Origin of the sequence: Streptomyces sp. NPDC060031 (assembly GCF_042736805.1) — a bacterium.
Classification (GTDB): Bacteria; Actinomycetota; Actinomycetes; order Streptomycetales; family Streptomycetaceae; genus Streptomyces.
On the sequence record NZ_JBHWVM010000050.1, the window covers coordinates 1 to 53,268 of the forward strand.

General features: G+C 72.4%; 52 protein-coding genes. 28 read left to right on the forward strand and 24 right to left on the reverse strand.

Features of this window, described 5'->3' with window-relative positions:
- The first annotated feature begins 63 nt into the window (after nt 1-63).
- Nucleotides 64-663, forward strand: a complete 600-nt coding sequence (locus ACFWB8_RS21985; RefSeq protein ID WP_385229644.1) for a TetR/AcrR family transcriptional regulator — start codon at nt 64-66, stop codon at nt 661-663.
- A gap of 33 nt (nt 664-696) precedes the next feature.
- On the opposite strand, the gene ACFWB8_RS21990 is transcribed toward ACFWB8_RS21985, so the two are convergent.
- A complete protein-coding gene (locus ACFWB8_RS21990; protein ID WP_385229502.1) occupies nt 697-1,656 on the reverse strand; it encodes a LysR family transcriptional regulator in 960 nt (319 codons plus the stop codon).
- Between the two features lie 169 nt (nt 1,657-1,825).
- On the opposite strand from ACFWB8_RS21990, the gene ACFWB8_RS21995 reads away from it, so the two are divergent.
- Complete coding sequence (locus tag ACFWB8_RS21995; protein ID WP_385229505.1) at nt 1,826-5,311, forward strand: M28 family peptidase; 3,486 nt, start codon at nt 1,826-1,828, stop codon at nt 5,309-5,311.
- Nucleotides 5,312-5,463: 152 nt separating this feature from the next.
- The gene (locus ACFWB8_RS22000) at nt 5,464-6,525 is read left to right on the forward strand and encodes a PP2C family protein-serine/threonine phosphatase (protein ID WP_385229507.1); all 1,062 of its coding nucleotides are present in this window, start codon (nt 5,464-5,466) and stop codon (nt 6,523-6,525) included.
- A 628-nt stretch (nt 6,526-7,153) separates the two neighbouring features.
- Here ACFWB8_RS22000 and ACFWB8_RS22005 read toward each other — a convergent pair.
- The 7 genes from ACFWB8_RS22005 to ACFWB8_RS22035 form a co-directional block, all read right to left on the reverse strand.
- Complete coding sequence (locus ACFWB8_RS22005) at nt 7,154-8,722, reverse strand: hypothetical protein (RefSeq protein WP_385229510.1); 1,569 nt, start codon at nt 8,720-8,722, stop codon at nt 7,154-7,156.
- Nucleotides 8,723-8,867: 145 nt separating this feature from the next.
- Nucleotides 8,868-9,062, reverse strand: a complete 195-nt coding sequence (locus ACFWB8_RS22010; protein WP_385229513.1) for a hypothetical protein — start codon at nt 9,060-9,062, stop codon at nt 8,868-8,870.
- Between the two features lie 101 nt (nt 9,063-9,163).
- Nucleotides 9,164-9,823 carry an ABC transporter ATP-binding protein gene (locus ACFWB8_RS22015; RefSeq protein ID WP_385229516.1) on the reverse strand — a complete coding sequence of 220 codons (660 nt, stop codon included), beginning with the start codon at nt 9,821-9,823 and terminating at the stop codon, nt 9,164-9,166.
- A complete protein-coding gene (locus tag ACFWB8_RS22020) occupies nt 9,816-10,712 on the reverse strand; it encodes an ABC transporter ATP-binding protein (RefSeq protein ID WP_385229647.1) in 897 nt (298 codons plus the stop codon). Before ACFWB8_RS22020 ends, ACFWB8_RS22015 begins: the two co-directional genes overlap by 8 nt.
- A gap of 104 nt (nt 10,713-10,816) precedes the next feature.
- Entirely contained in the window at nt 10,817-11,683 is an 867-nt protein-coding gene (locus ACFWB8_RS22025; RefSeq protein ID WP_385229520.1) for an ABC transporter permease, read from the reverse strand.
- A complete protein-coding gene (locus ACFWB8_RS22030; protein WP_385229523.1) occupies nt 11,676-12,641 on the reverse strand; it encodes an ABC transporter permease in 966 nt (321 codons plus the stop codon). The genes ACFWB8_RS22025 and ACFWB8_RS22030 overlap by 8 nt, the downstream gene beginning before the upstream one ends.
- Before the next feature lie 46 nt (nt 12,642-12,687).
- Entirely contained in the window at nt 12,688-14,286 is a 1,599-nt protein-coding gene (locus tag ACFWB8_RS22035) for an ABC transporter substrate-binding protein (RefSeq protein WP_385229526.1), read from the reverse strand.
- Between the two features lie 225 nt (nt 14,287-14,511).
- On the opposite strand from ACFWB8_RS22035, the gene ACFWB8_RS22040 reads away from it, so the two are divergent.
- Nucleotides 14,512-15,531, forward strand: a complete 1,020-nt coding sequence (locus tag ACFWB8_RS22040; protein WP_385229529.1) for a fibronectin type III domain-containing protein — start codon at nt 14,512-14,514, stop codon at nt 15,529-15,531.
- Nucleotides 15,532-15,690: 159 nt separating this feature from the next.
- A complete protein-coding gene (locus tag ACFWB8_RS22045; RefSeq protein ID WP_385229532.1) occupies nt 15,691-17,712 on the forward strand; it encodes an ATP-binding protein in 2,022 nt (673 codons plus the stop codon).
- Between the two features lie 146 nt (nt 17,713-17,858).
- Here ACFWB8_RS22045 and ACFWB8_RS22050 read toward each other — a convergent pair whose 3' ends face one another.
- Complete coding sequence (locus ACFWB8_RS22050) at nt 17,859-18,044, reverse strand: DUF5999 family protein (RefSeq protein WP_385229535.1); 186 nt, start codon at nt 18,042-18,044, stop codon at nt 17,859-17,861.
- A gap of 155 nt (nt 18,045-18,199) precedes the next feature.
- Between ACFWB8_RS22050 and ACFWB8_RS22055 the strand changes: the two genes are divergently transcribed.
- Nucleotides 18,200-18,640: an SRPBCC family protein gene (locus tag ACFWB8_RS22055; protein ID WP_385229538.1), complete on the forward strand. Its 441-nt coding sequence runs from the start codon at nt 18,200-18,202 to the stop codon at nt 18,638-18,640.
- A 70-nt stretch (nt 18,641-18,710) separates the two neighbouring features.
- On the opposite strand, the gene ACFWB8_RS22060 is transcribed toward ACFWB8_RS22055, so the two are convergent.
- The gene (locus tag ACFWB8_RS22060) at nt 18,711-19,940 is read right to left on the reverse strand and encodes an acyl-CoA dehydrogenase family protein (protein ID WP_385229541.1); all 1,230 of its coding nucleotides are present in this window, start codon (nt 19,938-19,940) and stop codon (nt 18,711-18,713) included.
- Nucleotides 19,941-20,144: 204 nt separating this feature from the next.
- On the opposite strand from ACFWB8_RS22060, the gene ACFWB8_RS22065 reads away from it, so the two are divergent.
- Nucleotides 20,145-20,789 carry a TetR family transcriptional regulator gene (locus ACFWB8_RS22065; protein ID WP_385229545.1) on the forward strand — a complete coding sequence of 215 codons (645 nt, stop codon included), beginning with the start codon at nt 20,145-20,147 and terminating at the stop codon, nt 20,787-20,789.
- Between the two features lie 121 nt (nt 20,790-20,910).
- Here ACFWB8_RS22065 and def read toward each other — a convergent pair whose 3' ends face one another.
- Nucleotides 20,911-21,465 carry a peptide deformylase gene (def, locus tag ACFWB8_RS22070; protein ID WP_385229548.1) on the reverse strand — a complete coding sequence of 185 codons (555 nt, stop codon included), beginning with the start codon at nt 21,463-21,465 and terminating at the stop codon, nt 20,911-20,913.
- Between the two features lie 123 nt (nt 21,466-21,588).
- Between def and ACFWB8_RS22075 the strand changes: the two genes are divergently transcribed.
- From ACFWB8_RS22075 to ACFWB8_RS22100, 6 genes are all read left to right on the forward strand, one after another.
- On the forward strand, nt 21,589-22,827 hold the full coding sequence (locus ACFWB8_RS22075) for a MurT ligase domain-containing protein (RefSeq protein WP_385229551.1): 1,239 nt from the start codon (nt 21,589-21,591) through the stop codon (nt 22,825-22,827).
- A gap of 30 nt (nt 22,828-22,857) precedes the next feature.
- Nucleotides 22,858-23,586 carry a type 1 glutamine amidotransferase gene (locus ACFWB8_RS22080; RefSeq protein WP_385229554.1) on the forward strand — a complete coding sequence of 243 codons (729 nt, stop codon included), beginning with the start codon at nt 22,858-22,860 and terminating at the stop codon, nt 23,584-23,586.
- A gap of 191 nt (nt 23,587-23,777) precedes the next feature.
- Nucleotides 23,778-24,803, forward strand: a complete 1,026-nt coding sequence (locus tag ACFWB8_RS22085; protein ID WP_385229557.1) for a 6-phosphofructokinase — start codon at nt 23,778-23,780, stop codon at nt 24,801-24,803.
- Nucleotides 24,804-24,919: 116 nt separating this feature from the next.
- Nucleotides 24,920-25,879, forward strand: a complete 960-nt coding sequence (locus ACFWB8_RS22090) for a cytochrome c oxidase assembly protein (protein ID WP_385229560.1) — start codon at nt 24,920-24,922, stop codon at nt 25,877-25,879.
- Between the two features lie 32 nt (nt 25,880-25,911).
- Nucleotides 25,912-26,070: a hypothetical protein gene (locus ACFWB8_RS22095; RefSeq protein WP_385229563.1), complete on the forward strand. Its 159-nt coding sequence runs from the start codon at nt 25,912-25,914 to the stop codon at nt 26,068-26,070.
- Nucleotides 26,071-26,155: 85 nt separating this feature from the next.
- A complete protein-coding gene (locus ACFWB8_RS22100; protein ID WP_385229566.1) occupies nt 26,156-26,866 on the forward strand; it encodes a lysophospholipid acyltransferase family protein in 711 nt (236 codons plus the stop codon).
- A gap of 64 nt (nt 26,867-26,930) precedes the next feature.
- Here the strand turns inward: ACFWB8_RS22100 and ACFWB8_RS22105 are convergent, their stop codons facing one another.
- The 8 genes from ACFWB8_RS22105 to ACFWB8_RS22140 form a co-directional block, all read right to left on the reverse strand.
- Nucleotides 26,931-28,529 carry an alpha/beta hydrolase gene (locus tag ACFWB8_RS22105; RefSeq protein WP_385229650.1) on the reverse strand — a complete coding sequence of 533 codons (1,599 nt, stop codon included), beginning with the start codon at nt 28,527-28,529 and terminating at the stop codon, nt 26,931-26,933.
- Nucleotides 28,530-28,790: 261 nt separating this feature from the next.
- Nucleotides 28,791-29,588 carry an urease accessory protein UreD gene (locus tag ACFWB8_RS22110; RefSeq protein ID WP_385229569.1) on the reverse strand — a complete coding sequence of 266 codons (798 nt, stop codon included), beginning with the start codon at nt 29,586-29,588 and terminating at the stop codon, nt 28,791-28,793.
- Nucleotides 29,585-30,280: an urease accessory protein UreG gene (gene ureG / locus ACFWB8_RS22115; protein ID WP_385229572.1), complete on the reverse strand. Its 696-nt coding sequence runs from the start codon at nt 30,278-30,280 to the stop codon at nt 29,585-29,587. Before ureG ends, ACFWB8_RS22110 begins: the two co-directional genes overlap by 4 nt.
- Before the next feature lie 22 nt (nt 30,281-30,302).
- Nucleotides 30,303-30,977 (reverse strand): urease accessory protein UreF, encoded by a 675-nt coding sequence (locus ACFWB8_RS22120; protein WP_385229575.1) that lies wholly within the window; start codon nt 30,975-30,977, stop codon nt 30,303-30,305.
- Between the two features lie 16 nt (nt 30,978-30,993).
- Nucleotides 30,994-32,715: an urease subunit alpha gene (locus tag ACFWB8_RS22125; RefSeq protein WP_385229578.1), complete on the reverse strand. Its 1,722-nt coding sequence runs from the start codon at nt 32,713-32,715 to the stop codon at nt 30,994-30,996.
- On the reverse strand, nt 32,708-33,019 hold the full coding sequence (locus tag ACFWB8_RS22130) for an urease subunit beta (protein WP_385229581.1): 312 nt from the start codon (nt 33,017-33,019) through the stop codon (nt 32,708-32,710). The genes ACFWB8_RS22125 and ACFWB8_RS22130 overlap by 8 nt, the downstream gene beginning before the upstream one ends.
- A 14-nt stretch (nt 33,020-33,033) precedes the next feature.
- On the reverse strand, nt 33,034-33,336 hold the full coding sequence (locus tag ACFWB8_RS22135; protein WP_385229584.1) for an urease subunit gamma: 303 nt from the start codon (nt 33,334-33,336) through the stop codon (nt 33,034-33,036).
- 294 nt (nt 33,337-33,630) lie between these two features.
- Nucleotides 33,631-34,095, reverse strand: coding sequence for an ATP-binding protein (locus ACFWB8_RS22140; RefSeq protein ID WP_385229587.1), 465 nt, complete (start codon nt 34,093-34,095; stop codon nt 33,631-33,633).
- Between the two features lie 197 nt (nt 34,096-34,292).
- On the opposite strand from ACFWB8_RS22140, the gene ACFWB8_RS22145 reads away from it, so the two are divergent.
- Together ACFWB8_RS22145 and ACFWB8_RS22150 are read left to right on the forward strand one after the other, a co-directional pair.
- Nucleotides 34,293-35,177 carry a helix-turn-helix domain-containing protein gene (locus ACFWB8_RS22145; protein WP_385229590.1) on the forward strand — a complete coding sequence of 295 codons (885 nt, stop codon included), beginning with the start codon at nt 34,293-34,295 and terminating at the stop codon, nt 35,175-35,177.
- Nucleotides 35,178-35,189: 12 nt separating this feature from the next.
- Nucleotides 35,190-35,414 carry a DUF397 domain-containing protein gene (locus ACFWB8_RS22150; protein ID WP_385229593.1) on the forward strand — a complete coding sequence of 75 codons (225 nt, stop codon included), beginning with the start codon at nt 35,190-35,192 and terminating at the stop codon, nt 35,412-35,414.
- 6 nt (nt 35,415-35,420) lie between these two features.
- Here the strand turns inward: ACFWB8_RS22150 and ACFWB8_RS22155 are convergent, their stop codons facing one another.
- Nucleotides 35,421-36,593 (reverse strand): 8-amino-7-oxononanoate synthase, encoded by a 1,173-nt coding sequence (locus ACFWB8_RS22155; RefSeq protein WP_385229596.1) that lies wholly within the window; start codon nt 36,591-36,593, stop codon nt 35,421-35,423.
- 155 nt (nt 36,594-36,748) lie between these two features.
- Here ACFWB8_RS22155 and bioB point away from each other — a divergent pair, with 155 nt between their 5' ends.
- The 5 genes from bioB to ACFWB8_RS22180 all read left to right on the forward strand — a co-directional run bounded on the left by bioB (nt 36,749) and on the right by ACFWB8_RS22180 (nt 41,719).
- Nucleotides 36,749-37,996 (forward strand): biotin synthase BioB, encoded by a 1,248-nt coding sequence (gene bioB / locus ACFWB8_RS22160; RefSeq protein WP_385229599.1) that lies wholly within the window; start codon nt 36,749-36,751, stop codon nt 37,994-37,996.
- A gap of 10 nt (nt 37,997-38,006) precedes the next feature.
- Nucleotides 38,007-39,323, forward strand: coding sequence for an adenosylmethionine--8-amino-7-oxononanoate transaminase (locus ACFWB8_RS22165; RefSeq protein ID WP_385229653.1), 1,317 nt, complete (start codon nt 38,007-38,009; stop codon nt 39,321-39,323).
- A 1-nt stretch (nt 39,324) separates the two neighbouring features.
- Nucleotides 39,325-40,044: a dethiobiotin synthase gene (gene bioD / locus ACFWB8_RS22170; RefSeq protein ID WP_385229602.1), complete on the forward strand. Its 720-nt coding sequence runs from the start codon at nt 39,325-39,327 to the stop codon at nt 40,042-40,044.
- Nucleotides 40,045-40,147: 103 nt separating this feature from the next.
- Complete coding sequence (locus ACFWB8_RS22175) at nt 40,148-40,831, forward strand: class I SAM-dependent methyltransferase (RefSeq protein ID WP_385229605.1); 684 nt, start codon at nt 40,148-40,150, stop codon at nt 40,829-40,831.
- Nucleotides 40,832-40,939: 108 nt separating this feature from the next.
- On the forward strand, nt 40,940-41,719 hold the full coding sequence (locus ACFWB8_RS22180) for an ABC transporter ATP-binding protein (RefSeq protein ID WP_385229608.1): 780 nt from the start codon (nt 40,940-40,942) through the stop codon (nt 41,717-41,719).
- A gap of 57 nt (nt 41,720-41,776) precedes the next feature.
- On the opposite strand, the gene ACFWB8_RS22185 is transcribed toward ACFWB8_RS22180, so the two are convergent.
- Nucleotides 41,777-42,202, reverse strand: coding sequence for a GNAT family N-acetyltransferase (locus ACFWB8_RS22185; protein WP_385229611.1), 426 nt, complete (start codon nt 42,200-42,202; stop codon nt 41,777-41,779).
- 201 nt (nt 42,203-42,403) lie between these two features.
- Between ACFWB8_RS22185 and ACFWB8_RS22190 the strand changes: the two genes are divergently transcribed.
- The 5 genes from ACFWB8_RS22190 (at nt 42,404) to mug (ending at nt 47,700) form a co-directional block, all read left to right on the forward strand.
- Entirely contained in the window at nt 42,404-43,744 is a 1,341-nt protein-coding gene (locus ACFWB8_RS22190; RefSeq protein WP_385229614.1) for a hemolysin family protein, read from the forward strand.
- The gene (locus ACFWB8_RS22195; protein WP_385229617.1) at nt 43,741-44,763 is read left to right on the forward strand and encodes a hemolysin family protein; all 1,023 of its coding nucleotides are present in this window, start codon (nt 43,741-43,743) and stop codon (nt 44,761-44,763) included. The genes ACFWB8_RS22190 and ACFWB8_RS22195 overlap by 4 nt, the downstream gene beginning before the upstream one ends.
- 77 nt (nt 44,764-44,840) lie before the next feature.
- Nucleotides 44,841-45,632: an SGNH/GDSL hydrolase family protein gene (locus ACFWB8_RS22200; RefSeq protein ID WP_385229620.1), complete on the forward strand. Its 792-nt coding sequence runs from the start codon at nt 44,841-44,843 to the stop codon at nt 45,630-45,632.
- Between the two features lie 71 nt (nt 45,633-45,703).
- Nucleotides 45,704-47,137 (forward strand): adenylosuccinate lyase, encoded by a 1,434-nt coding sequence (gene purB / locus ACFWB8_RS22205; RefSeq protein WP_385229623.1) that lies wholly within the window; start codon nt 45,704-45,706, stop codon nt 47,135-47,137.
- Nucleotides 47,134-47,700: a G/U mismatch-specific DNA glycosylase gene (gene mug, locus ACFWB8_RS22210; RefSeq protein WP_385229656.1), complete on the forward strand. Its 567-nt coding sequence runs from the start codon at nt 47,134-47,136 to the stop codon at nt 47,698-47,700. Before purB ends, mug begins: the two co-directional genes overlap by 4 nt.
- Here the strand turns inward: mug and ACFWB8_RS22215 are convergent.
- Genes ACFWB8_RS22215 through ACFWB8_RS22225 form a run of 3 tightly spaced genes read right to left on the reverse strand, consistent with a single transcriptional unit; the run spans nt 47,697 to nt 49,872 of the window.
- Complete coding sequence (locus ACFWB8_RS22215) at nt 47,697-48,140, reverse strand: hypothetical protein (protein WP_385229626.1); 444 nt, start codon at nt 48,138-48,140, stop codon at nt 47,697-47,699. The two genes, mug and ACFWB8_RS22215, sit on opposite strands and share 4 nt — an antisense overlap.
- Nucleotides 48,141-48,180: 40 nt before the next feature.
- A complete protein-coding gene (locus ACFWB8_RS22220) occupies nt 48,181-48,930 on the reverse strand; it encodes an ABC transporter permease (RefSeq protein WP_385229629.1) in 750 nt (249 codons plus the stop codon).
- Between the two features lie 30 nt (nt 48,931-48,960).
- The gene (locus ACFWB8_RS22225; protein WP_385229632.1) at nt 48,961-49,872 is read right to left on the reverse strand and encodes an ATP-binding cassette domain-containing protein; all 912 of its coding nucleotides are present in this window, start codon (nt 49,870-49,872) and stop codon (nt 48,961-48,963) included.
- 108 nt (nt 49,873-49,980) lie between these two features.
- On the opposite strand from ACFWB8_RS22225, the gene ACFWB8_RS22230 reads away from it, so the two are divergent.
- The 3 genes from ACFWB8_RS22230 to ACFWB8_RS22240 all read left to right on the forward strand — a co-directional run bounded on the left by ACFWB8_RS22230 (nt 49,981) and on the right by ACFWB8_RS22240 (nt 53,087).
- On the forward strand, nt 49,981-51,156 hold the full coding sequence (locus ACFWB8_RS22230) for a sensor histidine kinase (RefSeq protein WP_385229635.1): 1,176 nt from the start codon (nt 49,981-49,983) through the stop codon (nt 51,154-51,156).
- Between the two features lie 4 nt (nt 51,157-51,160).
- Nucleotides 51,161-51,811 carry a response regulator gene (locus tag ACFWB8_RS22235; protein ID WP_385229638.1) on the forward strand — a complete coding sequence of 217 codons (651 nt, stop codon included), beginning with the start codon at nt 51,161-51,163 and terminating at the stop codon, nt 51,809-51,811.
- A 118-nt stretch (nt 51,812-51,929) separates the two neighbouring features.
- Nucleotides 51,930-53,087 carry an ROK family protein gene (locus ACFWB8_RS22240; protein ID WP_385229641.1) on the forward strand — a complete coding sequence of 386 codons (1,158 nt, stop codon included), beginning with the start codon at nt 51,930-51,932 and terminating at the stop codon, nt 53,085-53,087.
- Nucleotides 53,088-53,268: the final 181 nt, after the last annotated feature.

The following is a 53,268-nucleotide window of genomic DNA, read 5'->3' on the forward strand; positions in this document are numbered from 1 at the left end:
GGGCGGGCCGGTCGGCCCGCCCGGACACCCGCTTCGGCGTCGGGCGATACCGGAGGGAACTTCATGGCGCGGATGCCGTTGGCCGAGCGGCGCAGACAGCTGACGGAGGCCGCGATCCGCGCGATGACCCGCGACGGGGTGGCCCGGACGACCACCCGGTCGATCGCCGCCGAGGCGGGCGTGTCGCTGAGCGTCTTCCACTATTGCTTCGACTCCAAGCAGGCCCTGCTGGAGTCCGTCATGGAGTCGATCACCGGGCACTACGTCACGGTGGTGGCGGAGGCGATCCGGCCGAGGGAAACCCTCCGGGAGACCATCCGGGCCGGCTTCCAGGCCTACTGGGACGATGTGGCGGCCAGCCCCGGCGAGCACATGCTCACCTACGAACTCACCCAGTACGCCCTGCGCGAGCCGGGCTTCGAGCACCTGGCGCGGCGGCAGTACGAGATGTACTGCGAGACCTACGGCGAGCTCATCGGGCGGCTCGGCAAGGCCATGGAGTTCGATTTCGCGGTCCCCGTCCCGGTCCTGGCCCGCTATCTGGCGGCGATGACGGACGGGATGACCCTGAACCTCCTCGTCCTGGGCAACGACGAGGCCGCCGCGGAGATCCTCGACCTGATCACCGACCACGTGGCCGGCCTCGTCCACGACCCCGCGTAGCCGCGGACAGGGGCGCCGCATCGGCCGGCCCGGTCAGTCCAGAGTCGGGTGCGCCTCCGGGTGGGCGTTCCACCAGGCGCGGTGGAAGGCGTTGTTGTCCACATTGGCCAGGTACGCGGAGACCGCCGCGCGGTAGAAGAGCCCCGCCTGGTGGGCGGAGACCGCCGACCGGTTCCACGCGAGCCGGATGCGCCCGGTGACCGGGTTGCCGATCAGGGGCCGCATCACCGTCCCCGGCACCGCCGGGGCGGTGGGCTGGCTCAGGGAGATCGCCCGCCCCGCGGCGATCAGGTCGTGCTGCATCTTGCGGTCGGTGATCCGGTAGCGCAGCGAGGGGACGAAACCTGCCTTCGCGCAGGCCTCGACCAGGGCCTCGGGGCCGCCGTCGTCGTCCTCCACCAGCGCCATCCACTGCTCCTCGGCCAGGTCGGCCAGATCCAGGGCCCCCCGGGCCGCCAGCCGGTGCCCGGCCGACATGCGGATGCAGAACGGCTCCTTGGAGACCAGTGTCCGGGCCAGGACTCCCCCGGGCAGCGGGACCTCGTGCTCGTTCACCTCGCCGTACACGATGACGTCGTACTGGCCCGCGCCGAGCATCCGTACCAGCGCCGTCACCGAGTCCTCCAGGTCCACGATGATCTCCCGGCCGGACAGCGACAGGCCGGTGCGGGCGAGCAGCCCGTCGATCAGCACCAGCAGGATGCAGCCGAGGCGCAGCGGGGCATCGGCCGCCATGGCGCGCGCCTGCGCGCCGAGGGCGTCCATCTCGCCCAGCACCCGGCGCGCCTTGGCCAGGACGAACTGGCCCAGCGGGGTGGGCTCCACCCCGCGTCGGCCGCGGACGAAGAGCTCGCCGCCCGTGACCCGCTCGATCCTGCGCAGCTGAGCCGAGAGCGCGGGCTGGGAGATCCCGAGCCGTCGCGCCGCGCCCCCCAGGCTGCCGGCTTCCGCTATCTGGCAGACGGCTTGCAGATGCCTCAACTCCAGCTGCATTCAGGCAGCTTACGCAGCGTGACGCGACCGCACCATAACTCGCGTCTTATGCGTGCAGGGATGTCCCAATCTCGTCATGTCCACGCTCATACTCGGCGACGCGTACAAGCCTGACCCCCCACAACACGATCGGAGTGGACTCTTGCAGCCCACCAGATGGACGGCGTCCGTGGCAGCCCTCGCGCTGACCGCGAGCCTCGCCGGAGCACTGGCCGGTACCGCCTCGGCCGCGCAACAGACCGAACCGGTACCGCCCAGGCAGGCCAAGTCCGCCGAGCGCGCGGTCGCCGCCGCCGACGCGGCCGTCAAGAGCGGCCTCGACACCCTGGTCAACTCCCCTCAGCAGCAGTACGAGCGGCGCCTGGTCACTCCCTGGGTGCAGGACCTGTACTCCGTCGCCTACGAGCGCAGCTACCGCGGCCTGCCGGTCGTCGGGGGCGACGCGGTCGTCCTCGCCGACGGCGAGGGCCGCGTCCGCGCCGTCCAGTCGGCCTCCTCGACCGTGATCGACGTGGCGACCACCCCGTCCGTCGACGCGAAGGCGGCGGAGTCCGCCTCGCGGGGCGAGCTGGCCAAGGTCGACAAGGTGGAGAGCAGCCGCCTGGTCGTCAAGCTCAAGGACGACCGGCAGGTCCTGGCCTGGGAGACCGTCCTCTCCGGCCGTACCCGGACGGCGCCCAGCAAGTTGCACGTCTTCGTGGACGCCCGCACCGGCAAGGTCGTCGACCGCTACGACGACGTCGTGGCCGGCAACGGCAACAGCAAGTGGAACGGCCCGAACCCACTGACGATCGACACCACGGCGTCCGGCGGCACGTACTCCTTGCGCGACCCGAACCGGGCCGGTCTGACCTGCGCCGACTACAGTTCCGGCACGGTCTTCTCGAAGTCCTCCGACTCCTGGGGCACCGGCAACGCCACCTCCAAGGAGACCGGCTGCACGGACCTGATGTTCGCGGCGCAGAAGCAGTGGGACATGCTGGGCCAGTGGCTTGGCCGCAACGGCGTCAACGGCAACGGCCGGAGCTTCCCGGGCAAGGTCGGCCTCGGTGACCTGAACGCGTACTGGGACGGCAGCTCGGTCACCATCGGGCACAACCAGGCCAACGAGTGGATCGCGGGCGTGGACGTGGTGGCCCACGAGTACGGGCACGCGATCGACTCCAACACCCCCGGCGGCACCAGCGGCCAGGAGTCCGGGCTCGGCGAGGCCACCGGTGACATCTTCGGTGCGCTGACCGAGGCGTTCGCCAACGAGCCCTCCCCGTACGACACCCCGGACTACACCGTCGGCGAGATGATCAACCTGGTGGGCACCGGGCCCATCCGGAACATGTACAACCCGCCGGCCGTCAACAACGACCCGGCCTGCTACAGCTCCGCGATACCGGGCACCGAGGTGCACGCGGCCGCGGGCCCGCTGAACCACTGGTTCTACCTGCTGGCCGAGGGCACCAACCCGGGCGGCGGCAAGCCGAACAGCAGCACCTGCAACCAGTCCACGCTGACCGGCGTGGGCGTGCAGAACGCGGGCAAGATCTTCTACGGCGGCATGCTGCTGAAGACCTCCAGCATGTCCTACAAGAAGTACCGCACGGCGACGCTGAGTTCCGCCAAGTCGCTGGACACCACCTGCAACCTGTTCAACAAGACCAAGGGCGCCTGGGACGCCATCAGCGTTCCCGCCCAGTCCGCCGACCCGACCTGCACCCCGAGCGGCCAGAACAACGACTTCACGCTCGCGCTGAACCCGTCCTCGGGCACCGTCCAGCAGGGCGCCTCGGCCACCACCACCGTGGCCACGGCGGTCTCCACGGGCACGGCCCAGCAGGTGACCCTCACCGCGTCCGGCCTGCCGGCCGGGGTGAGCGCCTCCTTCAACCCGGCCACCGTGCAGTCCGGCCAGTCCTCCACGCTGACCCTGACCGCCTCTTCCAACGCGGCTCCCGGCACCTCGACCGTCGTCGTCAAGGGCCAGGGCACGACCCTCTCGCACACCGTCGACTACGCGCTGACCGTCGGCGGCACCACACCCGACCCGGGCGCGCCGAACATCGACGTGTCCGCCGTTCAGGGGCACTTGACCCAACTGAACTCGATCGCCTCACAGAACGGCGGCAACCGCCGGGCGGGCAGCGGCGGTTACACCCAGTCCGTGGCGTACATCAAGGGCAAGCTGCAGGCCGCCGGCTACACGGTCACCGAGCAGAACTGCACCTCGTGCACCTACCCGTCGAACAACCTGATCGCGGACTGGCCCGGCGGCCCCGCCGACCAGACGGTCATGTTCGGCTCGCACCTCGACAGCGTCTCGGCGGGTCCGGGCATCAACGACAACGGATCGGGATCCGCGACCCTGCTGGAGAACGCGCTGGTCCTCGCCCAGAAGAACCCGACGATGACCAAGCACGTGCGCTTCGCGTGGTGGACCGACGAGGAACAGGGCCTCAACGGCTCGAAGTTCTACGTGGGCCAGCTCAGCAGCACCCAGAAGTCGGCCATCAAGGCCTACTACAACTTCGACATGGTCGGCTCGACCAACGGCGGATACTTCATCAACAACGTCAACTCCACCGCCGCGGCCCCCCTCAAGGCGTACTGGACCTCACTGAACCTCGCCCCCGAGGAGAACACCGAGGGCCAGGGCCGCAGTGACGACTACTCCTTCCAGCAGGGCGGCATCCCCACCTCCGGCTACGCGGCCGGTGCCAGCGCCCGCAAGACCTCGGCGCAGGCCGCGAAGTGGGGCGGCACGGCGAACGCGGCCTACGACTCCTGCTACCACAGCTCCTGTGACACCACGGCCAACATCAGCGCGACGGTCCTGGACCGCAGCGCCGACGGCGTCGCCTACGCCGTCTGGAAGCAGGCCGTGGGCGGCGGCACCCCGGCGCAGGACTTCTCCCTCGCCACCTCCCCCGCGGCCGGCTCCGCCAACCCGGGCGGCAGCGTCACCTCCACCGTCAACACCACCACCGTGAGCGGCAGCCCCCAGACCCTCGCCCTGTCCGTCTCGGGCGCTCCGGCCGGGGTCACCGCGACCCTCAGCCCGGCCTCCGTGCAGTCCGGCAGCTCCTCCACGCTCTCCGTCCAGGTCGGCGCGGGCGCTGCGCAGGGCACGTACACCCTGACCGTCACGGGCTCGGGCACCGTCAGCCACACCACCACGTACACCCTGACCGTGGGTGGCGGCACGGGCACCTGCACCCCGGCCCAGGTCGTCGCCAACGGCGGCTTCGAGAACGGCTCCAGCCCCTGGAGCGCCACCTCCGGCGTCATCACCAACCAGTCCGGCGAGGTCGCGCACAGCGGCTCGTACATGGCGTGGCTGAACGGCTGGGGCTCCCCGCGCACCGACCGCGCGACGCAGTCCCTGACCCTGCCGTCCGGCTGCGCCTCGGGCCGGCTCTCCTTCTACCTGCACATCGACACCGATGAGACCGAGGACGTCGTCTACGACACCTTCACGGTCTCGGTGGGCGGCCAGACCCTGGAGACCCTGTCCAACGTGGACGCGGGCTCCGGCTACACGCTCAAGAGCTACGACGTCTCCCGGTTCGCCGGCCAGAGCGTCACCCTGCAGTTCCAGGGCCTGGAGGACCAGTCCCTCCAGACCTCCTTCGTCGTGGACGACGTCACCCTCCAGGTGAGCTGACCTCCCGTCGCCCGGTCCGGCACCCGCCGGACCGGGCTCCGTCCTGTCCGGCCCGGCCCGGCCGGTGCGCGGGAAGCACGACCCCGGTGTATGCAGGAGGCATGGACCCTCGGCTGCCGCCCGCACGTACTCGCCGGTACGGGGAACCGCGCATGGCGCTGGCGGCGGTTCCCTTCGCCCTGATCGCGCTCGTCACGGTGGTCGACGTCCTGGCACCGCCCGACGTCCACCTGGGGCCGTTCCTGGTCGCCGCCCCGGCCCTGACCGCGTCCTTCGCCGGGCCTCGGATGACGGGGTTCGTCGGGGCGGTGGCGGTGCTGGCGCAGGTGATCGTCGCCGTCGCACGGACCACCCTCACGGACCTGAACCACACCTTCCAGATCATCGCGCTGGTCCTGATCTCGGCTTTCGTGACCTTCTTCGCACACCTGCGCGAGGCGCACGAGAAGCAGCTCACCCAACTGCGCTCCGTGGCCGTGGCCGCGCAGCAGGTGGTGCTGCGGCCGCTGCGCGAGAGGATGGGGCCGCTGCGGGTGGCCTGCGTGTACCTGGCCGCCGAGGCCGAGGCGCAGATCGGCGGCGACCTGTACGCCGCGGCGCGGACCGCGCACGGCACCCGGCTGCTCATCGGGGACGTCCGGGGCAAGGGCCTGGCGGCGGTCGGGGACGCGGCCATCGTGCTCGGTGCCTTCCGGGCCGCCTCGCACCAGGAGACGGACCTGCCCGAGCTGGTCGCGTATCTGGAGGCCGCCGTCGCCGCCGATGCGGACGAGGCCGAGGATCCGGGCCGCCCGGGCGAGGGCTTCACCACCGCGGCCGTGCTCGACATCCCCGACGGGGAGATGACCCTGCGCGTCCTCAGCTGCGGGCACCCGCCGCCCCTGCTGCTGCGCGGGGGCCGCGCCGTACCGCTCCAGGTGGACCATCCCGCGCCCCCGCTGGGTCTGACGCAGTACGTCGACACGGGCTTCGCCGCGCAGTCGTTCCCGTTCGAACCGGGCGACGTCGTGCTCCTCTACACGGACGGAGTCATCGAGGCCCGCGACGCGGCCGGGAACTTCTACCCGCTGCCGGACCGGGCGGCCGACTGGCCCGGCGACGGCCCGGACGCGCTGCTGCGCCACCTGTGCGCGGACCTGCTGGCCCACGCGCCGGGGGGCCACCTGGGCGACGACGCCGCCCTGGTAGCCATCGAACGCCTGGCCGGCTCCTGACATCGGCGGGGCAACCGATCCCATCTGACGGGCACTTGGAAGCCGGGCCGCCGCTTCTCTGAAGACGGACCTCACACCCGAGCAGTTGTGGGGCGGGCTCTTCCCCCGCACCGTCTCGGGGGAGCCCACCGCCGCATGCCTGTTCCAGCGCTCCCTGCCCCGCCCCCGCGACGCGATCCAGTTCCTCAGCCGCTGCCGGGACATCGCGGACGAGCGGGGAAGCCGGCGGATCACCGAGGAGGACGGCCGCCGCAGCCCGGCGAGGACGAGTTCCACGTGCACCCCTGCTTCCGGCCCGCCCTCGGCAGCCGCGAACCCGTCTCCTTCGCCCCGTACGGCCCGAGCCGCGACCGGAACGTACTGGTGGACGCCAGGCAGCGCGCGATCTCCGTGCGAGGGGCCGACGTCTCGCTGACCATCAACCGCAACGCGCCTCGCCGCCCAGCTCGCCGCCCCGCTCGCCGGCCAGGGCATCCGTGACGAGCCCCTCACCCGCCGGCTCGAAGGCGAGGCCAGGGACCTGATCCGCACCGTCGGCGGAGCCACCGGGGGCGGCGGCGGCTCGGACTCCCCGTGAGGGAGGGACCGGCCCGGGTCCGGGGCCGGCCCCTCCCTCACGGCAGCGTTCTCAGCCCCCGTCGCGGACCGCGACGATGCCGTTGAACACGCCGACGTAGGCGGTGCCGTCGGGGCCGAGGGTGATCGGCGCCCAGTTGTTGTCGTACAGCGGGCCGGTGCCGGTCAGCTGCCGCCAGCGGCGCTCACCGGTGCGGAAGTCCACCGCGGTGAGGTACCAGGCGTCGATGCCCCAGGAGTTGGGCTCCTTCTCGTAGAAGTAGAGCAGCCCGTTCCCGGTGGAGAGCTTGGGGACGACGGAGGGCGAACGGATGGCGCTCTCCCAGACCGTGTCGCAGCCGCTGCCGTCGGCGCGGACGTCGATGCGGCTGACGCCGCCGACGACCGACTTGCCCAGCAACAGCGAGGTGAGGTTCTCGTAGCCGTAGTTGTTCTCGACGACGATGCTGTTGCCCCAGGTGATCAGGGAGTTGTCGGTGGTGGAGGCGCCGGCGCCGAAGACCGGCACCTTGCAGACCAGCCGCTGGTCCGCCGGGACGTTCACGCCCCGCTTGTAGACCAGTACGTTCATCCGGTCGTCGGAGTTGTCGGTGATGGCGACGTATCCGTTGCCGAACAGGTCCGGGGTGGTGCCCGAGCCCTGGTTCACGGAGCCGGGCTTGGTGCCCGTACCGCGGTCGTACGTCTGGCGCCACTGGACCTCGGGGGTGCCGTCGGCGGTGGCGCGGAAGCTGTAGAGGGCGTGGTCCGTGACGATGGAGACCCCGTCCTCGGCGACCGAGAAGGAGTTCTGGATCTCCTCGCCGGCGAGCCGGACCGAGCGGATCTCCGAGGTCGCCGGGTCCACGGTGCCGACGCGGCCCTGACGGGTGACCCACCAGATGCGGCCGTTCCAGTCGGGCATCACCGAGGTGACGGGATCGCAGGTGCCACTGGGCCGCAGGTTGGTCCAGGTGACGCAGTCGTGCGGGACCTGGCCGGTGAGGTCCCAGTCGTCGGCGACCGTGAACTTCCAGCTGCCGTCCGGGTTCTGTCCGTGTGAGAGGCGCAGGACGTGCTGGCGGGAGTCGGCCAGCACGGCGCGGTCCTGGTCGTCCAGGTAGAAGTAGGCGCCGCCCGAGGTGTCCTTGAAGATCTTCGCGAAGTCGAGCGAGGTGATCGCCTCGACCGTCGAGGAGCGCTGCGGGAGCCGGTATTCCGCGAGCGTGGCGAGCGTACGGGGTTCGAGGAGTCTGACCTCGAACCCCGAGAAGGTGCCGCACACCGTGACCAGGCGGCCGCCCGCGTCGAAGGTGGCGGTGGCGCATTCCCCGCCGAGGGCGGCGATCTTCTCGCTGGTCACCTGCGGGTTCTTGCCGAGCGGCCCGGACCAGGGCGAGGTCGCGCTGCCGGCCGCGTCGGAGTGCATGCCGCTCCGGCCGTTGGGCGCGAGGAAGGGGTGCTGCGGCGGCGCCTCGCCCGGGAGCGGGACGGCGGCGGCGGGGCTGCCGTCGTAGTGGCTGATCAGGCGGTGGCCTGGGGCCTTGGGTATCTCTTCGGCCTGCGCGGGGACGATGGCGTACATCGCCGTGAACACGGCGAGGACCGGGACCACGGCGCAGTTCAGCGCTCTTCGGAACATCCGGACTTCCTCCATTCTCTTCAGTTCTATTGACAATGCGTCTGACATCGCGCCGCCGCCAGACGCTAGATCGCACTGCCCGTGGAGTCCATGGAAGAGCCGGATGATTCACGAAGGCGCAACAGTCGATCACGCCGCGCCCGTTCTAGGGCCTGAGGCCCGAGACCACGTTCGCGGTGGCCGAGAGGCCGTCGTGGATGGTCGCGGCCATGCTGCTGCTCGCGAGGTAGAAGCCGAGCAGGACGCAGACGATCGCGTGCGAGAGCTTGAGACCGCCGCCACGCAGGAAGATCCACGCGAGGACGAGGAGCAGGACGACCACGGAGAGGGAGATCACCATGGGGAACACCTCCTTTCGCGGCGCCATGGTGGCGCAGGAGGAGGCCCCGTCGGGCGAAACCCGCGTCCGCCAAACGGGTGTTGACCGTCCGTGACCGGCCTTCAGTGCTTGACGATCTCGTCCCAGCGGGTCGTACGGTCACACCAGCGGGCGAGCAGGACGGGGTCGTGGCCCACCGCGAGGAGTCCGGCGCCGGTCTCCGCCCGGTACTCCTCGACCACCCCGACCAGGGCCGCCGTGGTGGAGGCGTCGAGCATCGCGGTCATCTCGTCGCAGACCAGCCAGCGCGGGCGCAAGACCAACGCCCGTGCCAGGCAGGCCCTTTGCAGCTGACCGTCGCTGACCTCGTGGGGACGCCGGGCGAGCAGGTCCGCGCCGAGGCCGACGCGCGCCGCCAACGCGTCGACCGCCGAACCGATCTCGTTACGCCGTCCGGTCGCGCGGAGCGGCTCGGCGACGAGGTCGCGCAGCCTGAGGCGAGGGTCCGCGGACAGCCTGGGCTGCTGGAAGACGACTCCGACGCCGATGCGCAGGGAGCGCGGGGCCCGGTGCCGAAAGCCCGTCACGGCGCGGCCGTCGAAGGCGACCGTCCCCCGGTCGGGACGGTGCAGCAGGGCGGCGACGCGGGCGAGGGTGGACTTCCCGCAGCCGCTCGGCCCGAGCAGCCCGACGGACTCGCCGGGGTGCAGGCTCAGGTGCGCGTCCCGCACCACGGGGGCGCGGCGGTCGTACCCGGCGGTGATGCCGGTGAGCTCAAGCATGGTGGCAGGCCACCCCTTCGGTGAGCGGGGGCCGCTGCGCCCGGCAGTGCGCGTCGGCGCGCGGGCAGCGCGCGGCGAAGGCGCAGCCGGGCGACAGCGAGCCGAGCTCGGGCGGGGCGCCGGGGATGGGGGTGAAGGCGCGCTCGGGGAGGGCTTCCAGGAGTCCCCGGGCGTAGGGATGGCGCGGGCCCGGTTCCCCGAAGAAGGCGTCGGCGGGGGCGAGTTCGACGATCCGCCCGGCGTACATGACGGCCACGGTGTCGGCGATGCGCCGGGCCGCCGCGAGGTCGTGCGTGATCATCAGCAGGGCCCGGCCCGCGTCGCGGGTGTGCGCGCGCAGCTCGTCCACGGTGCGGTGGACGAGGTCCCGGTCCAGGCCGGTGGTCGGCTCGTCGGCGAGGAGCAGGGGCGCGTCGCCGATCAGGGCCAGGGCGGTGGCGGCGCGCTGGGCGAGGCCGCCGGAGAGTTCGTGGGGGTAGCGGTCGAGGTGGGTGGCGGGGAAGGCGGCGCGCTCCGCCGCGGCCCCGGCCGCCGCGCGCAGTCGCCCCTTGGCCGTACCGGTCAGCGCGCGGACCGTTTCCTCCAGGTGGGAGCGGACGGTTCGGACGGGCGTCAGGTGCGCGGCGGGGCTCTGCGGGACGAGGCCGACCCGGCGGCCGCGGACGGTGCGGGCGAGCGTCCGCTCGTCGGCGGCCAGGAGGTCGAGCCGGTCGTCCGGGCCCAGCCAGGCCGACCCGGCGGTTTCCGCGTTGCCGGGCAGCAGCCCGAGCAGGGCGGAGGCGAGCACGGACTTGCCGCAGCCGCTCTCCCCCACGAGCGCGAGGCACTCGCCGGGGCCCAGGTCGAAGGTGGCGTCGGTGACGGCCTCGACGTGGCGGCCACCGCTCATGCGGAAGCGGACCGACACCCGGTCGAGCGCGAGCACCGGCCGCCCGGCGGGAGCAGCCGCGGTGGTGGTCGGCAACGAGGAGGGGGACGGCGACGGGGGCGGGTTCACAGGGTCAGCTCCGAGCGGCGGCGGGGGTTGCGGCGCTCGCGCCAGGCGCCCGCGAGTCCGGCGATCGCCAGGGTCGGCACGATCAGGAAGAGGCCGGGGAACAGCGTCGGCCACCAGTCGCCGGCGAGCAGGGAACCGCGGGCGCCCTGGACGAGGTTGCCCAGGCTCGCCTGGTGGGCCGGGAGCCCGAGGCCGAGGAAGGACAGCGCCGACTCGTGCCACATGGCGTGCGGGACCATCAGGACGGCCGCCAGGCCGGCCTGCGGCAGCACGCCCGGCACGAGGTGGCGGACGGTGATCCGCCACCGCGAGGCGCCGCCCGAGACGGCCGCGTCCACGAAGGGCCGCGACCGCAGCGACAGCACTTCGGCGCGCACGATCCGGGCGGTGGACAGCCAGTGCGTCAGAGCCACGGAGACGACCACCGGCCACACCCCCGGGCGGAACATCGCGACGAGGAAGATGCCCAGCAGCAGGTGCGGGATGGAGGACAGCGTGTCCACCACCCGCATCACCAGCCGGTCCGTCCAGCCGCCCAGCGCCCCCGCGGCCGCGCCCACCGCCGTGCCGATGACGGTGGCGACGAGCGCCGCGACCAGGCCGACCAGCAGCGAGATCCGCAGCCCGTACACGCACCGCAGCAGGAGGTCGCGGCCCACGTCGTCGGTGCCGAAGGGGTGGGACCAGGACGGCGCCTGGAGTCGGGCCGACAGGTCCACCGCCTGTTGGTCCACCGGCACCAGCGCCGGCACCAGCAGGACGGCGAGCACCAGCAGCGCCACCAGCGCCACCGAGGTCCGCACCCGCACGGCGCGCGTCGAGCGCCGGTCGCGGCCGTGCGGGCGCCAGGTCACCTCAGCCATCGAAGCCCACCCTCGGGTCCGCCAGGCCGTACAGCAGGTCGGACAGCAGGTTCCCGGCCAGCACCGCCGCCGTCGCCAGTACGGTCAGGGCGGCGAGCAGCGGGAAGTCCACGGAGGTGGCGGCCTGCACCGTGGCCGCCGCGATGCCCGGCCAGCTGAACACGGTCTCCACCAGCAGCGCGCCGGTGATCAGCTCCGGCACCCGGGATCCGATCAGGGTCAGCATCGGGAGCATTCCGGAGCGCAGGCCGTGCGCCAGCAGGATCCGCCGCTCGGCCACGCCGCGCGCGCGGGCCCCGCGTACGGGGTCCTCCTGCAGCGCGTCGGCCACGCCTTGGCGGACGTACAGGAAGAACCAGGGGAGTTGGGAGACGCCGAGGACCAGGGAGGGCAGGACCAGGTGGCGCGCCACCTGGTCCGCCGTCACCACGTCGCTTCCCGCGTCGGTGAGGCCGCCCGAGGGCAGCACGCCGAGCCGCACCGAGAAGAACCAGATGGCGAGCAGGCCCAGCCAGAAGGCCGGGGCCGCTTCCAGGGTGTACGCGAGCGAGGAGGCACCCCGGTCCAGCCAACCGCCCTGGCGGCGGGCGGCGAGTACGCCGAGCCCGGTCCCGAGCAGGACGGCCACGGCGAACGCGCTCAGCGCGAGGAGCGCCGACCAGCCCACGCGCTCGCCGATGACGTCGGCCACCGGCTGGCGCATGACGGAGGAGGTGCCGAGGTCGCCCGTGAGCGCCGAGGTGAGCCATTGCCACCAGCGGGCCACCATCGGCTGGTCGGCGCCGAGGTTGGCGCGCAGCTGGTCGAGTTCGGCCTGCGAGGCGGTGAGGCCCGCGGTCCCGGCGTAGGCCTTCACGGGGTCGAAGGGGGACAGCGCGGCGACGGCGAAGACGCCGAAGGTGACGGCGAGCAGGACGGGGGCGGCGAACAGGGCCCGCCGCCCCGCCATGCGCGCCATCGGCCCCCAGGGGAGGCGGACGGAGCGGGAGGTCACTGGCCCGGGCTCACTTCTGCTTCGGCTTCCAGCTCTCGACGTTCCACCAGGGGCCGGAGCCGAGGCCGTGGTCGTGCGGCTCGACCTGGGTGGTCAGCGACTGCCACTTGTCGTTCACGACGTAGAGGTGGTCGATGTGGGTGAGGAAGACGTAGCCCGGGTCCTTCACGAGCTCGCGCTGGACGGTGTCGTACGCGGCCTTGCGCACGGCCGGGTCGCCGCTCTTGCGGGCGTCCGCGAGCGCCTGGTCGACCACCGGATTGTCGTACTGGGCCATGTTGTTGAAGCCGTCGCCCGCGAGCGAGGAGGTCAGCAGGAGGTACTGGTCGAAGTCGGGGTCGGCCGGGGAGCCGCCGCCCGCGAGGACCGCGTCGGTCTTCATCCGGGGCTCGATGACCTCCCAGGTGCCGGCCTCGGTCTTGACCTCGATGCCGGCCTTCTTGGCGTCGGAGGCGAAGGCGAGGGCGTGGTCCTGGCGGATCTTGTCGCCGGAGGTGTACCAGAGCGGGAAGGAGGCGCGGACGCCGTCCTTGGCGCGGATGCCGTCGGCGCCCGGCGCCCAGCCGGCGTCGTCGAGGATCCGCTTCGCCCGGGCGAGGTCGTACGGGCGCTCCGTGCCGGCGGTGAACCAGGGGCTGCCGGTCGGGACGGGGCCGTGGGCGGGTTTGCCGCCGCCCTCCAGGAGCTTGTCGACCATGGCGGCCCGGTCCACGGCGATGTCCAGGGCCCGTCGGACCGCCACGTCGCCGGTGACCTTGTTGTGCGTCGGCAGGGTCACGTTGCGGTAGTCGAAGGACGTGGCCGCGTACAGGGTGCGGTCCGTGTCCCGGGCGAAGCCCTCGGCCAGGTTGGGCGGCAGGATCGCGGCGTCCAGTTCGCCGGAGCGCAGCCGGGTGGCCCGTACGTCGTCGTCCTTGACGACGGCCATGGTGAACCGTTTCACCGCCGGCTCGCCGCCCCAGTACGAGGGGTTGGCCCTGAAGCTCAGCTTCTCGCCCTTGGACCAGCCGGTGAGCAGGTACGGACCGGTGCCGACGGGCTTGGTGGTGAAGGCGCCGCTGTTGACGTCCTGGGCGCCCGCGATGTGCTCGGGGGCGATGGGCAGGACGGTCCGCTCGGCGAAGGGCGCGTAGGGGTACTTCAGCTTGAAGACGACGGCGCCGTCACCCTGGGCCTCGACGCCCTCGATGGCGTCGAGCTCGGTCTTGGAGGCGTTGTTCGTCTTCGCGTCGAGGATGGTCCTGTAGGTGAAGACGACGTCCTTGGCTCCGAAGGCCGCGCCGTCGCTGAACTTCACGCCGTGGCGGAGCTTGTAGGTGTAGGTGAGCCCGTCCGCGGAGACCTCCGGCAGGGCCTCGGCCAGCGCGGGCTTCAGCTTCATGCCGGCGTCGTGGGTGAGCAGCCCGTCGAAGATCTTGGAGTTGCCGTCCTTGCCGTAACCCAGCAGCGGGCTGAGGGTCTCGGGCTCGTTCGCGATGCCGACCACGGCGGAGGCCGCTCCGGCGGACCCCTCCGTGTTCCCCGAGGGGGCCGAGCAGGCCGCCGCGCCCGTGATGAGTGCGGCGGCCAGCGTCGCGCCGGCCGCTCCCCGTACTGTCCGGGCCGTCATGTCGTGCACATCCCCGCTCTTGATGTTCTGATGCTATTGCAAAGGCTTCGCAATAATGCCAGACATGATCAGAAGAAGACGAACCAGGCCACATCGACCGCCGCCGCCCCTCCCCCGCACCCTTGCGGCCAGAGCGGGTTCCGGCCGCGCGGGTCTTGCCCGGCCGCCCCGCCCCGTGCCATACATGTCTAGACCTTTATGAGGAAGCGGAGGAAGGGCGCCCCTGTGCCGCACACCGCCCCGGGCCGCGCGGCCCGGCTGACCACGCCCGCCGCCGCATCGGCCGCCGCGACGGCCGCCGCGACGGCCCTGGCGCGCGCGGCGGCCGTGGCGGTGCTGGCGGCCCTGGCTGCCTGCACCGCGCCCGACACGACCGCGCCGGCCGCCCCCGGCGGCCTCACCGCGCAGGCCGGCAGCGCCACTTCGGTGCACGTCATGTGGCAGTCGCCCGCCCCCGCGCAGGGCGTGACCAACTTCCTGGTCTTCCAGGGCGACCACCTGGTCCGCGAAGTCCCCGCCGACAAAACCATGGTGGACGTCACCGACCTCACCCCGCAGACCGGCTACTCCTTCACCATCCGGGCCCGCGACTCCGCCGGGAACACCTCCGCGCCCAGCGCCGCCGCCTCGGCCACCACCCCCGCCGCCAAGGCCGAGGACCACCGGGCCCCCACGGCCCCGCCGACCGCCACGGGCCGCGCGCTGGGGCCCACCTCCGCCCGGCTGACCTGGGCCGCGGCCACCGACGACTCGGGCGTCACCTCGTACGACGTCTACCAGGGCGGCATCAGGATCCACACCGCGGGCCCGACGCAGACCGAGACCACCCTGGACGGCCTCCAGCCGGACACCGTCTACACGTTCACCGTCCGGGCCCGTGACGGCGCCGACAACTCCTCCCCCGACGGCCCCCCGGTGGACGTGACCACCCCGGCGGGCCCCGGCCAGCGGCCGAACACCGCCCCCGCCGAGTTCACCGCGACCGCCTCACCCGGCACGGTCACCCTTTCCTGGACCGCGCCGGACACCGGCCGGGAGACCAGCGAGTACCAGCTGTTCGTCAACGGAGCGCCCACCACGGTCATCCAGTTCGGTACAGGCGCGGTGCCCGCCGGCCGGGCGGAACACCGGCTCACGGTCACCGAACCCGCCGGCACGGTGTGGACCGTGAAACTGCGCGCCCGCCTGCCCGACGGCAATTGGGGGGCCTTCTCCGCGGAACGGCGGATCGTGCTCACCGCCTGAGCGACGCTGGAGGGGCGGGCAGGTCGCGACAGGCATCCGGCGCGAACCGCACTCCCGCCAAGGAAGATCACGCACAATGCTTCCGTGTTCGGTGATTACTCGGTCAACAACAATCAGTCGGACCCCGCGGGCGGCGCCCCTCGGCCAGACTCTGGCGCCGTGCCGGGAAACCTGCCGCCGGAACCGGCGGGCTTCGTGGGCCGGGAGCAGGAAATCGGCCTCCTCGACGTCCTGTTGCGCGAGCGCAGGCTCATCACCCTCACCGGGGTCGGCGGGGTCGGCAAGTCACGGCTCGCCCTGCGCGCCACCACCGGCCCCCAGCACGCGCGCCGCGACGGCGTCTGGTGGGTGGAGCTCTCACCCCTGCGCGACCCCGAGCTCCTGACCGCCACCGTCGCGCACACCGTCGGCCTCGCCGACCACTCCGCCCGCCCCCTCGACGAGGAGCTGTGCGCGTGGATGGCCGACAAGGAGCTGCTCCTCGTCCTGGACACCTGCGAGCACCTGGTCGCCGCGTGCCGCCACCTGGTGGGCGAACTCCTGCAGTCCGCTCCCGGGTTGACCGTACTGGTGACCTCGCGCGAGCCGCTGGGATGCCCCGGCGAAACGCGCGTCGAGGTCCGCCCGCTGCCCTGCGAGGGGCCCGGCAGTGACGCCCTCGTGCTCTTCCGGGCCCGCGCCCTCGCCGCGACCCCGCAGTCCGCGGCCGCCTTCGAGGACCCCGACCGGGCCGCGATCGCCGCCGAGGTGTGCCGCCGCCTGGACGGCATCCCGCTCGCCCTGGAGCTGGCCGGAGCCCGGATGCGGCTGTGGACCCTGGAGCAGATGGCGCAGCGGATCGTGGCGCGCTTCGACACGCTGTCCGACACCCGGGCCACGATGCCGCCCCGCCACCAGACGATGCGCACCGCGATCGGCTGGAGCCACGAGCTGTGCGAGCCGGTCGAGCGGCTGCTGTGGGCCCGGCTCTCCGTCTTCACCGGGGACTTCGACGTCGCCGCGGCGCGGGCGGTGTGCTCGGGCGGCCCGCTGCCCGCGGCGCGCGTGGAGCGGGTGCTGACCGGACTGGTGGCGAAGTCGGTGGTCCTGCGCACCGAGGAGCGGGGCGCCGGGGCCCGCTACCGGATGCTGGACACGATCCGCGAGTACGGCCACGACTGGCTGACGGAGCTCGACGAGGCAGGGACCGTCGCCGACCGGCACGCCCACTGGTACGCGGCGCTCTGCCAGGCCGCCGACCGGGGCTGGCTGGGGCCGGGCCAGGTGGACTGGTACCGCAGGATGACCGCCGAGCACGCACAGCTGCGCACCGCCCTGGAGCACCTGCTCGGCACGGACCCCACGGCGGCCGTGGAAACGGCCGGGGCCCTGTGGTTCTTCTGGTTCTCCTGCGGGCACGTGCACGAGGGCCGCGGCTTCCTGGAACGGGCCCTGCGGGCGGCCCCGCGCTCGGGTGCGGCGTACACGGGGGCGCTGTGGGCCCTGGGGCTGACGGCGCTGCTCCAGGGCGACATGGACGCGGCCCGGGAGCTCGGCGAGGAGTGCACCCGCGAGGCGGCCCGGCTGGTCGACCCCGAGCCGGAGCTGCGCGCCGCGTATCTGCACGCGGTGGCCGTGATGATGCCCGGCGACGCGCTCGGGGCCCTCGCACTGGCCGGGCCCCGGGCCCGCGCCGACCACGGCGGCCGGACCAGCGGCGCGGGCTGGCTCCTGTGCCGCCTGGCCACCGGGTACGCGCTGTGCGACCTCGGCCGCTTCGAGGAGGCCGCCGACGAGGCGCGCGGCCTGCGCGAGGCGTGTACGGAGCTGGGAGAGCGCTGGCTGCGGGCGTACGCGGACTACATCCTGGCCGTCTCCGCGCTGGGGCTCGGCCACCACGGGGAGGCCGCCCGGCACGTACGGGCCATGCTGTCCGGCAAGCGGCTGCTGGGCGACCGCTTCGGCATCGCGCTCGGCCTGGACCTGCTGGCGGCGGCGGTGGCGGCGCTGGGCGACGGCGAACTGGCGGCGCGCCTGCTGGGCACGGGGCACGCCTGGTGGCGCACGGTGGGGCGGCCTCAGATGGGCTCCCCGTCGCTCACGGCCCTGCGGGACCAGGGTGAGCGCCAGGCCCGGGCGGCGATCGGCGACGAGGCCTACGAGGCCGCGTTCCAGGGCGGTGCGGCGGCGTCCACCGGCTGAGCACCAGCCGGAGGACACCGTAAGGACTCCTGGACTCCCGTCAGTACGGGAGGGGTCTGCCCGACGGTGTGCGCAGATCCAGGTCTCGGGGTGCGGGCTTGGGAACGGGCTTGCGGATCAGCTGCTGGCGCATGCTGCCTCCTCGCTCAGACCAGGGCCGGGCGGCGGGGTTCCACCGTGCGGCCGTCGGGGAGCAGTTCACCGGTGTCGTCGAAGACCACGGCGCCGTTGCAGAGCAGGCTCCAGCCCTGTTCGGGATGGAAGGCCACCGTGCGGGCGGCGTCGTGATCGACGCTGTCGGCGCTCGGGCAGGGGGGCTGGTGGGAGCACATGGCGCACCTCCTCGCAGAGTGGGGCGGGAGGGCCGGTGGTCACCCGGTCAAATCCGCGATCCACGGTGGCGGTGAGTATTGCTGATCGCCACCCCTGGGCGGAACCCATATTCGCCGTCCAGTTCAGGGTGTGTATGCCCGATTACCATGCGCTCATGCCCGCTATCCGGATCATTCACCGAACGCGTCTGAGCCCGTTGGCGGCGTGGCTCAGGCTGACGGACTGGGAACGGCACGGCGCGCAGGTTCCGCTCACCCGGACGATCATCGAAACGGCCGGGCCCACGCGCGTCGGAACCCGCTTCACGGCGCGTACGGGTGTGGGCGGCCTCACGTTCGACGACCCGATGGAAGTGACCGTCTGGCAGCCCCCCGAGGGGGCCGCGCCGGGACTGGTGCGGCTGGTCAAGCGCGGCCGCGTGATGACGGGCTGGGCGGAGATCGAGATCCGCCCGGCCCCGGCCGGGGGCAGCGAGGTCCACTGGCGCGAGGACATCGGCGTGCGGGGCCTGCCCCGCGCCCTCGATCCCGTGGTCGCGGCGACCGGCCGCAGACTGTTCGGCCGGGCCGTTCAGCGCCTGCTGTCAGCGGCCTGACCCGGCCGTCCGCGGCGCGGGAAGGACCGGGCCCGACAAGGGGCCCGGCCCGGCCGGCGGCGTCCCGCGCCTAGCGGATCGGCATGTCGGAGATCGTGCGGGCGATCACCAGGCGCTGGATCTCGCTCGTCCCTTCGAAGATGGTGTAGATCGCGCTGTCGCGGTGCATCCGCTCCACCGGGTACTCGCGGGTGAAGCCGTTTCCGCCGAGGATCTGGACCGCCTGGGCGGTCACCTTCTTGGCCACCTCGCTCGCGAACAGCTTCGACATCGAGCCCTCCGCCGAGGTGAAGGGCCGGCCGGCCACCGCCATCCAGGAGGCCCGCCACACCAGCAGCCGGGCCGCGTCGATCGAGGTGCGCATGTCGGCGAGCTGGAAGGCGACGCCCTGGTTGTCGATGATCGGACGGCCGAACTGGGTCCGCGTCTTGGCGTAGTCGAGGGCGACCTCGTAGGCCGCGCGGGCGGTGCCGACGGCCATGGCGCCGACCGCCGGGCGGGAGGCCTCGAAGGTGGCCATGGCGGCGTTCTTCACGCGCTCCCCGCCGCCGCTGCGCGCCCGCTCGTGGGCCCTGGCCAGCCGCTCGTCCAGCTTCTCCTTGCCGCCGAGCAGGCAGGACCCGGGCACCCGCACGTCCTCCAGTACCACCTCGGCGGTGTGCGAGGCGCGGATGCCGTGCTTCTTGAACTTCTGGCCCTGGGACAGGCCCGGGGTGTTCGGCGGCACGATGAAGGAGGCGTGGCCCTTGGTGCCGAGCTCCGGGTCGACGACGGCGACGACGATGTGGACGTTGGCGATGCCGCCGTTGGTCGCCCAGGTCTTGGTGCCGTTCAGCACCCACTCGTCCTTGGCCTGGTCGTAGACGGCGCGGGTGCGCATCGAGCCGACGTCGGAGCCGGCGTCGGGCTCGGAGGAGCAGAACGCGGCCACCTTCACGTCGTCGGGGGTGCCGTACATCTGCGGGATCCAGGTGCCGATCTGCTCCTCGGTGCCGTTGGCGACGACCCCGATGGCGGCCAGGCCGGTGCCGACGATGGACAGGGCGATGCCCGCGTCGCCCCAGAAGAGCTCCTCCATCGCCATCGGGATGCCGAGGCCGGTGGGGTCGAAGAACTGCTGGGCGTAGAAGTCGAGCGAGTAGATGCCGACCTTCGCGGCCTCCTGGATGACGGGCCACGGAGTCTCTTCGCGCTCGTCCCATTCCGCGGCGGCGGGCCGGATGACATCGGCGGCGAAGCCGTGGATCCAGTCCCGTACCTGCTTCTGGTCGTCGTTGAGCTCCATGGTGAACTCCGCCATGTCCCCTCCAGGTGTCTCTTGCTTGTCTCACGAGCGGTTACTAGCGGTAACCCGAGAATGGCCACAGTCTGTTACCGGCGAGTAAGCACTGTCAAGCGCGGCGGGAGTCCGCCGGTGCGACCTTCGCCGGTGAGATCTCCAGGGTGTGCGGGGTGTTACGTTGCGTGGGCGTCACGCACATCGCAAGGGCGGGGAGAGAACACGTTGGAGACCACGCAGCAGGCCGGCGAGCCGGGAGCGGCCGAGCGCCGGCGGCGGGAACTGCTGGAAGCGGCCGACCGGGTCGTCCTCAGGGACGGCCCCAAGGCGTCCATGAACGCCATCGCGGCGGAGGCCGGCATCACGAAGCCGATCCTCTACCGGCACTTCGGCGACAAGGCGGGCCTCTACCAGGCGCTCGCCGTCCGGCACACCGACGCGCTGCTCGACTCGCTGCGGGCCGCCCTCGACGCCCCTGCCGAGCGGCGCCGGCGGGTGGAGGCCACCCTCGACACGTATCTCGTCGCCATCGAGGCCCGCCCGCAGGTCTACCGCTTCCTCATGCACCCGGCCGAGGACTCGCACACCGCGGAGCGCGGCTTCGACGTCGGCCTGCACTCGGCCCCGCTGCTGCGCCGCCTGGGCGAGGAGCTGGCGAAGGTGATCGGCGAGCGGGTGGACCTCGGCCCGGGCGGCGAACGGCTCGCCCGCATCTGGGGCCACGGCATCGTCGGCATGATGCACGCGGCCGGCGACTGGTGGCTCGGCGAGCGACCGTGCGAGCGCGCGGAGCTCGTGGCCGGCCTGACCGACCTCCTCTGGGGCCGCCTGGGCACGGCCGGCAACCGCGCGGACGGCCCGGGCTTCTGACCGCCCGATTCAGCCTCGCCGGCGCTTGAGGTGCGGGGTCTGGGGCGGAGCCCCAGGAACCCCGGCTCCGCCGGGCCCGAGTGCCGCGGCGGGGGCGGGGCGAGGCCGAGACGGGGGCGGGCTAGCCGCGCAGCGCCGCCGCGCCCCACGGGGTCTTGCGGATCTCGCGGCGCAGCCGACGGGCTCGCAGCCCCGTGACCCGGTCCGCGTACACCGTCCCGTCGAGGTGGTCGCACTCGTGCTGGAGGCACCGGGCGAAGAACCCCGTCCCGGACACCCGCACGGCCGCGCCGTCCGAGGTGACCCCCTCCACCACCGCGTGGTCGAAGCGGACGGTGCCCGCCTCCAGCCCCGGCAGGGACAGGCAGCCCTCGGGGCCGCGGAACTCGTCCCCGTCGGCCGTCACCAGACGCGGGTTGACGATGTGCCCGACGTGGCGGACGTCCTCGTCGTCGGGGCAGTCGTAGACGAACACCCGCTGCCCGACGCCGATCTGGTTCGCGGCGAGGCCGACGCCCTCGGCGGCGTACATCGTGGCGAACATGTCCTCGATGAGCCGCTCGAGGGGCGGTCCGAACTCGGTGACCTCCGCGCAGGCCGAGTGGAGCACCGGGTCGCCCAGCAGGCTCATGGTGCGGACGAGACCGGTGGTACCTGGGATGGGGCGCTGTCGCATGGCCGTAAGGGTACGACGGGCGACTATATGAGGAGATCCGCGGCGGCTCGGGGGCGCCGCGGTCAGGGCCCGGGCCGGTACTGGATAGGCTGGGGGCGACCGACGCAAGGAGGACAAGGGACGATGGCAGGCAACACAGAGCCGCTTTCGCCGCGGGCCAAGCTGGCCGTGACGGCGGGCAAGGCCGCGGCGGCGGTGTCGCGGGCCGCGGGACGCGGAAGCGGATCGGTGATCGGCGGCAAGGTCGCACTCAAACTCGACCCCGATCTTCTTGGCGCGCTGGCCCAGCATCTCGACGTCGTCCTCGTCTCGGCGACGAACGGCAAGACCACGACGACCCGCCTCATCGCGGAGGCCCTGCGCGCCAGCGGCCCCGTCGTCTCCAACGCCCTCGGCGCGAACATGCCGGCCGGCATCACCTCCGCTCTCGCGGGCGGCTCGGACGCCAAGTACGGCGTCATCGAGGTCGACGAGAAGTACCTGGCCGGAGTGGCCCGGGACGTCACCCCCAAGGTGATCGCCCTGCTGAACCTCTCCCGCGACCAGCTCGACCGCGCCGCCGAGACCCGCATGCTCGCGGAGAAGTGGCGCGAGGGCCTCTCGGGCTCCAAGGCGGTCATCGTCGCGAACTGCGACGACCCGCTGATCGTGTGGTCCGCCTCCTCCTCGCAGAACGTGGTGTGGGTCGCGGCCGGCCAGGAATGGAAGGACGACGCCTGGTCGTGCCCCTCCTGCGGCGGCGTCATGCAGCGCCCGGGCGACGACTGGTTCTGCGGCGAGTGCGGCTTCCGCCGCCCCATCCCGAGCTGGGTGCTCTCCGGCGACCACGTGCTGGACCCGCACGGCAGCGCCTGGCCGATCCACCTCCAGCTGCCCGGCCGCGCCAACAAGGCGAACGCCGCCACCTCGGCCGCCGTGGCCGCGGTCTTCGGCGTCCCTCCGCAGGTCGCCCTGGAGCGCATGTACCAGGTGCAGGCGGTGGCCGGCCGTTACGACGTGGTCGGCTTCCAGGGCCGTGAGCTGCGCCTGCTGCTCGCGAAGAACCCGGCGGGCTGGCTCGAAACGTTTTCCCTGATCGACCCGCCGCCCACCCCGGTGGTCCTCTCGGTGAACGCGCGCGGCGCCGACGGCACCGACACCTCCTGGCTGTGGGACGTGGACTACACGCGCCTCGCCGGCCACCCCATCTTCGTCATCGGCGACCGCAAGCTGGACCTCGCGGTCCGCCTCGAGGTCGCCGGCCTGGACTTCCGGGTGTGCGAGACCCTCGACGAGGCCGTGCAGCTCGCGCCGCCCGGACAGATCGAGCTGATCGCCAACTACACCGCCTTCCAGGACGTGCGCCGCCGCGTCGGCAACTAGCGCCCCTTCAGAACCGCAGAGGACACGAGCATGAGCGACAACAGCCTGCGTCTGGTGTGGGTCTACCCCGACCTGCTGAGCACGTACGGAGACCAGGGCAACGCCCTCGTCGTGGAGCGCCGGGCGCGCCGGCGCGGCCTGGACGTGGAGCGCGCGGACGTGCGCAGCGACCAGCCGATCCCGACCTCGGGCGACATCTACCTGATCGGCGGCGGCGAGGACCGGCCGCAGCGGCTGGCCGCGGAGCGGCTGCTGCGCGACGGCGGTCTGGAGCGGGCCGTCTCGAACGGGGCGATCGTCTTCTCCGTCTGCGCCGGCTACCAGATCCTGGGCCAGGAGTTCGTCAACGACATGGGCGAGCGCCAGGAGGGCCTCGGCCTGCTGGACGTGGTCACCGTGCGCGGTGAGGGCGAGCGGTGCGTCGGCGACGTCCTCGCCGACATCGACCCGCGGCTGGGCCTGCCGCAGCTGACCGGCTTCGAGAACCACCAGGGCGTCACGCACCTGGGCCCGAGCGCGAAGCCGTTCGCCCGCACCCGCCTGGGCCGCGGCAACGGCACGGGCGACGGCACCGAAGGCGCGTACAACGACACCGTGTTCGGCACCTACATGCACGGCCCCGTGATGGCCCGCAACCCGCAGATCGCGGACCTGCTGCTCAAGCTGGCCCTCGATGTGAACGCGCTGCCGCCCATCGACGACCGCTGGTACGAGGCGCTGCGCGCCGAGCGCATCGCGGCGGCCACGCAGCCCGCGTAACCCGCAGGTCGCGCGCCGTTCGGCCCGGATTCCCCTCGGGGGGTCCGGGCCGACGTGCCTTCGCACAGAGGATCTGACCAGCATGTGGAGGATGGTGCAGTCCACCGCCGGTCCACTTGTAAGGTGCAGGGTAGTTCCAACCGGACGACGTGGTCCGGTCGTCGGCCCACGTTGCAAAGGTCCTTCCTGCCATGCGCATAGGTGTGCTCACTTCCGGAGGCGACTGCCCCGGCCTCAACGCCGTCATCCGCTCCGTCGTGCACCGCGCCGTCGTCGACCACGGTGACGAGGTCATCGGCTTCGTCGACGGCTGGCGCGGCCTCCTGGAGTGCGACTACCGCAAGCTCGACCTGGACGCCGTGAGCGGCATCCTGGCCCGGGGCGGCACGATCCTGGGCTCCTCGCGGGTCCAGCCCGCGCATCTGCGCGACGGCGTGGAGCGGGCCCGCGGCCATGTCGCCGACCTCGGTCTGGACGCCATCATCCCGATCGGCGGCGAGGGCACCCTGAAGGCCGCCAACCTGCTCTCGCAGGCCGGCCTGCCCATCGTCGGCGTCCCCAAGACCATCGACAACGACATCGCGTCGACCGACGTCACCTTCGGCTTCGACACCGCCGTCGGGGTCGCCACCGAGGCCCTGGACCGGCTGAAGACCACCGCCGAGTCCCACCAGCGCGTGATGGTCGTGGAGGTCATGGGCCGCCACACCGGCTGGATCGCCCTGCACTCGGGCATGGCGGCCGGCGCGCACGCGATCGTCGTGCCGGAGCGCCCCTTCCACATCGAGGAGCTGACGGCGATCGTCGGCGAGCGCTTCTCGGCGGGCAAGCGGTTCGCGATCGTCGTCGTCGCCGAGGGTGCCAAGCCCGCGGAGGGCTCGATGCAGTTCGAGCAGGGCGGCACCGACATGTACGGCCACGAGCGGTTCGCCGGCATCGGCAACCGGCTCGCCGTGGAGCTGGAGCACCGGCTCGGCAAGGAGGCCCGGCCGGTGATCCTGGGCCACGTCCAGCGCGGCGGCACCCCCACGGCGTACGACCGGGTCCTGGCGACCCGTTTCGGCTGGCACGCGGTGGAGGCCGCCCACCGCGGCGAGTTCGGAATGCTGACCGCGCTGCGCGGCACCGACATCGTGATGGTGCCGCTCGCCGACGCGACCTCGACCCTCAAGACGGTCCCGGCCGACCGGTACGCCGAGGCGCAGAACGTCCTGTGAGTCGGGAAACAGGCGCAGCGTGATATTTCCCCCCGTCTGACACCGCCCCCGGACGAATCGCCGTCCGGGGGCGGCATTACTGTGGTGGGGCACCACAGGTCAAGGGAGTGGAAGAGATGAGTTACCTCGCGCACGCGGGCATGGACATGGACATGGACCTGCCTCCGTTCACGCTCGGGCGCGGGCTGGAGTTCTCCTTCGACGCCTTCTTCCTGATCGGCTCCCTGGTGGGCCTCGGCCTGTACGCATGGGGCGTGGTGCGGCTGCGCCGGCGCGGGGACTCCTGGTCACCGGGCCGGACCGTCGCCTTCACGGCCGGCGTGCTGAGCGTGGCCCTGGTGATGTGCACCAAGCTGAACGACTACGGCATGGTCATGTTCAGCGTGCACATGGTCCAGCACATGGTCATCAGCATGCTCTCCCCGATCCTGCTGCTGCTCGGCGCGCCGGTGACGCTGGCGCTGCGCGCGATACCGCCCGCCGCGCGCGGGGTGAAGGGGCCGCGCGAACTGCTGCTGATGCTGCTGCACAGCCGCTACATGAAGGTGATCACCCATCCGGTGTTCACCATCCCGCTGTTCATCGCCAGCCTCTACGGCCTGTACTTCACGCCGATCTTCGACTTCCTGATGGAGTCCAAGACCGGGCACATCGCGATGATGGTGCACTTCCTCGCCGTCGGCCTGGTCTTCTTCTGGCCGATCATGGGCGTGGACCCGGGCCCGCACCGCCCCGGCTACGTGATGCGGATGCTGGAACTGTTCGCCGGGATGCCCTTCCACGCCTTCTTCGGCATCGCGCTGATGATGGCGAGCGAGCCGATGGTCAAGACGTACGCGAATCCGCCGGCCTCCCTCGGCATCGACCCCCTGCTCGACCTGCAGTGGGCCGGCGGCATCGCCTGGGCCTTCAGCGAGGTTCCCTCGGTGCTGGTGCTGATCGCGCTGGTCTACCAGTGGTACCACTCGGAACAGCGGGCGGCGAAGCGCTCCGACCGGGCCGCGGACCGCGACGGCGACCAGGAGCTCGAGGCGTACAACGCCTATCTCGCCACACTCCAAGCGCGTGGCCAGTAGCGCGAGACCGCCTTCGCGCGCGACCATGGGGCATGACCGGTTCCGTTAAGGCGATGGCCGTGATGACCTTCGCCGCCCTGGTGGCCGTGGCCGCCTACTCCGTGGCCCTCGGCAGCAACGGCTGGCTGTGGTTCGGCTGGGTGGTGCTGGGGCTGCTGACCGCGGGGATGGCCGCCTCGCGCAGCAGCTGAGCCCGGACGCCACCGCCCCCTGCTCCCCGTGCCTGACCGTCCGTAAGATGTCGGTGTCAACGGGGACATCGACGGGAGCGGCCTGGTGTTCTACCACTTGCTCAAGCACGTGTTGCTCGGTCCGCTGCTGAGGCTGCTGTTCCGGCCCCGGATCGAGGGGCTGGAGAACATCCCGTCGGAGGGGGCCGCGATCGTCGCGGGCAATCACCTGTCCTTCTCCGACCATTTCCTGATGCCCGCGATCCTGAAGCGGCGGATCACCTTCCTCGCGAAGGCCGAGTACTTCACGGGTCCCGGGGTGAAGGGGCGGCTCACCGCCGCCTTCTTCCGCAGTGCCGGGCAGATCCCGGTGGACCGCTCGGGCAAGGACGCCGGGCAGGCCGCGCTGCGCGAGGGGCTGGGGGTGCTGTCCAGGGGCGAGCTGCTGGGGATCTACCCGGAGGGCACGCGCTCGCACGACGGGCGGCTGTACAAGGGCAAGGTGGGCGTCGCGGCGATGGCGCTCGGGGCCGGGGTGCCGGTCGTGCCGTGCGCGATGGTCGGCACCTTCGAGATCCAGCCGCCCGGGCAGAAGATCCCGAGCATCCGGCGCGTGACGATCCGCTTCGGGCGGCCGCTGGACTTCTCCCGGTACGCGGGGATGGAGGGCGAGCGGGCCGTGCTGCGGGCCGTCACCGACGAGATCATGTACGAGGTCCTGGAGCTCTCCGGTCAGGAGTACGTCGACCGGTACGCCGCCGAGGTCAAGGCCGAGGAGGAGCAGGCGCGGAAGAAGGCCCGGCGCAAGACGCGCTGAGCCTTCTCCCGCGCAGGTACTGCGGGTGGTGCGGTGGTGCGGGTCCCGCTCGTGCCGCCGCGTGCTAGCGGACGGCGGGCAGGTCCTCAAGCGCCGGGAGGTCGGAGCCCGGAGCCTGGGCGAGCGACTTCGCGGCGGCCGGGGCCGGCGCGACCGGGGTGGCGTGCGGACCGCACTTCACGTCCTTGGCGTCCACCTTGCCGGTGAGCAGGTAGGTGTCCACCCGCGTGTTGATGCAGGGGTTCACCAGGCTGGTGACACCGTGCGAGCCGGCGTTCTGCTCGGTGATCAGACGCGAGCCGGCCAGCTTGCGGTGCAGCGAGACCCCGCCCTCGTACGGCGTGGCCGCGTCGCGCTCGGACTGGACGATCAGGACCGGCGGCAGACCGTGCTTGGCGCCGACCGCGATCGGGTTGCTCTGCTTGGACTTCCAGGTCGCGCAGGGCAGGTTCATCCAGGCGTTGGACCAGGTCAGGAACGGGTACTTCTGGTGCAGCTTGGTGTTGTCCCGGTTCCACTTGGCCCAGCTGGTGGGCCACTTGGCGTCGGCGCACTCGACCGCGGTGTAGACGGCGTTGCCGTTCTCTGCCGTGGCGTTGCCCTTGGTGTCGGACATGTCCGGGGCGATGGCGTCGATCAGGGCCTTCTCGTCACCGGCCAGGTACGCGCTCCAGGTCTGGGCGACGGGCACCCAGGAGGAGTCGTAGTACGGGGCGCTCTGGAAGAAGCCGAGGAGCTCGGCCGGGCCGACCACTCCGCCGAGCGGGTTGGCCTTGGCCTTGGCGCGCAGCTCCAGCCACTTGGCCTCGACCTTGGCGCGGGTGTCGCCGATGTGGAAGACGGAGTCGTTCTTGGCGACCCAGTCCTGCCAGTCGTTCCAGCGCATCTGGAAGGCCACGTCCTGGCCGAGGTTGGCCTCGTACCAGATGTTGTCCTGGTCCGGGTCGACCACGCTGTCGACGATCATGCGGCGCACGTGGGTCGGGAACAGGGTCGCGTAGACCCCGCCGAGGTAGGTGCCGTACGAGACGCCGAGGTAGTTCAGCTTCTGCTCGCCGAGGGCGGCGCGGATGACGTCCAGGTCACGCGCGGTGTTGGGCGTGGTCATGAACGGCAGCATCTCGCCGCTGCGCTCCTGGCAGCCGTCCGCGTACTCGGCGGCGAGCTTGCGCTGGGCGCTCTTGTCGGCCTCGCTGTCGGGGACCGGGTCGGCCTTGGGGGCCTTGACGAACTCCTGCGGGTCGATGCAGGAGATCGGCGCGGAGTGGCCGACGCCGCGGGGGTCGAAGCCCACGAAGTCGTACGCCTTGGAGGTGTTCACCCACAGCGGGGCCTTGGTGGTGACCCGGCGCGGGAAGCGCATGCCGGAGCCGCCGGGGCCGCCCGGGTTGTAGACGAGCGCGCCCTGGCGCTCCTCCTTGGTGCCGGTGCTGGCGATCCGGTCGACCGCGAGCTCGATCGTCTTGCCGAACGGCTTGCTGTAGTCGAGCGGGACCTTGACCCAGCCGCACTGGATGGGCTTCTCGAAGCCCCAGTCGGCAGGACAGTCCTTCCAGTCGATCCCGGTACGGGCCGCGCGGGCGGCGGCGATCTGCGTGCCGACCGCCTCCGCGGCCCCGTTGTCACGGCCGGCCGAGGCCGCCGTCGCGGACGGAGCGAGCATCAGGCCCGCCGCCAGCGTGCCGGTGATCAGAGTGGCGGCGCTCCCCAGCGCCGCGTTGCGTATCACGTGGTTGTTCCCCCTGCGTCATGAGCCGCCGTGGGCGGCCTGGTTCGGTCGGGTTCGATCGTCGGCGTTGCAGGGGAATCCTTTCGCCTGACGTGTCTCCGGCAACAGAGCACGGTCGCGTTCTTTGCCAACCCGATAACCGGAAAGGTGTGTACCGCTGAGCGGTGTCTGGTTCGTCCTGAGTTTGTCCGCGCCTCACCAACCGTGGGTACGGCATGCGGCGTCGAGCAGTTCGCGCAGCCGCAGGGCGTCCGGTGCCAGGGCGGTCACCAGGGCCGCAGGGCCGGCCAGCGGGGTGAGAACGGCGAACTCCCCGAGCACCGCGGCGGCGGGCGGAGCCTGCTCGAAGGCCGGGTCGACGATGAGGAGTTGGCCGAGCGCGCGGTGGCCCGCGATCCCCGCCGGGCCGTCCCAGCCGCCGGGCGCGCCGGGGCCGCAGGCCAGCTCCTGGTCCAGCAGCGGGCGCCCGCCGCGGGTCACGGTGAGGCGGCTCCGCAGCAGGCCGGGCGCCTCACCGGTACGGCCCAGCACCTGCTCCTCGCGCAGCAGGAGACGGGCGGTGGGCGCGAGTTCCGCCCGGGTGTGGACCCGCAGCCGGCTGCCGCGGACCGAGACGAGCGGCTCCGGCAGCCACCGCACCCGCGACTCCCGCGCCAGGGTCAGCCGTACGTCGTACCGCGCGGACTCGCCGCCCCGGCCGGGCAGGGCCAGGGTGGCCGCCGCCGAGCGCATCAGCAGCCGGGCGCCCGGGCCGGCTTCGGCCTCGACCGTGAGGTGGTCGCCGCCGAGGGGGGCGCTCATGGCGCCGACCAGCATGACGCCGGCCTCGGACTCGGCGCCGGGCCCCTCTCCCCGGGTGCGGCGCAGCGCGAGCGGTCCCTCCCCGGCCAGCAGCGGAAGCGCGGTGCCGCCGCGCCCGTCGGCGGCTGCGCGGATGCGGGCGGTGGCCCGCAGACCCGCCGCGACCGGTGGGGCGGGGGGCGCGCTGGTCACCGCACGACCCAGGCGGCGATCCGCTCGCGCACCCAGTCGGCCACCGGTCCCACGCCGTCGGGTCCGCGCAGGGACTGGAAGGTGACGGGCAGTTGCCCGCGCTGTTCGGCGGCGTCGCGGGCCATCCGGTCCAGGTCGGAGCCGACGTGGGGGGCCAGGTCGGTCTTGTTGACCACGAGCAGGTCGGCGGTGGTGACGCCGGGGCCGCCCTTGCGCGGGATGTCGTCCCCGCCGGCCACGTCGATGACGAAGATCTGGGCGTCGACCAGGCCCCGGGAGAAGGTGGCGGTGAGGTTGTCGCCGCCGGACTCGACGAGGATCAGGTCGAGTCGTCCGCTCTGCCGGAAGGCCTCCTCCAGTTCCTCCACGGCTTCCAGGTTGGCGGAGATGTCGTCGCGAATCGCGGTGTGCGGGCAGGCCCCGGTCTCCACGGCGGCGATCCGCTCGGGCGGCAGGACGGCCTCGCGGAGCAGGAACTCGGCGTCCTCCCGGGTGTAGATGTCGTTGGTGACGACGGCCATGGACAGCTCCGCGCGCAGGGCCCGGCACAGGGCGGCGACGGTGGCCGTCTTGCCGGAGCCGACCGGGCCGCCGAGTCCGATGCGCAGGGCACGGCGCGTGCCGTCGGGGTGCACGGGTTCGGCGCTGTGGGTGTGCCGGTGGGGGTGGGCCACGGCGTGGTCGAGGTGCATGGGGGGCTCCTTGGGTGGTGGTTCAGGAGGCGAAGAGCCGTACCGGCCAGTCGGCATGGATCTGCGCCGCGATGTCGAGCAGGGGCGAGGAGGCCGCGGGCAGCGCCTCCGGGCCGTCCGCGCGGGCCCGCAGGGCGGCGGCCGACGCCTGCTCGGCGACGGCGTCGAGGTCGGGGGCGAGCCGGGCCAGGACCCCGGTCGCCTCGAAGGGGTCCAGGCCCAGGAGCCGCACGGTGGCCGTCGCCGGGCCGCTGACGCTCTCGTACGCCGCCACGTGCGCGGCGGCCCGCGGCCCGAGCCCGGCCGCCCGGGCGGTGATCCCGAGCACGACGGGCTGGTGCGCCCCGCGCGGGAACGCGGCGCCCAGCGCGTCGAGTTCGGCGGCGGGCCAGGTGGCCCGCGCGGCCCGCAGCAGCTGCCGCCCGAGCCGCCGGGCGGCGGTGCGCAGCGCGGGCGAGGGGGTCCGCGCCTCGGCGGCGGCGTCGAGCTCGGCCGGGTCCAGCCCGAGGGCCGCGGCCGCGGCGAGTGCGGCAGCGACGAGTCCCGCGGTGTGCAGCCGGCCCCGGCAGAACTCCTCGAGGGTGGCGGCGTCGTGGATCCGGCCCGCCTTGCAGGCGGCCTCGGCCCCGCCGGAGTGGGCGTGGCCCCCGGCGGGGAAGCGGCCGTCGGCGAGGACGAGCAGTGCGGCGAGGCTCATCGCGGCAGGCCCCTTCTCAGAACAGGAAGTATCGCTGGGCCATGGGCAGTTCGACGGCGGGCGCGGGCTCCACCACCTCGCCGTCGATGGTGACGGTGAAGGTGTCGGCGTCGACCGTCACCCTCGGCATGGCGTCGTTGCCCCGCATGTCGCTCTTGCTCACCTTGCGGGTGCTCTCGATGGCCACGAACTCCTTGCCGAGTCCGAGCCGTTCGGGCAGTCCGTCGTCGAGCGCGGCCTGCGCGGTGAAGTTGAGCGAGTTCAGCGCGGGGGCCCGTCCGTGGGCGCCGAACATCGGCCGGGGCAGTACGGGCTGCGGGGTGGGGATGGACGCGTTGGCGTCGCCCATCTGCGCGTAGGCGATCTGGCCGCCCTTGATGACGAGCGCGGGCTTGACCCCGAAGAAGGCGGGGCTCCACAGCACCAGGTCGGCGAGTTTGCCGGTCTCCACCGAACCGACCTCGCGGGCCAGCCCCTGGGCCACGGCGGGGTTGATCGTGTACTTGGCGACGTAGCGGCGGGCCCGGTGGTTGTCGGCGGGTCCGTCGCCGGGCAGGAATCCGCGCCGCTTCTTCATCACGTGGGCGGTCTGCCAGGTGCGCAGCACGACCTCGCCGACGCGCCCCATGGCCTGGGAGTCGGAGGAGATGATGGATATGGCCCCGAGGTCGTGCAGGACGTCCTCGGCGGCGATGGTGGAGGGCCGGATCCGGGACTCGGCGAAGGCGAGGTCCTCGGGGACGGCCGGGTTGAGGTGGTGGCAGACCATCAGCATGTCGAGGTGTTCCTCGACGGTGTTGACGGTGTGCGGCCGGGTCGGGTTGGTGGAGCTGGGCAGGATGTTCGGCTCCGAGACCACGGTGATGATGTCGGGGGCGTGCCCGCCGCCCGCTCCCTCGGTGTGGTACGAGTGGATCGTCCGGCCGCCGATGGCGGCGAGGGTGTCGGCGACGAAGCCGGCCTCGTTGAGGGTGTCCGTGTGGATGGCGGCCTGGGCGCCGGTCTCCTCGCAAACGGTCAGGCAGGCGTCGATGACGGCGGGGGTCGAGCCCCAGTCCTCGTGGAGCTTGAATCCGAGGGCGCCGCCGCGCAGCTGGGAGTACATGCCCTCGCGGGACATGGTGTTGCCCTTGCCGAGGAGGCCGATGTTGACGGGGTGGGCCTCCAGCGCGGCGAACATCCGGGCCAGGTGCCAGGGCCCCGGGGTGACGGTGGTGGCCTTGGTGCCCTCGGCGGGGCCGGTGCCGCCGCCGACGAGGGTGGTGATCCCGGAGGCGAGGGCCTCGTCGATGACGGTCGGGGAGATGAAGTGCACGTGGGCGTCGATGGCGCCGGCGGTGAGGATCTTCCCGTTGCCCGCGATGATCTCGGTCTCGGGGCCGATGACGAGTGCGGGATCCACCCCGTCCATGGTGTCGGGATTGCCGGCCTTGCCGATGCCGCTGATCCGGCCGTCGCGGATGCCGACGTCGGCCTTGACGATGCCCCAGTGGTCGAGGATGACGACCCCGGTGATCACCGTGTCGGGGGCGCCTTCGGCGCGGGTCGTGCGGGCCTGCCCCATCGACTCGCGGATGACCTTGCCGCCGCCGAAGACGGCCTCGTCGCCGGCCCGGCCGGGGCCGCCCCCGAGGTCCTGCTCGACCTCCACGAAGAGGTCGGTGTCGGCGAGCCGGATCCGGTCGCCCACCGTGGGGCCGAAGAGGTCGGCGTACACCTGGCGCGAGATCTCAGCCATCGAGCGGCCCCCCGGTCTCGCCGCGCAGTCCCGGTACGGTGCGCAGGCCCGCCAGCGGTACGAGTTCCACGGCGACGGGGATGCCCGGCTCGAAGCGGACCGCGGTGCCGGCCGCGACGTTGAGCCGCAGTCCGTAGGCCGCGGTCCGGTCGAATTCGAGGCCGGGGTTGGCCTCGGCGAAGTGGTAGTGGGAGCCGACCTGGACGGGCCGGTCGGCGGCGTTGAGCACGGTGAGGCGGGTGACGGGGCGGCCCTCGTTGAGGCGCACCGGGCCGTCCCCGTAGGCGATTTCGCCGGGGATCATGCGGGTACTCCCTCTCAGACGATCGGGTCGTGGACGGTGACGAGTTTGGTGCCGTCCGGGAAGGTCGCCTCGACCTGCACGTCGTGGATCATCTCGGGAATGCCCTCCATGACCTCTTCGCGGGTGAGGACGGTGCGGCCGGAGGCCATCAGCTCGGCCACGGTCCGCCCGTCGCGGGCCCCTTCGAGGAGGTGCGCGGTGATCAGGGCGATGGCCTCGGGGTGGTTGAGCAGGACCCCGCGCGCCCTTCGCTTCCCGGCCACGTCCGCGGCCACGTGGATGAGCAGTCGCTCCTGCTCGTGCGGTGTCAGTTGCACGCGTATCACCAAGCTTCCGGGACAAGATCAACAGTGCGCGGAGCCGACCCTACTGGCCATCAACACTTTGTTGACCTGCGCATATCCGGGCCAAGCGTGTCTTGCCCAAGACAGAGCAAGGCTTTCCGTCCCGACCACCGACGCTTTGCCGACTCATGGGTGGTCATTGGCGCAGGACCGTGACGCCACGTTAGGCGCCGCGCTTTTCCGCTGGGTTAACCCACGTTTCGGGGAGGTACCCGGTTCGACTCCCGGGCCCCGCGCTCCGGGTTCCGTATACGGAAGCGACCTCGCTCAGCAGCCGGTGGCCGTGGCCGTCTCGGCCGGGGCGCCGGTGGTCCAGGGCAGGGCGATCCAGACGGTCTTGCCGCCGTCCCCGGTGGGGCTGACCGAAAGCCGGCCGCCGGCCTCCGCGGTGAGCCAACGGATGATGACCATCCCCCGGCCGTTGTCCTGCTGGACGGCGGCCGGGAGCCGCTTGGGCCAGCGCGGGTGGCTGTCGGTCACCCCGACGCGGAGCCACTCCTCGCGTTCGAGGCGGACGTCGACGGTGAAGGTGGGCGACTGGCCGAAAGTGTGCTGTACGGCGTTGGTGGCGAGCTCCGAAACGATCAGCCGGACGCTGTCGGCCGTGTCGGCGCCGGCGCCGTGATCGGGGAGTCCCCACTCGTTCAGCACCTCCGCGACGTAGCGGCGGGCGGTGGCGACCGAAGCGGGATCGCTCGGCAGAGTGACGGATGCTTCCTGGTGATCTGCCATGGCGACGGTCCCTTTCCCACCGGGGCCAAGCCGCCCCGGATCTGTGCTGGACGCCAGAGTGTCACCCATCCTGCCGCGGTTTCTCCCGTTCTCCCAAGTTATGCATATATCTGTCGCTCGATGCGGTGAACTCTGCTACGGAAGAGCGTATTTGGACGGCAGACTGGTGCGAGCTGTGCCGGTGGAAGGAGGCGGGTGTGCAGCACGGTCCCGCGGTACGCCGGCGCAAGCTCGGCGAGGAGCTGCGTGCACTGCGCGACCGGTCCGGACTCACCAGTGGTGAGGCGGCCCGGCTCGTGGGATGGCACCAGTCGAAAATCAGCCGCATCGAGACGGGGCGCAGCGGCGTCAAGGTGGACGACATCCGCCGGCTCCTCGATGCCTACGGGGAGCTGGTGAGCCCCGAGCAGCGGGCGCTGCTGGAAGCCCTCTCGGTATCGGCGGCCGGCCCCGCCCCGGACGTCGGCACCGGGCGCGGCCGCCAGTGGTGGCACGACTACCGGGGGCTGCTGCCCCAGGAGTACCGGGACTTCATCAGCCTGGAGGCCGGGGCCCGCTCGGCCCGCACCGTGGAACTGTCCGTGGTTCCGGGGCTGTTGCAGACCCCCGAGTACGCGCGCGCCGTGACCCGGGCCGCGCTGGGCGGGCTGCCGGAGCCGAAGGTGGACGCGCTGGTCGAGGTACGGCTGGCCCGGCAGTCGGTGCTGCGCGCGGAACCGCCGCTGGAGCTGAGCGCCGTACTGGACGAGGCGGTGCTGCGACGGAAGATCGGCGGGCCGGGGGTGATGGCCGAGCAGTTGCGGTACCTGGTGGAGGTGGCGCAGCTGCCTCAAGTGCGGCTGCAGGTACTGCCGTTCAGCGTGGGGGGACATCTCGGCCTGACCGGGCCGTTCGTTATTTTCTCATTTCCGAACATCGCTGATCTGGATGTGGTGGTACTCGACCACTTGACGAGTAGCCTCTACCTGGAGCGGAAGGAAGACCTAGAGGCGTACAGCGCAGCGTTCCGCACCATCCAGGCGCACGCCCTCCCGCCCCACGACTCGTCGGATCTCATCAGCTCACTCGCTGACGACGCGTAAGGAGGCACTCCCGTGTCCGCAACCCCCTTATCCACCAGCGGACTTCTGATCAGCGCGCGGTGGCGGCGGAGCAGCCGCAGCACCGGAATGAACAACTGCGTGGAAACCGCCGTCCTGCGCGGCGGCCTGCTGGCCGTCCGCGACTCCAAGCGGACGGACGGCCCGGCCGTGCTCTTCACCGGGCCGGCCTGGGACGGCTTCCTCATCGCCGTGCGGGCGGACGCGCCCCTCGCGTAGCGCCGCTCAGCGGTCCGCGGCTCCGGCCGGAGCGGTCCGCAGGATCGTTTCGACGGCCCGGGTGATCTCGTCCCCCGTGAGATCGGCCCGGGCTGTCAGCCGCAGCCGGGAGATGCCGTCCGGCACCGACGGCGGCCGGAAGCACCCCACGGACAGACCTGCCTCGCGGCAGTCGGCGGCCCAGCGCAGTGCCGCCGAGGCCGACGGGGCCCGTACCGACACCACGGCCGCGTCCGGCCGGGCCGCGGTCAGGCCGGACGCGGTGAGCCGCCCGTACAGCTCGGCGGACACCTCCCGGGCCCGGCCGGCCCGCTCCGGTTCCCGCCGCAGCAGGCGCAGGCTCGCCAGTGCGGCGCCCGCGGCGGCCGGAGCCAGCCCGGTGTCGAAGATGAAGGTCCGGGCGGTGTTGACGAGGTGCCGGATCACCTTGGCCGGGCCGAGCACGGCGCCGCCCTGGCTGCCCAGGGACTTCGAGAGGGTCAGCGTCGCGACCACCCCGGGCGCGCCCGCGAGTCCGGCGGCGTGCAGCGCTCCGCGGCCGCCCTCGCCCAGTACGCCCAGCCCGTGCGCGTCGTCCACGACCAGGGCCGCGCCCTCGTCCCGGCAGGCGGCGGCGTAGGCGGCGAGCGGGGCGGCGTCCCCGTCCACGGAGAACACCGAGTCGCTGACGAGCATCGCCCGGCCCCCGAACGCGGCGAGCGTCTTGCGCGCGGTATCCGGGTCGGAGTGCGGGACGACGGCGGTCTCGGCGCGCGAGAGGCGGCAGCCGTCCACGATCGAGGCGTGGTTCCCGGCGTCGGAGACGACCAGGGTGCCGCGGTCGCTGAGGGCGGTGACGGCGGCGAGGTTGGCGGCGTACCCGGAGGAGAGGACCAGCGCGGCCTCGAAACCGCAGAAGTCCGCGAGTTCCCGCTCGAGCTCGGCATGAAGCTCGGTCGTACCGGTCACGAGGCGCGATCCAGTCGCTCCGGCGCCCCACCGCTCGGCCGCCTCGCGGGCGCCCCGGACGGTCTCGGGGTGCCTGGACAGCCCGAGGTAGTCGTTGCTCGCGAGATCGAGGAGCGGCGAGGAGGCCGCGCGCGGGCGCAGGGTCCTGACCAGTCCGGCCTGCTCGCGGGCCTGCTCCGCGCCGTCGATCCAGGCGAAGACGTCCACGGGTTCGGGGGTGTGCTGGGGCATCGGCGGTCCTCGCGTTTTGTCGGCAGTCCACAGACCTGCCCGACCCTAGCGGCCGTGACTCGAGCGCCAGGTGTGGCGATACACACACTCCGTTCCGGCCATGTTGTTGGATCTCTCCTTGGCCGGGAGTGGTCGTGTGGTCCAGGATCGGCGTCATGGACCTGCTGAACACCCTGGTGGACAAGGGGCTGCGGCGCGAGCTGCCGACCCGCGAAGAGGCACTCGCCGTGCTGGCGACCTCTGACGACGAACTGCTCGACGTGGTGGCCGCGGCCGGCAAGGTGCGCCGCCAGTGGTTCGGGCGTCGGGTCAAGCTGAACTACCTGGTCAACCTGAAATCCGGCCTCTGCCCCGAGGACTGCTCCTACTGCTCGCAGCGGCTGGGATCGAAGGCCGAGATCCTCAAGTACACGTGGCTGAAGCCCGAGGAGGCCTCGCAGGCCGCGGCGGCGGGCGTCGCGGGCGGGGCGAAGCGGGTGTGCCTGGTGGCGAGCGGCCGCGGGCCCACGGACCGCGATGTGGACAGGGTCGGCAAGACCATCGAGGCCATCAAGGAGCAGAACGAGGGCGTCGAGGTCTGTGCCTGCCTCGGCCTGCTCTCGGACGGCCAGGCGGAGCGCCTGAAGGACGCGGGCGCGGATGCCTACAACCACAACCTGAACACCTCCGAGGCGACGTACGGTCAGATCACCAAGACCCACACGTACGCGGACCGCGTCGACACCGTGCAGAAGGCGCACGCGGCGGGCCTGTCGGCCTGCTCCGGCCTGATCGCGGGCATGGGCGAGAGCGACGAGGACCTCGTCGACGTCGTCTACTCGCTGCGCGAGCTGGACCCGGACTCGGTGCCGGTCAACTTCCTGATCCCGTTCGAGGGCACCCCGCTGGCCAAGGAGTGGAACCTCACCCCGCAGCGCGCCCTGCGCATCCTGGCGATGGTGCGGTTCGCCTGCCCCGACGTCGAGGTCCGCCTCGCGGGCGGGCGCGAGGTGCACCTGCGTTCCATGCAGCCGCTCGCCCTGCACCTGGTCAACTCGATCTTCCTCGGCGACTACCTGACCAGTGAGGGCCAGGCCGGGCAGGCCGACCTCGACATGATCGCGGATGCCGGTTTCGAGGTGGAGGGCGCCGGTACGTCGACCCTTCCCCGGCACCGCTCCGAGGCCGCGCCCGCGGCGGCGGCCGGCGGCTGCGGCTCTCACGGCGGCGCCTCGGTGTGCGGCTCCGGTTCCGGTTCCGCGGGCTCCGCCGACGAGGCCGGCTGCGGTTCGGCGTGCGGCGGCTGCTCCGGGCACGCGGAGCCGGCGGCCGTGGCGGCGCAGGCCGGTGCCGGGGAGGTGCGCCCGGACCTGGTGGCGGTCCGGCGCCGCGGCGCGGGGACGGATCTCGCCCCCAATGCCTGACACGCACCCCATGCACGACCCGCTCGACCGGATGTCGGCCGCCGCCGAACTGCTCGACCTGGACCGGCAGCACGTCTGGCACCCGTACGGTCCGATGCCCGGGCGGGAGGGGCCACTGCTGGTCTCCTCCGCCTCGGGCGTCCGGCTGCGGCTCGCCGCCCCGGCCCAGGGCCGGGACGAGCTGGTGGACGGGATGTCCTCCTGGTGGTCGGCGATCCACGGCTACAACCACCCGGCGCTCAACGAGGCCGCGAGCGACCAGCTCGGCCGCATGTCGCACGTCATGTTCGGCGGGCTCACCCACGAGCCCGCCATCCGGCTGGCCGCCCGGCTGGTCGAGATCACCCCGGCCGGGCTGGAGCACGTCTTCCTCTCCGACTCGGGCTCGGTGGCCGTCGAGGTCGCCGTGAAGATGTGCCTCCAGTACTGGCGCTCGGTGGGGCGCACCGGCAAGACCCGGCTGATGACCTGGCGCGGCGGCTACCACGGGGACACCTGGCAGCCGATGGCCGTCTGCGACCCCGAGGGCGGGATGCACGAGCTGTGGCAGGGTCATCTGCCCCGGCAGGTCTTCGCGGACGCGCCGCCCGGCACCTTCGACTCGCCCGTGGACCCGGCGTACGCCGACCACCTGCGTGCCGTGATCGCCGAGCACGCGGACGAGCTCGCCGCGGTGATCGTGGAGCCGGTGGTCCAGGGCGCGGGCGGCATGCGCTTCCACAGCCCGGACTACCTGCGGGTGCTCCGGGAACTGTGCGACGAGTACGACGTCCTGCTCATCCTGGACGAGATCGCGACGGGCTTCGGCCGCACCGGCGCCCTGTTCGCGGCGGACCACGCCGGGATCACCCCGGACGTGATGTGCCTGGGCAAGTCGCTGACCGGCGGCTACCTGACGCTGGCGGCCACGCTGTGCACGAGCCGGGTGGCCGACGGCATCTCGCACGGCGAGGTACCGGTGCTGGCGCACGGGCCCACCTTCATGGGCAACCCGCTCGCGACGGCGGTGGCGCTGGCCTCGATCGACCTGCTCCTGAACCAGGACTGGGCGCGTGAGATCAAGCGCATCGAGGCGGGCCTGCACGAGGGCCTCGCCCCGGCCGCCGCGCTCCCCGGGGTCAAGGACGTCCGCGTCCTCGGCGCCATCGGCGTCGTCCAGCTCGACCACCCCCTCGACATGGCGCGCGCGACCCGGGCGGCCGTCGGGGAGGGCGTCTGGCTGCGCCCGTTCCGGGACCTGATCTACACCATGCCGCCGTTCGTCACGGGTGACGCCGATGTCGCGCGCATCTGCCGCGCGGTCGTCGCCGCGGCCCGGGAGGTCTGACATGTCCGTGGTGATCGTCTCCGGTACGGGCACGGAAATCGGCAAGACGGTGGTCACTTCCGCCATCGCGGCGGCCGCACTGGCCGCCGGCCGCTCGGTCGCGGTCCTCAAGCCCGCCCAGACGGGCGTGGCTCCGCACGAGCCGGGTGACGCGGCGGAGGCCGTCCGCCTGGCCGGACCGGCCGTCACCGCGGTGGAACTGGTCCGCTACCCCGAGCCCTTGGCCCCCGACACCGCGGCCCGCCGCGCGGGTCTGGCCACGGTCTCCCCGGCCGAGATCGCGCGGGCGGCCGAGCGGCTGTCCGCCGACCACGACCTGGTACTGGTGGAGGGCGCGGGCGGACTCCTGGTGCGCTTCGACGAGTCGGGGCACACCCTGGCCGACGCGGCCCGGCTGCTCGGCGCGCCGACGCTGGTCGTCACACAGGCGGGCCTGGGCACCCTCAACTCGACGGAGCTCACGGCCGAGGCCCTGCGCGCCCGGCAGCTGACCGCCCTGGGCGTGGTCATCGGCAGTTGGCCGCGGCAGCCGGACCTGGCCGCGCGCTGCAACCTGGCCGGCCTGCCCGCGGTCTCGGGGCTCCCGCTCCTGGGCGCGGTCCCGCAGGGCGCGGGCACCCTGGACCCCGAGGCGTTCCGCCGGGCCTCCCCCGGCTGGCTGGCCCCGGCCCTGTCGGGCACCTGGTCGCCGGAGTCGTTCCTGACGGCCTGGCCGGCGTAGGGCTGTCCGCCGTCCCCTCCGGGCCCGTTCGGCGCCCGGGGGGATGGCGTCCGCGATCCGGGGGAGACTGACGGTACGCGTCCGCCCGCCCCGGAGGTACGTCATGGCGAAGCAGAGCAAACGCGCACCCGGCCCGTCGGCCGACGATCCCGTCCGCCATCCGCTCTTCGCCCGCTTCTACGCCCGCGCCAGCGTCCAGGCCGACATCCGGGGCGGAATCGCCGAACTGCGCCGGGAGCTCCTGCACGGGGTGAGCGGCCGCGTCATCGAGATCGGCGCCGGCAACGGCCTCAACTTCGCCCACTACCCCCGTGCCGTCTCCGAGGTCGTCGCCGTGGAGCCCGAGCGCACCCTGCGCCGTCTCGCGGTCGAGGCGGCCCAGCGCGCCGAGGTCCCGGTCGACGTCGTGCCCGGCGCCGCCGAGGCCCTGCCGGTCAAGAGCGAGGCCTTCGATGCCGCCGTCGCCTGCCTGGTGCTGTGCACCGTACGGGACCTGCACCGCTCCCTCGCGGAGCTGCACCGGGTGCTGCGCCCCGACGCCGAACTGCGGTTCTTCGAGCACGGGCTGGCTCCCGGCCCCGGCATGGCCGCCGTCCAGCGGGCGTTGGACCGTACGGTCTGGCCCCACCTCTTCGGCGGGTGCCACACCTCCCGCGACCCCGTCGCGGCGATCGAGGCAGCCGGGTTCCGGATCGTCTCGCGGCGCGGGTTCCGGCTGCCCGCCCGCGGGCCGGCGCTGCCGACCTCGTACTGCGTCATCGGCTCGGCCCGTCGCTCGCCCGCGTGAGCCATTCCGAAGCCGTGGTTCCACGCCTACTCTCGCCCCCGACAAGGCGATTGCCTACCCGGGGGAGAGCAAGTGGTCCGTAACCAGCCCACGGAAACGACCCGGACGGTGCCAGGGCCGACGGCCGCCCGGGCCCGCGCCCTGACCAAGGCGTACGGCAGCGGTGAGACCTGCGTACTCGCGCTCGACGCGGTCGACGTGGACATCGCCCGCGGCCGGTTCACGGCGGTGATGGGTCCCTCCGGCTCCGGCAAGTCCACGCTGATGCACTGTCTGGCCGGGCTGGACACCGTCTCCGGCGGCCAGGTCTGGCTCGGGGAGACCGAGATCACCGGCCTGCCCGACCGCCGGCTGACCCGGCTGCGGCGCGACCGGGTCGGCTTCGTGTTCCAGTCGTTCAACCTCCTGCCGACCCTGACCGCCGCCGAGAACATCACGCTGCCGATGGACATCGCCGGCCGCCGCCCCGATCAGGAGTGGCTGGACCGCGTCATCGACACCCTGGGCCTGCACGACCGCCTCCACCACCGCCCGGGCCAGCTCTCGGGCGGTCAGCAGCAGCGCGTGGCCTGCGCCCGGGCGCTCGCCTCCCGGCCCGAGCTGATCTTCGCGGACGAGCCCACAGGCAACCTCGACTCCCGCTCCGGCGCCGAAGTCCTCGACCTCCTGCGCACGGCGGTGGACTCCCTCGGCCAGACGGTCGTGATGGTCACCCACGACCCCGGAGCCGCCGGCCGTGCGGACCTGGTGCTCTTCCTCGCGGACGGCCGGATCGTCGACCGCATGCCGGACCCCACGGCGGAAGCGGTGCTGGAACGGATGCGCCGCCTGTCCTCCCCCACCGTCGACACGGCCGGCGCCCCCGCGGCCGACTCCCCCGAGGGCTGAGGCCGTACTCCGGGCGCCCTGCGCAGCGAGTGACGGCGAGGGCCACCGCCGCCCGGATCACCCGTTCAGCGGCTTCACCCAGCGCGTCCACTGGTCCTGGGAGCGGTAGCCGGCCGCGTTCCAGGCCCCGTGCGCGTTCTCGTTGCGTACGAGCACCATGGCGTCCGCACGCCGCCCGCCGAGCGCCACGAACCGCTCCTCGGCGGCCGCGAGCAGCGCCGATCCGATCCCCTGCCTGCGGCGCTCGGGGTGCACGGCGAGCCGGTACAGGTGGCAGCGCCAGCCGTCGAAGCCCGCGATGACCGTGCCGACGAGTTCGCCGTCGCGGCGCGCGAGCAGCAGGGCCTGCGGGTCGCGGGCGTGGAGGCGCTCGACGCCGTCGAGGTCGTCGCTGATACTCGTGCCCTCGGCGGCCGCTTTCCAGAACGCGAGGACGGCGGCGAGGTCGGACTCCGAAGCGGGGCCGATATGAAGATCAGTCATACCGGGATCCCACCACGGCCCGGGGGGTCCGCCAAAAGAATTATCCGGCCGCTTTGCCCTTCCTTTACCATGGGGGAATCGTCCCCTCGAACACGACTCGAATGAAAGGTGTGAGCGTCCGCCCATGGGCGAGACTCCCAGTCCACGACATCGCGCGACACCCCTCCTCCTGGCCGATCATGGGACGGAGGTGATCGACCGATGACCGAAGTGCTCCTCCTCGTCGTGGCGCTGCTGCTCTGCCTTGCCTGCGGGGCCTTCGTCGCGGCCGAGTTCTCGCTGACCACCATCGAGCGCAGCGAGTTGGAGCGGGCCGTCGAACGCGGCGAGCGCGGGGCCGACAGCGCCCTGGCCGCCGTCCGCACCCTCACCTTCCAGCTTTCCGGCGCCCAGCTCGGCATCACCGTGACCGGCCTGGTCATCGGCATGCTCTCCAAGCCCTCGATCGCGGCTCTCCTCAAGGGCCCCTTCGAGGCCATGGGGCTGTCCTCGGGCGCCGCTTCCTCCACCGCCCTGGTCCTGGGCACCGCCCTGTCGACCGTCGTCCTGATGGTCGTGGGCGAGCTGGTGCCCAAGAACTGGGCGATCTCCTCCCCGCTGGCCGTCGCCAAGCGCGTGGCCACGATGCAGCGGGTCTTCAGCCGGGCCTTCGGGCCGCTGATCGGCCACCTCAACACCACCGCCAACCACATGGTGCGGCGGCTCGGCATGGAGCCCGCCGAGGAGCTCGCCTCCGCGCGCACCCCGCAGGAGCTGGTGGCGCTGGCCCGGCACTCCGCGAAGGCCGGCGCACTGGAGAAGGACACCGCCGAGCTGTTCGTGCGGACCCTGAACCTCGCCGACCTGACCGCCGAGAACGTCATGACCCCGCGCGTCCAGGTCACCGCCCTCGACCTGCAGACCACCGCCGAGGACGTGGCGAACGCGACGCTGGCCACCGGCCTGTCGCGCTTCCCCGTCTACCGGGGCAACCTCGACACCGTCGTCGGCACCGTCCACATCAAGGACGTACTGGCGCTGCCCGCCGAGGAACGGCACCACCACCCGGTGTCCTCGCTGCTGCGCGAGCCGCTCCTCGTACCGGAGTCGCTGACCGTGGACCGGCTGCTGGACCGGCTGTCCGGCAAGCAGACTATGGCCGTGGTCATCGACGAGTACGGCGGCACGGCGGGCGTGGCCACGCTGGAGGACATCGTCGAGGAGGTCGTCGGCGAGGTACGCGACGAGCACGACCCGCACGAGACCTCCGACCTGGACCCGGCCGGCGAGGACGACACCGGGCGCACGCTCTTCTCCGCCGACGGCTCCGCCCGCACCGACCAGCTGCAGCGGATCGGGCTGCGGGTGCCGGACGGCCCGTACGAGACGCTGGCCGGTCTGATAGCGACCGAGCTGGGCCGGATCCCGGTCGTCGGCGACAGCCTCGAGCTGGACGGCTGGCGCCTGGACGTGGTGGACGCGAGCGGGCGGCGAGCCGCGCGGGTGCTGTTGCACGTGCCCGCGGCCGACCAGGGTGACGAGCGTACGAAGGGGGTCCGATGATTGCGGTCCAGTTGCTGATCGGCTTGGCGACCCTGGTCGTCAACGCCTTCTTCGTCGGCGCGGAGTTCGCGCTGATCTCGGTCCGGCGCAGCCAGATCGAGCCGTACGCCGAGCAGGGCGACCGGCGGGCCCGCGCGGTGCTGTGGGGGCTGGAGCACGTGTCGGCGCTGATGGCGGCGGCGCAGTTGGGCATCACGCTGTGCACCCTGGTGCTCGGTGTGGTCGCGGAGCCGGCCATCGCGCACCTGCTGGCGCCGCTGTTCGACCTCGTCGGGGTGCCGGACGGCCTGACGCACGCGATCTCCTTCGTGGTCGCGCTGGCCCTGGCGACGTACCTGCACATGCTGTTCGGCGAGATGGTGCCGAAGAACGTGGCGCTGGCCGAGCCGGTGCGTACCGCGCTGCTGCTCGGTCCGCCGCTGGTGACCCTCACCCGGGCGCTGCGGCCGGTGATCTTCGCGATCAACGCCTTCGCCAATGCCCTGCTGCGGCTGCTGCGGGTGGACGTGAAGGACGAGGTCGCGGCGACGTTCACCGACGACGAGCTGGCGCGGATCGTGAAGGACTCGAGCGACGCGGGGCTCATCGACGGACGGGCGAGCGAGCGGCTGTACGACGCCCTGGAGCTGGGGCGCAGGCCGGTCACCGATGTGGTGCTGCCCGCGGACGGGGTGGTGTCGGCCCGGGAAGGCATCACGCCCGCCGGTCTGGAGCGGCTGTCGGCCGAGTCCGGGTACTCCCGCTTCCCGGTGGTCGACGCTCAGCACGGCATCCTCGGCTACCTGCACGTCAAGGACGTCCTGGACGTGACGGAGCGGGACGAGCCCTTCCCGGTCGCCGCGCTGCGGCCGATCGCCCAGGTACGGGCGCAGACCCCGCTGGACGACGTACTGACCGCGATGCGGCGCAGCCGTACGCACCTGGCTGCGGTGCTCGGAGCCGATGGCACCATGACGGGCCTGGTCACGATGGAGGACGTGCTGCGCGAGCTGTTCGACAGGCCGGCTTCCGCGCAGTGATCCGCACGGAGATCCACTTGTACGTGTGGTCCCCGGCCCTGCGGGGCCGGGGTACCGCGCGGTAGCATCGCTCCGCCATGGAGATGAATGCGTCTTACACCAGTTTTGTCGCGGTCGGCGACTCCTTCACCGAGGGGATGTCCGACCTGCTCCCGGACGGCTCCTACCGGGGCTGGGCCGATCTGCTGGCCGCCCGCCTCGCGGCGCGCGAGCCCGCCTTCCGCTACGCCAACCTCGCCGTGCGCGGGAAGCTGATCGGCCAGATCGCCGCGGACCAGGCCCCGGCGGCCGCCGCGATGGGCGCCGACGTGGTGACCCTGGTGGGCGGGCTGAACGACGCGCTTCGGCCCAAGGTCGACATGGGCCGGGTGCGCGGGCACCTGGAGGAGGCGGTGGAGCTGCTCGCCCCCTCCTGCAAGACGCTGGTCCTGATGCGGTCCCCGGGTCGCAACGGGCCGGTGATGGAGCGCTTCCGCCCGCGCATGGAGGAGCTCTTCGTCATCATCGAGGAGCTCGCCGAGCGGCACGGCGCGCTCGTGGTGGACCTGTACGGGCCCGCCGTCCTCGGGGATCCGCGGATGTGGGACGTGGACCGGCTGCACCTGACGGCCGAGGGCCACCGCCGGGTCGCGGAGGCCGTCTGGCAGACGCTGGGCCTGCCGTCGCAGGAGGACTGGCGCACCGAACTCCCGCCCTCGCTCCCGCCGGGCTGGACCGTGCGCCGATCCCAGGACCTGAGTTTCGCGCGACAGCACCTGCTCCCCTGGATCGGCCGCCGGCTCACGGGCCGCTCCTCCGGGGACGGCCTCCCGGCCAAGCGCCCCGAGCTGCTGCCGTACGAGGCTTCGGCGAGCGAGCGGCTCTCGTAGCAAGGCACAATCCGAGGCGGGGTCCCTACCTGCGTAAACACACAGCGGGAGCCCAAGTAGAATCCCTACACGTGACAGCCAAGCCCCGCATCCCCAATGTCCTGGCCGGCCGCTACGCCTCCGCGGAGCTCGCCGTCCTGTGGTCCCCCGAGTACAAGGTGACGCTGGAGCGGCGGCTGTGGCTCGCCGTCCTGCGCGCCCAGAAGGACCTCGGTATCGAGGTCCCCGACGAGGCTCTCGCCGACTACGAGCGCGTCCTCGAGACCGTCGACCTCGCCTCCATCGCCGAGCGCGAGAAGGTCACCCGGCACGACGTGAAGGCCCGCATCGAGGAGTTCAACGACCTCGCCGGCCACGAGCACGTCCACAAGGGCATGACCTCGCGCGACCTGACCGAGAACGTCGAGCAGCTCCAGATCCGGCTGTCGCTGGAACTGGTCCGCGACCGCACGGTTGCCGTCCTCGCCCGCCTCGGCAAGCTGGCCGGCGAGCACGCCGAACTGGTCATGGCCGGCCGCTCCCACAACGTCGCCGCGCAGGCGACCACCCTGGGCAAGCGCTTCGCCACCGCGGCCGACGAGCTGCTGGTCGCCTACGGCCGCCTGGAGGACCTGCTCGGCCGCTACCCGCTGCGCGGGATCAAGGGCCCCGTCGGCACCGCCCAGGACATGCTCGACCTGCTCGGCGGGGACTCCGCCAAGCTCGCCGACCTGGAGCAGCGCATCGCCACCCACCTCGGCTTCGCAGAGGCCTTCACCTCGGTCGGCCAGGTCTACCCGCGCTCGCTCGACTACGACGTGGTCACCGCCCTGGTGCAGCTGGCCGCCGCACCGTCCTCGATCGCCAAGACGATCCGCCTGATGGCCGGCCACGAACTGGTCACCGAGGGCTTCAAGCCCGGCCAGGTCGGCTCCTCCGCGATGCCGCACAAGATGAACACCCGCTCCTGCGAGCGCGTGAACGGCCTCATGGTCATCCTGCGCGGCTACGCCTCGATGACCGGCGAGCTGGCCGGCGACCAGTGGAACGAGGGCGACGTCTCCTGCTCCGTGGTCCGCCGGGTGGCCCTGCCCGACGCGTTCTTCGCGCTCGACGGCCTGATGGAGACCTTCCTGACGGTCCTCGACGAGTTCGGCGCCTTCCCCGCCGTCGTGGCCCGCGAGCTGGACCGCTACCTCCCCTTCCTCGCCACCACCAAGGTCCTGATGGGCGCGGTGCGGGCCGGGGTCGGCCGCGAGACCGCCCACGAGGTCATCAAGGAGCACGCGGTGGCCTCCGCGCTCGCCATGCGCGAGCAGGGCGCCGAGCGCAACGAGCTGCTGGACAAGCTGGCCGCCGACGAGCGGATGCCGCTGGACCGTGCCCAGCTCGACGCGCTGATGGCCGACAAGCTGTCCTTCACCGGCGCCGCGAGCGACCAGGTGGCGGCGGTGGTCTCCCGCATCGAGGCGATCGCCAAGCAGCACCCGGAGGCTGCCGGGTACACGCCGGGGTCGATCCTCTGACCCCCGACGAGCTGAACGCCGCCCGTGACCGCGTCCTCCCGGACGTGGTCGCGGGCGGTCTGCGTGTGCTCTTCTGCGGAATCAACCCGGGGCTCCTCTCCGCCGCGACGGGCCACCATTTCGCCCGCCCCGGCAATCGCTTCTGGCCCGTCCTGCACCTGTCCGGTTTCACCCCGCGCCGGCTGGCCCCCGCCGAGCAGGAGGAACTGCTGACCTACCGCCTCGGCATCACCAACGTCGTCGCCCGCGCCACGGCCCGCGCCGACGAGTTGAGTGCCGAGGAGTTCCGGGAGGGCGGCCGCATCCTGACGGCCAAGGTGGAACTGCTGCGCCCCCGCTGGCTGGCCGTGGTCGGAGTGACCGCCTACCGGACCGCCTTCGGCGAGCGAAGGGCCCAGATCGGCCCCCAGGATCGAACCATCGGCTCCACCCGCATCTGGGCCCTCCCCAACCCCAGCGGCCTCAACGCCCACTGGACAGCGGAGTCCATGGCCCAGGAGTACGCCCGCCTGCGCGCGGCCGCGGACCCCACAGCCGACGAGGCGCCTGCCCGGACTCCTTAGGGCGGGTCGATCACGGTGACCGCGGCCATCAGCTGCGGTGAGTGGTCGGCCCCCCAGCGGGACTCGTAGACCGCGACCCACCGGCCCCCGGCCCGCCAGAGGTGGAGGCACTCGGTGGTGTCGCCGATCTCCCGCCAAGGCTCCGCCACCTCCTCCCCGTCCTCCCCGTCCACCCGCAGCCGCAGGCTCGCCAGGGTGAACACATCCGGGTCCCCCCAGCGCTCCGCCAGCCGCTGGGCCAGAGCCTCGCACTCGGCGGCGACCTGCTCCTCCTGCGCCACCCGGCCCCCCGCGTCCTCGTCCCCGTACCAGCGGCTCCCGCCCAGTTCCGCGAGGTGGTATCCGGGGCCGCTGGTACCCACTTCGGACCTGGCTCGGACATCCGGGAAATCTCGCGTCCGCAGCCGGTCGATCGTGTCGAGATGCTCTGCCGTGGTCATACCGTCAGTATCACGGGGGGCACTGACAACTGGCCGGGCGTCACGCGTCCCGCCGGCGCACCGCCAGCCAGCCGCCGATCAGCGCGACCGCCGCCCACAGCGCCAGGACCCCAAGGCCGCTCCAAGGGCCGAGGGCGCCCTGCGACTCCAACCGCATCGCCATCTGCCCGGCCCGGTCCGGCAGGTACTCGGCCGCACCCTCGGCAGCCGCACCGACGACGAACGAGACCATCAACACCAGGGGTATGAGCAGGCTCAGGACGACTGTCGCACTGCGCAGCACCGCCGTCAGCCCCGCCGCGAGCAAGGCCATCAGCGTCAGGTAGACCCCACTTCCGAAGATGGCGCGAAGGCTGCCGGGGTCACCCAGACCGAGGGCGTACCGGCCCATGAACGCCTGACCCGCCACGAAGGTGAGGAACCCGGTGACCTGGCCCACCACAAAGGCGAGTCCGCCCACCATCGCAATCTTCGACAGGTAGAAGCGGGTGCGGTTCGGCACCGCGACCAGCGATGTGCGCAGGGCGCCGTTGTGGAACTCGGCGGACAATGCGCTCGCTCCGAAGGCGAAGGCGGCGATCTGCCCGAAGTTGATGCTGTAGAAGGCCGCGAGGAGCGGATCGTCACCCATGCTGCCGGCTTCGGCCCGGCCTAGCGCCGCGGCCGTCAGCACCTGGATCCCGACGGTGGCGGCGAAGAGGGATATCAGCGCCCCGAAGGTGCCACGGAGGGACCGTATCTTGATCCATTCCGAGTGCATGACGGGGACGGTGGGCAGAGCGGCGCTCATGGCGAAGCCTCCTTGAAGGTGGGTGAAAGGTCAGCGGGTGGCAGTGAACTGCGCATGGCCGGCCGTGAGGTCGAGGTAGGCCTGCTCCAGCGAGGCCCGCTCGTCGGCGAGTTCCAGCATGGGAATGCCCTCCCGGGCGGCAATGGCTCCGAGTTGATCGGCCCGTATGCCGTCCACGGTCCAGCGCCCGGCATCGGCATCGACCAGGTCGAAGCCCTCCCGGGCGAGGGCCTCCCGCAACCGGGCCGGTTCCGAGGTGCGCAACCGCGCCCGCGGGGCGCTGCGGGCGTCTATGAACTCCTCCATCGAGGTGTCGGCCAACAGCCTGCCCTGCCCGAGCACGACCAGGTGGTCCGCGAGCGTGGCCGTCTCCGACATCAGGTGGCTGGAGACGAGGACCGTGCGCCCCTCGGCGGCGAGGCCGCGCATCAGCTCCCGGATCCAGATGACGCCCTCGGGGTCGAGGCCGTTGGTCGGCTCGTCCAGCAGCAGCACCCCGGGGTCGCCGAGCAAGGCGGCGGCTATGCCCAGGCGCTGGCGCATGCCGAGTGAGAAGGACTTGATCCGCCGCTTCGCGGCCGAGGCGATCCCGGCCTGCTCCAGCACTTCCTCCACCCGGCTCATCGGGATGCGGTTGCCGGCGGCGAGGAAGCGCAGGTGGTCCCGGGCACTCCTCCCGCCGTGGGCGGCCTGCGCGTCCAGGAGCGCGCCGACGCGGCGCAGCGGGTCCGAGAAGTCGGTGAACCGCAGGCCCCCGATGGTGGCCGTCCCGGAGGTGATCCGGTCCAGCCCCAGCAGCAGGCGCATCGTGGTGGACTTGCCGGCGCCGTTGGGCCCGAGGAAACCGGTGACCCGGCCGGGCAGTACGTCGAAGGTCAGGTGGTCCAGGGCCCGGGTGCGGCCGTATTCCTTGGTCAGTTCTCGGATCTCGATGCTGTTCATGTCTCAAGATTCGCCGCCGACCCCACCCCTCTTCCTCCCCCATGCGAGGGTCTCGTCTCCCCCACGTGGGGGAGACGCCCTTGAGCTGCGCGATGTCACGATGGGTGCATGTGCCGACTGCTCCGTGCTCCGCTCCAATCAGTGACCTACTCGCGCTGGTTGCACCTGTGTGTGCCCGTCCTGTTGCTGGCCATATGGTTGTTCATAGAGCCCGAAGCCCCGTGGGCGCCGTTGCTGATCGTCCTGCCGTTCGGGCTGCTGCCCTGGATGCGGCTGGCGGAGGGGCTGCAGGCCCAGTTGCTCCTCACGCCCTACGATCGCGGTTCGGCCGCGAGCACCATAAGCACCGTCCCGTCAGCGCGGTGGAGCGACCGCTGGCGGACGGTCCTGTGGCTGGAAATACGGATGGCCGTCGCTCTCATCGCGATGTTCCCGACCGTGTGGCTGCCGATGCTGACCGTCGAGTTGATCCAGACTGCGCTGGGGTACTCGCTGGCCTCGGATGCCCTGCTGCCGTTCACTCCCCCGCGCTGGGCCGCCGTGCTGCTCGCCCCGGTGCCCTTGCTCCTCCTCATGGTCTGCGTGGTCCTGCTCGGCGAGATGATCACCGCGGTCGCCCGCAAACTGCTCGGACCTTCCGCGGCCGAGCGGCTCACCGCACTCGAGGCTCGCACCGAGCAGTTGCTGGAGCGGACCCGGATCGCGCGGGAGCTGCACGACTCAATCGGTCATGCCCTGACCGTGGCGGTCGTCCAGGCGGGGGCCGCGCGGGCGGCCGGCGATCCCGAGTTCACGGACCGGGCCCTCGAAGCCATCGAGGAGACCGGCCGCGCCGCGCTGGAGGATCTGGAGCGGGTGCTGCTGGTGCTGCGGGAGTCGGCGCAATCGCCGTCGCAGCGGCCGACGCTGGCGGAGGCGGACCGACTGCTGAACTCGGCGCGCGCCTCCGGCTCGGCGGTGGACGTGGAACTGACCGGCCCGCTGGAGAAGTTGCCGGGCCCCGTCACCCGGGAGGGGTACCGCATCCTGCAGGAGGCTCTGACCAATGTGCTGCGGCACTGCGGCCCCGTGCCGGTCCGGGTCCGGATCGGGGTGGCCGCCGACCGACTCGACCTGGAGGTGACGAATCCGTTGCCGCAGCGGCCCACCCTCATGGCGGGCAGCGGAAGCGGACTGCGCGGGATGCGGGAGCGGGCCGCGCTGCTGGGAGGGCAGGCCGAGACCGGGCCGTACGAGGGCAGTTGGAGGGTGCGCGCGCGGCTCCCGCTGGAGCGCATACGCTGACCGGATGCCGGTTACCGTACTGCTCGTCGACGACGAACCCCTGGTCCGCGCGGGTCTGCGCGCCGTCCTGGAGGCCCAGCCCGACATCGAGGTGGTGGGCGAGGCTGCCGACGGCGCCTCCGTGGTCCCACTCGTGCGGCAGCTGCGCCCGGACGTCGTGGCCATGGACGTCCGGATGCCGCTGCTCGACGGGATCGAGGCGACCCGGGCCGTCCTGCGGTCCGTGGACTCCCCGCCGAAGATCCTCGTGGTCACCACCTTCGAGAACGACGAGTACGTCTATCAGGCGCTGCGGGCCGGGGCGGACGGGTTCCTGCTGAAAAGGGCCCGGCCGTCGGAGATCGTGCACGCGGTACGGCTGGTGGCGGAGGGGGAGACCCTGCTGTTCCCCGCAGCGGTGCGGGCCCTGGCCGCGGAGTACGGAAACCGGCAGGCCCGGACGGTGCTGGAGCGGGCGGCGCTGACCGAGCGGGAGGAAGGCGTGCTGCGGCTGATGTCCCGGGGGCTGACCAATGTGGAGATCGCCCGCGAGCTGATCGTCGGTACGGAGACCGTGAAGTCCCACGTGAGCGCGATTCTGGGAAAGCTGGGGGCGCGGGACCGGACCCAGGCGGTGATCACCGCGTACGAGTCGGGTTTCGTCGCCCCGGCCTGAGCGGCCACGACACGGAGAGGAAGGGTTGATTCCGGTCAATGGGGGGCTGGATCTCGCCGCCGGACCGGGTGCGCAGTACGATCCGGCTGACACGGCTCGCTAGCTGGGAGGACACACGTTGGGGCAGCTGACCGGCGGGGACCCCTCTCTGCTCCGGCGGATCAATTCGGCGGTGGTGCTCCGGGCACTGCGCGCGGCCCAATCGCCGACCCTCACCGACCTCACCCGGCTGACCGGACTCTCCCGGCCGACCGTCGAAGGGGTCGTGGAGGGGCTGATGGGGACGGGCCTCGCCGTCGAGGCCGACGCCGAGGGAGGCGCGCGGCGACAGGGGCGGCCGGCCCGGCGGTTCCGGTTCCGGGCCGAGGCGGGACACCTGCTCGGCGTGGAGATCGGCTCCCACCGGATCGCCGTACTGCTGTCCGGGCTGGACGGACGGGTGATCGGCGCCGGCACCAAGGACGTGGCCGAGACGGCGTCCGCCGATGAGCGGCTGGAGCGGGTGCGTACGGCTGTCGCCGACCTGTTGCGCCGGGCCGGGGTACCGCGGGACTCCCTGCGGGCCGTCGGCGTGGGCAGCCCCGGGATCGTCGAGGCCGACGGCACCGTACGGCTCGGCACGGCGCTGCCCGGCTGGACGGGGCTGCCGCTCGGGGAGCGGCTGCGGCGCTCGTTCCGCTGCCCGGTGCAGGTGGAGAACGACGCCAATGCGGCGGCGGTCGCCGAGCACTGGAAGGGGGCCGCGCAGGACACCGACGACATGGTGTTCGTGATGGCCGGACTGAGTCCCGGCGCGGGCTCCCTGATCGGCGGCCGGCTGCACCGTGGCTTCGGCGGAGCGGCCGGCGAGATCGGGGCGCTGCACCTGCTGGGTCGCGAGGTGACGCCGGAGAAGCTGCTGTCGACCACCGGTGAGCCGTTGCATCCGCTGGACGAGCAGGCCGTCGCCGGGGTCTTCGCGATGGCCAAGCGGGGCGACGAGCGGGCGGTGGCCGCGATGCAGCGGTTCGTCCAGCGGCTGGTGCACGACGTCGCGGCGCTGGTGCTGGCCATGGATCCGGAGCTGGTGGTGGTCGGCGGTTGGGCCGCCGGTCTGGACGGGGTCCTGGATCCACTGCGCCGGGAGCTGGAACGCTACTGCCTCCGCCCCCCGCGGGTGGCGCTCTCCCTGCTCGGCGAGGCGGCGGTGGCGACGGGCGCGCTGCGGCTCGCGCTGGACCACGTCGAGGAGGAACTGTTCGCGGTGGAGAAGACGGTCACCACCCGCCGCCGCTGACCCCGCCGGGGCGACGCCGCCCTGCCTTCCCCGGCCCCGCGCGACGGGATGCGGACCGGCGCACTCCCTAGTGCTCTGGCCGGAGGGGTTTGCCGGTTCGCGGCGTCCGGTGCGGTGCGTCGCAAGGCGGAGGGCCACGGCTCGTACTGGACGTACTTGCGTGGTCCGACAACGCGGCGAG

Bases quoted from the DNA above. Each gene is read 5' to 3' on its own strand.
- ACFWB8_RS21985 (WP_385229644.1), top strand. From the start codon at position 64: ATGGCGCGGATGCCGTTGGCCGAGCGGCGCAGACAGCTGACGGAGGCC.
- ACFWB8_RS21990 (WP_385229502.1), bottom strand. From the start codon at position 1,656: ATGCAGCTGGAGTTGAGGCATCTGCAAGCCGTCTGCCAGATAGCGGAA.
- ACFWB8_RS22000 (WP_385229507.1), top strand. From the start codon at position 5,464: ATGGCGCTGGCGGCGGTTCCCTTCGCCCTGATCGCGCTCGTCACGGTG.
- ACFWB8_RS22005 (WP_385229510.1), bottom strand. From the start codon at position 8,722: ATGTTCCGAAGAGCGCTGAACTGCGCCGTGGTCCCGGTCCTCGCCGTG.
- ACFWB8_RS22010 (WP_385229513.1), bottom strand. From the start codon at position 9,062: ATGGTGATCTCCCTCTCCGTGGTCGTCCTGCTCCTCGTCCTCGCGTGG.
- ACFWB8_RS22015 (WP_385229516.1), bottom strand. From the start codon at position 9,823: ATGCTTGAGCTCACCGGCATCACCGCCGGGTACGACCGCCGCGCCCCC.
- ACFWB8_RS22020 (WP_385229647.1), bottom strand. From the start codon at position 10,712: ATGAGCGGTGGCCGCCACGTCGAGGCCGTCACCGACGCCACCTTCGAC.
- ACFWB8_RS22025 (WP_385229520.1), bottom strand. From the start codon at position 11,683: ATGGCTGAGGTGACCTGGCGCCCGCACGGCCGCGACCGGCGCTCGACG.
- ACFWB8_RS22030 (WP_385229523.1), bottom strand. From the start codon at position 12,641: ATGGCGCGCATGGCGGGGCGGCGGGCCCTGTTCGCCGCCCCCGTCCTG.
- ACFWB8_RS22035 (WP_385229526.1), bottom strand. From the start codon at position 14,286: ATGACGGCCCGGACAGTACGGGGAGCGGCCGGCGCGACGCTGGCCGCC.
- ACFWB8_RS22050 (WP_385229535.1), bottom strand. From the start codon at position 18,044: ATGTGCTCCCACCAGCCCCCCTGCCCGAGCGCCGACAGCGTCGATCAC.
- ACFWB8_RS22055 (WP_385229538.1), top strand. From the start codon at position 18,200: ATGCCCGCTATCCGGATCATTCACCGAACGCGTCTGAGCCCGTTGGCG.
- ACFWB8_RS22060 (WP_385229541.1), bottom strand. From the start codon at position 19,940: ATGGCGGAGTTCACCATGGAGCTCAACGACGACCAGAAGCAGGTACGG.
- def (WP_385229548.1), bottom strand. From the start codon at position 21,465: ATGCGACAGCGCCCCATCCCAGGTACCACCGGTCTCGTCCGCACCATG.
- ACFWB8_RS22075 (WP_385229551.1), top strand. From the start codon at position 21,589: ATGGCAGGCAACACAGAGCCGCTTTCGCCGCGGGCCAAGCTGGCCGTG.
- ACFWB8_RS22080 (WP_385229554.1), top strand. From the start codon at position 22,858: ATGAGCGACAACAGCCTGCGTCTGGTGTGGGTCTACCCCGACCTGCTG.
- ACFWB8_RS22085 (WP_385229557.1), top strand. From the start codon at position 23,778: ATGCGCATAGGTGTGCTCACTTCCGGAGGCGACTGCCCCGGCCTCAAC.
- ACFWB8_RS22090 (WP_385229560.1), top strand. From the start codon at position 24,920: ATGAGTTACCTCGCGCACGCGGGCATGGACATGGACATGGACCTGCCT.
- ACFWB8_RS22095 (WP_385229563.1), top strand. From the start codon at position 25,912: ATGACCGGTTCCGTTAAGGCGATGGCCGTGATGACCTTCGCCGCCCTG.
- ACFWB8_RS22105 (WP_385229650.1), bottom strand. From the start codon at position 28,529: ATGCTCGCTCCGTCCGCGACGGCGGCCTCGGCCGGCCGTGACAACGGG.
- ureG (WP_385229572.1), bottom strand. From the start codon at position 30,280: ATGCACCTCGACCACGCCGTGGCCCACCCCCACCGGCACACCCACAGC.
- ACFWB8_RS22120 (WP_385229575.1), bottom strand. From the start codon at position 30,977: ATGAGCCTCGCCGCACTGCTCGTCCTCGCCGACGGCCGCTTCCCCGCC.
- ACFWB8_RS22125 (WP_385229578.1), bottom strand. From the start codon at position 32,715: ATGGCTGAGATCTCGCGCCAGGTGTACGCCGACCTCTTCGGCCCCACG.
- ACFWB8_RS22130 (WP_385229581.1), bottom strand. From the start codon at position 33,019: ATGATCCCCGGCGAAATCGCCTACGGGGACGGCCCGGTGCGCCTCAAC.
- ACFWB8_RS22140 (WP_385229587.1), bottom strand. From the start codon at position 34,095: ATGGCAGATCACCAGGAAGCATCCGTCACTCTGCCGAGCGATCCCGCT.
- ACFWB8_RS22155 (WP_385229596.1), bottom strand. From the start codon at position 36,593: ATGCCCCAGCACACCCCCGAACCCGTGGACGTCTTCGCCTGGATCGAC.
- bioB (WP_385229599.1), top strand. From the start codon at position 36,749: ATGGACCTGCTGAACACCCTGGTGGACAAGGGGCTGCGGCGCGAGCTG.
- ACFWB8_RS22165 (WP_385229653.1), top strand. From the start codon at position 38,007: ATGCACGACCCGCTCGACCGGATGTCGGCCGCCGCCGAACTGCTCGAC.
- bioD (WP_385229602.1), top strand. From the start codon at position 39,325: ATGTCCGTGGTGATCGTCTCCGGTACGGGCACGGAAATCGGCAAGACG.
- ACFWB8_RS22175 (WP_385229605.1), top strand. From the start codon at position 40,148: ATGGCGAAGCAGAGCAAACGCGCACCCGGCCCGTCGGCCGACGATCCC.
- ACFWB8_RS22185 (WP_385229611.1), bottom strand. From the start codon at position 42,202: ATGACTGATCTTCATATCGGCCCCGCTTCGGAGTCCGACCTCGCCGCC.
- ACFWB8_RS22190 (WP_385229614.1), top strand. From the start codon at position 42,404: ATGACCGAAGTGCTCCTCCTCGTCGTGGCGCTGCTGCTCTGCCTTGCC.
- ACFWB8_RS22195 (WP_385229617.1), top strand. From the start codon at position 43,741: ATGATTGCGGTCCAGTTGCTGATCGGCTTGGCGACCCTGGTCGTCAAC.
- ACFWB8_RS22200 (WP_385229620.1), top strand. From the start codon at position 44,841: ATGGAGATGAATGCGTCTTACACCAGTTTTGTCGCGGTCGGCGACTCC.
- ACFWB8_RS22215 (WP_385229626.1), bottom strand. From the start codon at position 48,140: ATGACCACGGCAGAGCATCTCGACACGATCGACCGGCTGCGGACGCGA.
- ACFWB8_RS22220 (WP_385229629.1), bottom strand. From the start codon at position 48,930: ATGAGCGCCGCTCTGCCCACCGTCCCCGTCATGCACTCGGAATGGATC.
- ACFWB8_RS22225 (WP_385229632.1), bottom strand. From the start codon at position 49,872: ATGAACAGCATCGAGATCCGAGAACTGACCAAGGAATACGGCCGCACC.
- ACFWB8_RS22230 (WP_385229635.1), top strand. From the start codon at position 49,981: ATGTGCCGACTGCTCCGTGCTCCGCTCCAATCAGTGACCTACTCGCGC.
- ACFWB8_RS22235 (WP_385229638.1), top strand. From the start codon at position 51,161: ATGCCGGTTACCGTACTGCTCGTCGACGACGAACCCCTGGTCCGCGCG.